Below are 57,671 nucleotides of genomic sequence, written 5' to 3' on the forward strand. Positions count from 1 at the left end.
AAAATCGCGGCTTCATGTTGGTGTTTATTATAATATTTCCACATACCCCTCTGTTCCATTCACGCGAATGCGCTGTCCATCCTTGATCCTTTTGGTCGCATTCTCGACGCCGACAACGGCAGGCAATCCATATTCACGCGCAATAACGGCTCCGTGGGTCATCAGTCCGCCCACTTCGGTGATCAATCCTTTAATGGATACAAACAATGGCGTCCAGCTAGGGTCCGTAAAGGCAGTGATTAAGATGTCTCCTTCCTCCAGGTCAGCGTCTTCCATGTTTAAGATGACACGTGCTCTTCCCTCAATAACGCCCGAAGAAACTGGCAGCCCTACAATGGCTTCAGCAGGAATATTTTCCCGTTTGTACTCACCAACAATGATCTCGCCATCCGATGTGATCACACGCGGAGGAGTCAGTTTTTCATATAATTTGTATTCGTCTTTTCGTTTGTTGATCATTCGGTAATCCAGTTTATTTGTGCGTACGACATCGTGAAGCTCTTCAAAAGAGAGATAATATATATCTTCTCTGTCATGAATAACGCCCGCTTCTACGAGTTGTTCTGCTTCTTTCAGTAAAGCCTGCTTATATACGAAGTAGCGATTAACCATGCCGTATTTCGGATACTCCCGATAACCAATGAAATTCCGGATAAGGTCGATCATTCGTTTGGTTTCTGCGGCTTTTTGTTCACCATCTGGTAATCGGCTTAATCGTTCCAGGAGTTCTTGTTCTTTGTTCAGCGCTTCCTGTCGCCCTTGCTCAAACTTTCGATGGCTGGCATTAGGCTCAAAGTTTTTGATGTTACCTATAATCAATGGGATGAGCGTAATGGGTTTCTCGCTCCAACGTGTTCTAGTGATATCGATTTCTCCGGCACATCGCATCCCGTATTTGTTGAGAAAATCACGGATCGCGTCTCGGGCTTCTCGCCCGCCATCAAACGTAACCAGCTCATCCAGAAAATCATCGTGTTTGACTTGCTGCAAATAATCAATGACTTCCGGATAAGGACGAATCGCATCTGCGACATCGAGCAGCGCCAGACCCATTTCCGAAGTAATATTATGGGGTACAGACTGAGAAAGCGTGTCTGCTGCGTTTTTTTCACCTAGCCATTCGTTCATTTTTTCATTGATCCATGATGAAGCATTCATGGCAGCCATAAAGACAGCCGAACTTTGCGGGTCGAACAGAATCTTCTTCAATTGCTGGATATCTTCCACAATGAAATCAAATAAATCCGTTCCAGATTTCGTCTCGATGTTATGTTTTAACTCTTCGATCGATGCTTGACTTCGTTGAATCAGATCATTAACGATTGTCGGCTCGTTTTCGAATTGTGGGGGAGCACCGGCAGGCGGCATAGCATTACTGCTTCTAACGGGACTCGCTTCTTTTTATCATCGGGTAACGATTTTATAAAATCTCCTCGATCAATGATGGTCATAAGTGCATCTTTCATGAGCGGATCGTGTTGTTCCATGCTATTTAATAAAAATTCTCTGCTGTTAGGCGATGCCAGATGATGTGTGACATCAACAAACAATCTTCCGCCAGCTTTGCGCATGGGTGCAGGAGTCGTTAGCAGGAAAAAAGACAATCCCAGCGGTTTCATGGGATCCGTCATCATTTGTTGATGACCAACAGAGATATAGACGCGATTTTCTTGATCACTCGCTTCAGGGATCGGGTATAACGTCGTGATCGGCCGGCTCTGAACGATATAAAACACGTCATCGGCCAGGCACCATTCGATATCTTGCGGCCGGCCGAAATAAGCTTCAATCTGTCTTCCGATGCGTTCCAGCCGTAAAATTTGTTGTTCGGTAAGGGTTTGGATCTTTTGCTGATCGGGGGCAATCGACCGGGTCTCCGTTCCGCCCTCCTGTCGTCCATAGATCGCCAATGTTTTGGCGGCTATCCTCTTATCGACGATGACCTCATCCTGTACTTTGTAACAATCGGCAGATACCAAACCGGAGACCAGCGCTTCTCCAAGTCCAAAGCTGGCATCGATGGAGAGCAGCTTTCGATTGGATGTCATCGGGTCTGCTGTGAATAGTATCCCTGAAGCCTGCGGGAAAACCATCCTTTGAACGATAACGGATAAATAAACTTGACTGTGGTCAAATCCATTTTGCATCCGGTAGATCACGGCGCGATCCGTGAATAGGGATGCCCAGCATTTACTGATATGCTGCAAGACGGCCTCTGTCCCGATGATATTTAAATAGGTGTCCTGTTGACCGGCAAAGGAGGCATGAGGTAAATCTTCAGCTGTCGCACTGGAACGAACGGCATAAGCATGTTCCTCGCCATACCGAGAGAGATAATGAGTTACGGCTTTCACGACGTCGGCAGGAATCTCTGCGTCCATAATGATTTGCCTGATCTTCCTGCTGACTTCACCAATTCGCTCCCGATCCTCTGCTTTTAGCATGGCTAGCTGTCCCAGCAAATCATGATAGGTTTCGTTTTGTTCGATGGCTTTTTGATATCCCGCGGTTGTAACGCAAAATCCTTCCGGTACGTGTATTCCTTCGATTTTTGCTAATTCTCCTAGATTCATTCCTTTTCCGCCAACGAGCAACAGCTGGTTTTGTTCCATGTCTTGAAAATCGAGAACCAAAGAACGCATTCAACATCTCTCCTAACCATTAAATTGAGAAAAAAAACATTTGACAAAGGTATTTTTAGCGTGGTACAATTAAATTGTAAGATGAGATATTTATACCCTTATACACGATTGTGTCGCATTCCGATTGTATCATCGTGTCTATGTAATTGCAATAATAAAGAACCTGAAATCAGAGGATTCAGGTTCTTTTTTGGGTTTTCGTTATTTATTTGACTGCTCACCGCTTAGTATTCCTTTTTAATTACAAAGAACGAGCCCCGAATGGTTCCGGCTAATTTGGACTTCTGCCTTGCAAACTTAAACTTCCCTTCCAACTCCTGCGGTACCTCCATCCCCTCCGAAAGCTTAAAACCGACAGCCCGCTTCTTAGGATCATCAACCGTATACATGACATTGACCGCGAGGCCATCCTCATAAAAGACGAAAGCCCATTGGATGTTTTCCACTTGAAAACGCGACGTCTCCAAAGGTTTGGCCGCAAACTCAAGATCTCGTTCTTCTTTCAATATCCGGTTCACATAATCCAGGGTCTCCTGGCTATCGCCGGCTGGTACAACCGTAAATTCATGCTTATATTTGTTCATGAAGTAACGCGCCTCATTCGCTCGTAAACCAGCAAGCGCTTCCGCTGCGGGCGAAGACTCCAAACCAACCGTAGATACATTTTTAAAATCAACGATATAAGCCATGCCGCTTCTCCTTTGATCTTATTTATTTCCTTACGACGGGAATCCACAATTCGCCACATACGAAGCCGTCCCGCTCTTCCATCTCCACCGTTGCATTCGGCCCGCCGACATAGGCAAAATCCTTGGCTGACGGCAATACTTGACCAAAGGCAATGCCGGTAAGTTTATGGCCCAGCTCATCCGCGGTTTTCCCTTCCCCTTTTACAACGAGGTATTCGCCTTTAGGAAATTGAATAACCCTAGTAGCTTCTGGTAACGACTCCTCCGTCATGACGCCGGCATAATACATCATCTTGTTATTGACTGCCTCGTTCACGGCAAAAATGTAATCATTTGCAGCTAAGGCCTTTAAGGTGTCCAGTCTTCCGTCTTGCTTCACCGACTCCCAAAATTCCGTTTTTTCCTTGTTGATGCCGGCATAATCCGTGTAATCGCTTTTAAGTTCCGTTCCAATACCTAATACGATAAAGCTGTCTTTTTCCTCAAGGGTATAATTCTCCATATTCAAAACCTTCCTTTTTTAAAATTTTTCAAATGATTTGTCTTTTCACTTGATAGGTTTATAATAACCTTAAATCATGTCAAAAAATGATACTGTTTAGGAGAGTCCGATGAAAAAAGTTGAGCGGATTAATACCATCATGCGGTATATCAACAACCGCGCCCACTTTACCATTTCTGAAATTATGCGCGAATTTAACATTTCTCGCTCGACGGCGATTCGAGATATTCGAGAAATCGAAGCCATGGGGATGCCGCTTGTCGCTGAAGTTGGCAGGGATGGGGGTTATTTTGTCATGAACAACTCCGTCCTGCCCACGGTCCGCTTTACCGACACTGAAATCAAAGCCTTGTTTATCGCCTTTATGGCCACTCGAAATCAACAGCTCCCTTATCTAAAGAGTCGCCATTCTTTGGCTGAAAAATTACTCGGCCTCATCTCGGAGAACCAGCAAGACGATCTTGTTCTACTAAATCAAATATTGCTGTTTGAAGGAACCAATCCTCATAATCCCGACTTGCTTGATCTGTCCGACCTGCCCCATCCGATGTTAGAAAAACTCATCCAACTCCTTCTGCTGGACAACTATTTATTGGTTTCCGTCCAGGAAGAGAAGGAAATAAAGTCTTATCCCATTTATCTCCTGCACCTTTATCGTGAAAAGAGCTTATGGTTAATTGAAGGCTTTGACTTAGCGGAAGAAAAGAGACGGATTATTCCTGTCGACAATCTTTCTGACATAGAACGATTCCATACGAAAAAAAGGGTTGGCAAGAAAAAGATCTTAGAGCAGCTGAGTAAGCAGGAAGAGTTCATCAACCTTGTCCTTGATCTTGGTCCAAAGGCGATAGCCCAGTTCAAAAAGTACCATCCTGTAAAGTTTTCCATTGCATATACGAATCCTTACCAAACCACAGCCGTTCTTAAGGCTTTTATCGATGTGAACAAGGTGGAAGAATTGACCGAAATCACAAATTGGCTGCTATTTCTTGGTGGGGATATCAAGGTTAGGGAGATACCTGAACAAGTCGTAGAAGGTTTGAAAGAAAGATTCAGCTTATACTGTCCATAAACAACTATTTTACGGGATCCGGTCCGAATACCGGCGCCAATTTTGATGCAGACAATTGCTCGCTCAGACCGAAATATTCGCAGAAATTCATAATCATCGGATTCCATTTCGCAGGATCGATATAATTGGGGTTACCAGTCACAAGAAGTTCTTCTTCGATATGGATTTTTTCAATTCGAACTTCTATGGCAACCAGCGAGCTTGGTTCTTCAAATGCATGGAGCTTCACAAGCTTGGCTTCCAGCTGCACAGGGCATTCTTTGACGCGCGGAGCCTGAACGATTAGGGATGGAAGTGGTGTTAAGCCAGCGACTCCGAATTTATCCGCCTCATGCCTGTAGCCCCTTTTTGCTTTAGAATCAGGGACTGGGTTGCTCCCCGTCAACAGCGTCAGCCGATCCACAGCAGGAATCAAGTCAACCGACGGAAGACTAAGTACACACTCCAGTTCACGGATCAAATTTTGAACCGTCTTCGATTTTTTGCTCATACCCAGCATACACGATTGGTTGAGCCACCAGGCTGACGACATCGGAGACAGGTTGGACGTACCGTCTTCGTTCATTGTGCTGATGAGCACAACCGAAGTCCCGAAGTAAAGGATTTTGGGTTCAATTACTTTATGCATAACAGATTCACTCTCCTCGATAATAAGCTTCTAGGGTAATGTATCACAAATTTCGGGATGTTCTGGGGAATATGGAATAAGAGCACAAGATACTGAAATTATGGACACACCGCAGCAGATACGACTGCAAAACTTCTGACTTAAAAACCGCTTTAACAACCATTTATAAGTTATAAGAAAGTGCAAACAGAACTTGCGCTCTTAATGCAATTACGATACTGGACTTTAGTCGAGGTCTGTTACCTTCCGCGGTCTGTTCCGAACCACGGAGATATTCGTTACAATATAGCGAAGACGTTTAGAGGAGCGATTGATCATGAATTACGAGCATAAAGTACGGAGGGAGATCGCCGACTGGGAACACCAGATGTTCAAACCGCCGGGCTGGCTGGAAAAAACATCGAAAACCATCGGCAGCCGGATTAATCATTGGATTCCCCCGAAAGTGCACACCATCATCACGACCACCATACGATCGATTGTGCGTACGGCACTGTTCGGAGCAGAATATACGCCTAGCCGGCCGGTCCAGCGTACTCTGGAACTGGAAGCTGCCGATCAAGAAGCGAAAGAGTTGTTTGCTCTGTACCAAAAAATCGCGGTTGCCGAAGGAGCGGGTACCGGAGCCGGCGGCATCATGTTCAGCATGGTAGACTTTCCGGCTTTAATCGCGATCAAAATGAAATTTTTGTTCGAGCTGGCGCATGTTTACGGTTATGACACCAAACACTTCTCCGAGCGGGTATTCATCCTCAAGGTATTTCAAATGACGTTTTCGGGGCCCGAAAACCGTGCCAGACTGCTCGATTCCGTCAAGCGTTGGCATATTGAAAAGGAACAATGGCGCTCCGATACCGAATATGCCAGGAATATGGACTGGGAAACCTTTCAGATCGAGTATCGAGATGCCATGGATTTCCGGAAAATGCTGCAGATGGTGCCCGGGATCGGCGCTTTCGCAGGCGCATGGGCGAATTACACCATACTTGAGGAGCTGCGCCAATTCGCCATGAACGCTTACCGCGTGCGCAGATTGCACGATTTCGAGGGATTGGGTTAACCCTATCCTATACATCTAAGAAACATGAACGAAGCATACCACAAAAGCAGCTCATCCATAGGATAAGCTGCTTTTTGGTGTGTTTCCATTGTCATTACCACGCGCATATTTCCATTTCCGAAATGGCGAACCCCATCCCGAAATTCCGCTACTACTAAATTTTGGAAAACGGAATTATAATCTTTTTGTCATCGCATGGATTGACACTTACAGTCAGCCAACTATCAGCCAAAATAAAGGAGGGATGCCGTTTCAGTCCCAATTGCGAAGTTGTTTTAATCCTAAGTTCAAAGGAGGAATTTTGATGATGCAGAAGGGAATGCGTTACCTGTTGGTTCTGTCGCTGCTGCTGACCAGTTGGTCCGTTTTCGGTACGAGAGCCGAAGCTGCGGACTATACACAGGGCGTTGAATTATCCGGCGGCGCAGCCACCGTATGGTTCAAATCCGCCGTCAACACTAGCTGGGTCGATGTCCATTATCGAGTGAACGGCGGCGAACAGCAAAATTTCAGAATGTCTTACCATGCCGGAAAATCCCGATATGAGCAGGCCATCACAGGCATTGCCGCCGGCCACGTGATTACGTATTCGTTTACTTACAATAACGGGATCCCTGCCTATGACACCGGTGTATTTTCTCACACTGCCGGTTCCACGCCGCCTCCCTCTTCTTCCGGCTCCATATATGACATTCTTCCATCCACTATCCCCATGCCGCCAAACGGTGCCGTCTCGGTCAAGATCTTGAACGGGACCCATGGCGCTTATACCGACCAGCAAATATACTGGGGCGTTCTCGGCATCAATCCCGTCAACAACCAGTGGAGCTATTTGGACCTTAACGGCAATCTGATCCCGATCTCCAGCGCCTTGAATGATGCGCCAGGACATTTAACCAAGAACGGCATCAACTACGCCAACATTTATCATAAGGTCAGCGATGCTTCTTGGGTCACATTGCCCCAGATCACATCGGGCCGAATGTTCCTTAGCGTCGGCACTCCTCTGTACTTGAAGACCTTTAACGATGGATTCGCCGGCCCCGATCTGAACAATCCGACCGACCCGAACCGCGATATTTATTTTGATTTCGTTGAATTCACGATTGACGCCGCCGGCTACCACGGCAATACGACACGCGTCGATGGATTCGGTTTCCCCCTTCAGCATCGTCTGGTCAATAAATCCGGCTCCTTCGACCAGACTGTAGGCGAGCTGGAATCCGAAACCCGAAACGGTATCTTCGCCAAATTCCAGGCGGAAGTTCCTGCCGCCTTCATATCGTTGGCCACGATTCAAGCACCGTATCGCATTGTCGCGCCGATTCACGGTTCTTTTGCCCAGGGTGGCGCGAATGGCAACTATTTCGGCGGGTACGCTCCATACAGCACGCAGGATATTTTCCGGTGCGACGGCGCTTTAACGGATGCGGCAACTTGTGCCGCCATTCAACGTCATGTATACACGGCCAACGACTGGAATGACGTTTCGAATTACTATCAAGCCGCCCCGGCCAATTATTACGCAAAATTCTGGCACGACCACAGCATTAACCGCTTGGCCTACGGTTTTCCGTATGACGATGTCAACGGCCAGGCCGCTTACCTTGAAGTTGGCGACCCGAAAGGCCTGATCATCCGTATCGGGTGGTAAATCTCCCATGATACCTGAGTGACTGATATTGCAAATTGTCTACTCGCTTTATTTATCATCTTTAGCCCAAAAAAGCCGCGATTTTGGCGGCTTTTCATGCGTTTTAGGGGGCCTCATAGTTTTTTAACGGCATACCTACATACTCGCGGAAGGAGGCGATCCGCTCTCCCTCGAACTCGAAGACGATGGCAAGCTCATTACTAAAAGACCGGCCATTCAACAAACCTTCTGAGCGAAATACCACCATCCCGTGATCCGCATTCTCAATCAAGACGAGCGGAATCAGCTGCATCTGAAATACGGAACGCTCGAACCTGACCAATTCCTCGAACCGCTCTTTGCCTTGCTGCTTGTGATCCCACCCATCTAGCGGGAGCGGAACAAAGAAATGAAAACCATCTGTAACCTTATCAAGAAAATCCGCTGTATGCCCTGTTTCTAATGCCTGCTTAAAAGCTTCAAAACTTTCAGTTGTTCGGGTTGATACGGATTCTACAGATTTTTTCATGTAGGCTTCCTCCTTATGGTTTAAATGACAGCTCCATTCATGGAGCTGTCGATCATTCGCCTTTGTTTACGCTTTCCAAGCTTTGATTAGCGCGTCTGAACCTTTAGCTGGCTTGATATCGTTCCGAGGTGAATGGCTTCGTGAAGCAGCGCGAAGTTGAACAGCTCCCCGGCCGTACTGAATTGGAACGGTCCCATGACGTACGGAGTTGAAAGCTTCTCGTCCAGCATATCCGAATTCAGCACAGATAGGCGTGAAAGCTGAGCTGTTAACATCTCGACCAGCTCTTTTTTCGATGGAGGAGCCACCTTCCATTCCGAGGGCTTGGTCCCGGAGTTAAACAGTAAAGCATACGAGTCCGGTATGGCTGATGGGGAACCAAAGCTCAGGGTAGTATACGTATCCATCCAATAAATGATATGGCCGACATTCCAACGGATGGTGTTGTTAAATCCTGAAGTTTGTATGTCGAACCGCTCCTCCGGTATAGCCTGCACCTGCTGCAGCACCACTTGACGTCCAATCTTCGCCGTATTGATTATCGCTTCGGACATGTTCATTTCCTCCTTTGTCATAAAAAACGTTTGTTATGCTCCCAAGTATAGGTCGCACGGAACGTTACATCAATGCAGTGGACATTACCGGAACGTTAAGTATAAGTTAACGATAATGAATTGACAGATCAGGAAGATAACGCCACAATATTCGTGAAACATCCATTCAAGGATGCAAGGGAAGGCAAGGTGTGCAGGATGGAGTTAAAACAACTGCAATATTTTATGGCTATATGCGAAGAGCTTCACTTCTCGAGAGCAGCAGAAAAAATGGGAGTCAGTGCTCCCAACGTAAGCCAACAGATCAGGAGATTGGAAGAGGAATTAGGGGTTCTGTTGTTTGATCGCGTGGGAAAAACCATTATTCTTACGGACGCTGGAGCGATTCTTCATGAACATGCTGCCGCCGTGTTCGGGCATCTGCAGCAAGCGGGCGATGCCATTGCCGATCTGAAGCAGATGCAAGGTGGATCGCTATCGATCGGGGTCTTGCCCGGTGACGCGGATCTCATGTTTAATGCCTTGCTGCTGGATTTCCATCAGACCTATCCCACCATCTCGCTGTCCCTTCTGGAAACCATGAAGGTAACGGAACAAGTTTTGGACCGAAGCATCGATATCGGCGTAACCATCGGACCCGTTATCGATGAACGTCTCACTTCAATTCCCCTGTTTCACGAGGAATTCTCATTGGCTGTGCATAGGGACGATCCTCTTGCCGGGGAGAACTTCATCCCCTTGAACAGGCTGCGCTCCATGAATATGGTCATGTTTCCACCCGATCATCAATGCCGCAAGCTGATCGACCGCTTCTGCATGGACAACGGCTTTGCAGTGCAGCCTCATATGTTGACAACAACATTATCCTCCCTCCTCCAGATGGTACAGAGCGGAGTTGGCGCGTGCGTTCTGCCGCGACTTTTACTGGATAATCTTCGGAATACAGAAATCAAAGTCGTGCATCTAAGGAATCCTACGCCTTCTCAGGACATTTGTCTGATCTACCGCAGCGACAGATTTATGGGATATGCCATGCGCACATTCATCAAAAATTTGAGGGCTTACATCGAGGCAGCCATCCGTCATTCGAAGTCTTCATAGATAGGGATCTTTCCGTTTTCAGTTGTTCATATGCTGGATAAGAAATCAAAAAGCCTGAGTTATCAGGCTTTTCTTAACGAATAAATACAGCATTTTTGTGTCAAATGCTGCCCCTAAAATTAAACTCACTAACTTTTTCAAATTATTTGCTGAGCAATCTCCCATACATGCCCTGCCGGATCTGTGAAGGCAGCGGTTCGGACACCCCATGGCCGATCCATTGGACCGTTAAGCAGGGTAACGCCGCGTGTTTTCAATTCGCTGCATACTGCATCTACATCATCCAACCGGATAGTAAACTGGAACCGAGATCCGGATTCTCGGCTCGCGACTGTTCCAGGATGGATCAGACCGTGGGCTTCGGAGATATTCAGGAGGTTAATGCTCATATTTCCGAAATTGAACACCGCAGAAACATCGTCCTCATAAACAGCGGAAAAACCAAAGACTTCTTGATAGAACACCTTCACATTGTGCAAATCCTCCACAAACAATGTAATTACATCAACATTCAACGACCCTAAAGACCTCATACATACACCCCTTCACACTCAAATCAACTCATATTCATCATAATAGAATTAAGGAATTGATATTTCTTTTTATTTGCTATGTCATTCCTATGAATATCTCATTGTTTCTTCATATCATATAAATTTCACTTGCGGCATTTTGTTAAGTTGCTCTTTTATAACGCGAGCTATGGTTTGGACTCCGATTACGATGTGCTCCTCCTCTACCTGCGAAACGCTTAAGCGAATCACCGAATCCTGGGCAAACTCGGGAAGATACATTTTTCGGGCATCGTCTACGTATACGTTTTCCTTCTTCAAATCCTCAATCAACATCCCGGCCTTAAGCAGACCAGGTAACCGGATCGTTGAATAGAATCCCGATTGAGAAACCGAATATGCGGCGCTTGACGGCAGCTTCTCTTGATAAGCCTTTTGCAATAAGGCCGCTTTCCTGCTGTAGATGGATCTCATGCGCTGGATATGAGCCTTGAACATGCCGCTCTTCAAGTAAATTTCCAAAGCCCCTTGCATAAGGACCGGGGTATGGAGATCGGTAGCGAATTTGGCGCTAAGGAATGATTCACGCAGGAAGTTCGGAATAACAGCAAGCCCCAATCTTAAGCCGGGCAGCATTACTTTGGAAAAGCTTTTGATATATATGACCCTTCCGGATGGATCGTAAGCAAACATCGGATCCTGGTTCTTGTCAGGATCGAGATCGCCTAGATAATCGTCCTCGATAATGTAAACGTCGTATTTTTGGGCCAGCTCCACGATTTTTCGTCGTTCCTTATTGGAATAGCTGCAGCCTGTCGGGTTATGAAACCTGGTCACGGTGTAGAAACATTTAATGTCGTTGCATTTGAACAGATGCTCCAGCCGTTCCATGTCGATTCCTCTCTCCTTTATTTCGATTCCGTAAGTCGTGGCCTGCTGAACCTTGATCGACTCGATCATACTGACATGAGTAGGCTGTTCTACGCAGATATTTTTTTTGCCATTAGGAAAGGGAAGCGAAATCAATAGATGAATCGCTTGCTGTGACCCGGATACCACGCAGATTCGGTCAGGAACCGTAAACACTTGCAGTTCTCGCAGATGCCGGGCCAGCTCCTCTCTTAACGAAGGCAGCCCTTGGATCTCCGAATAGGTAAACATCTCCTCTTTATAACCTTCGATAGCTTGATTGATGCAGTGCTGAAAGTCCCGGTAAGGCATGGCATTCTTGTCGGGGCCAGCTGACAGAAAATCTATGACTCCCGTGTTAGCTGAACCTGAATGTCCGGAAGGCACCCGCTCTACAACATAGTAACCGCTTTTCGAGACGGAATAGATTTTATGTTTTTTTTCCAATTCTGAATATGCTTTGATGATGGTATTCACACTGCAGTCGAACTGCTTGGCTAACGCCCGTATGGATGGCAGCCTCTTCCCGGGTTTCAACCCTCCATTATCGATTTGCTGCTCGATGCTCTTCATGACCTCGGCATAGATCATATGGCCTCCTCTTCCTCTCCTCAATCTGTATAGGTACAAACGTTAAATAATCAGATTTACTTGCGGCACCTGTAACCATAGACTAATAGTATCAAAATGCATTTGATATGGGGAATTTGTTCTGTTCGATGGCCATCGAGACCATTCCCGAAATAAGATGTTCTAGGAGTGATGCAGCCATGTTACAGATGAATAAGAAAAACCGCCTATCCGCTTTTATCTTTATATTTCTTGCAGTCGTTTGCTTGTTCGCATACTCGCCAAGTGCCGATGCAAAGCCAAGCTCCCATGGGCTTGTACTGGAACAAATCTTCCGGAAGTCCCACGCGACACTGGTCCTCAAGAATTTGAAGACCGATCAAGTATACACATTCAATTCTGAAAGAAGTAAACAGCGGTTTACTCCGGAATCCAGCTTTAAAGTGGCAAATGCCCTCATCGGTTTGGAAGTCAAGGCTGTTGCTGACGAATACGAAGTCAAAAGATGGGACGGTATCGTAAGAGAGTTTCCGGTTTGGAATCGGGATCACTCACTCGCTTCGGCTATGAGAGAATCAGCGATTTGGTATTACCAGGCGATGGCTCGCGATATCGGCCAAGAGCTGATGCAGAAATACGTGAATCGAATCCATTATGGTAATCGCGACATAACCGGAGGCATCGATACATTCTGGCTGAACAGCAGTTTGAAGATCTCTGCCGTAGAACAAGCGGAATTTATCGAAAAGCTCGTTGAAGAGAATTTGCCCTTTCAGAAGAAAACGATGAAAACGGTCAAGCGGATGATGATCGACGATGAACAGGATGAATATACAATTCATGGAAAAACCGGTTCGAGGCTGTCCGATATGGGGCTTGGCTGGTATGTCGGATATGTCGAAACGGAGAAAGAGACCTGGGTGTTCGCAACGAATGCAGCCGGCAGCGGTACATTCGCGAAGCAATTAACGCTGACAACATTGGAGAAGATGAAGATCTTGAATAATTAATAAAGAATTTGCGTCCCATCTGATTGATTACCTTACAACTTTAGAGATACAGAATAAAGATTGGAGATTCATGCTACCGGACATAATATAGTAATAGGGTCCTGACGAATAGATCGTCAGGACCCTGTATTTGTTTTAAGATTTCGAGCAGTATGACAAGATCATTGCTCAGCCTTCTATGGCTGAGCAATGAATGCTTGGACGGCAGCGGCCAATCCATGTAAATCATCGATTAGCGGGGAGTGCCCTGCATCCAAGGATACATACTGAACTGGCTTTCCATGACTTGCAAAGTCTTCTTTGATTTCTTCCGTCATCTGCTGCGTGGTAATCAAATCCTTAACGCCCCAAATGACGAGGACCGGACATTGAATACGCTCCAACTCTCCTGTTCCATCCGCGAGTCCGTTGGATACGGAACTGATATTGAATCGGTTTGCGGCATCGGCAGCATCCACCATGTTACGCTGCTTCATGCAGGCATCGATGTACTTCACACGGGTGGCAGCATCAGACTCACGTTCATGAAACAAAAGGTAGTCCATCGCCTGAGCAAAGTAAGCCCGGTCCTGCCTCTGATTTGCTTGAAACGTCATGGCAAGTCCTGGGTCCTTGACTATTTCCTCTTTAGTCTTCAGACGATCTCCATCGGAATTCACGGCTGCATAACCTCTAGTCGAGATAGAGGCAAGCAGAATCAACTTTCGTACGCGATCTGGATAATCTGCCGCAAACTGCATGGCGATGCCTCCACCATTCGACCAGCCCATAATCATAACATGGCGCAGACCAAGCTGTTCTACGAATTGATGCAGATCCGAGGAAAAGTCTTTCATGTCACCGATGGGATTCTGATAGCTGGACTCGCCGTAACCACGCAAGTCTACAGCGATGAAGCGTTGGGTCATATCGGCATGCGTCAACAAGGGTTCCCACAGCTCCGAAGAAGCCATATTCCCGTGAATCAACAGCATGCAGGGTTCCGTACCTGTTCTTTCTCTATAACTCAGCGTTTCTCCATTAGGTAACAAAGCAGTTTTCACTTCAAGTGTCATGATGCCATCCCCTCCTTACAAATCCCCTAGTTTATTCACGAATTTAACCGATAAAATGACGCTTGCCACACCCAATACGCTGAAAATGGCATATAAAAAGTCAGGATGCAGCGTAATCGGCAGCAATCCGAGAAAATTAGGGAACTGCATCAGGAAGACGGCGCAAATGACCGTAGGGATGACAGCTCTTTTCCATATCCCGAACCAAAATAGCGGAATCAATGAGGCAAGCGCGACAACGATGGAGTGTAAGGTCATTCGGATCGCATAATTCGCCAGGTCAGCTGCCGTCGGCGTTCCCGGGATGACATCCATCACTTGGTTGAGCGCATAAGTCGTAACACCGCCAAGTACGAAGGACACCAGCGTACCGAAGAAAACCGCCAACACAATGAACAGCACCTTGGCCATCACGAGCCTTTTTCGGCTGAGCGGATATCCGTATGAAAGAGCCATCGTCTTATTCTTATATTCTTCAATGAATACATGATTGATCAGGGACGCTCCGAACAATATAAACCCCATCTGAATGGGTATCATCAGTTCCAGAGCGGCAGCATAACTTTCTCCAAAACGAATCATCGGCATATCGGCAAAAACGACCTTGAGAAAAAATACCGGCAAGAACATAAGAATGATCCAATACGTAATCGCTTCACCGATCACTTTCTTACGATCCAGCTTCTTCCATTCCAGCTCGATTAATTTCAACATATCGGATTCATTCCTTTCCCTGAATTTGATGATAGAAATAGTCTTCCAATGTACTGTTATATTTTTGGATCTCCTCGATTTCAATTTCATGCGCAATCAGCAGTTTGGTAATTTGACTGGTCGATACGTCCTTATCATAGACTCGGATTCGCTGATCTTGTACGATTTTGATATTGGATATACGAAGCTCATGCTCAAGTAAAAAGGCGGCTTTCTGCACATTCGAGGTCATAAGTTCAATATAATCGGTACGCTGCTTTCGAATATCGGACAACGTGACTTCGTCGACCAATTGACCGCGTTGAATGACGCCGATCCTATCGGCAACCTGCTCAATTTCCCCTAAGATATGGCTGGACAGGACAAATGTAATCCCATATTCCTGGTTCAGTGTTCGGATCAAATCCCTCATGTTTTTAATGCCGATCGGATCCAGTCCGTTCGTGGGTTCATCCAGCACGATCAATTCCGGCTTGGTGATGGCGGCCCTGGCGATGCCAAGACGCTGCTTCATGCCGAGCGAGAAATCCTTCACTTTTTTATCTTCGATTCCTTCCAATTGGACCAGGTCCAGGGCTTGATGTATGGCTCTCTTATCATAATAGCCCAAGTATTCGCAATGAATTTGGAGATTCTCCATGGCCGTCATGTGCTCGAAGAATATCGGGTATTCAATAATGCTCCCGACCCGCTTGAGGCCTTCTTTGGAGGTTTCTGAAAAATTCTTGCCAAACAGCATGATCGCGCCGGAGGTCGGAAGAATGAGTCCCGTCAGCATTTTCATGATGGTTGTTTTACCCGCGCCGTTTGGACCCAGCAAGCCATAAATCTCACCCTTTCTCACATTGAGATTGACACGCGATACAATGGACATCCCTTTTATGGTTTTGCTCAGATCCGAAGTTTGAATGACGTAATTCACGAAGACCACCACCGTGTTCACAATTTGATTTCCTTTGTTATCTTTATCATAGACCTGAAAATGGACTTATTCCTTTCCCGTTCCTTACATGTTTCTTAAGAATGAATCGAAACGTGCGGCTGAAATAAAAAAGAGACGTTGAACAAGAGGACAACATCTCATGGATTAAGATTAGTAGGTTAATTGCTTAAATTTGCATGTGAAAATGGTCTTTTTGTCAGCCTTCGAGCTGCTTAGACTGATCCGTCCGTTCATTTCTTCCGTTAGGCGTTTGGAGATACTGAGTCCCAGCCCGCTTCCTTGAAATTGCGGATTCCGGGCATCGTCCAGAGTATAGAGCCTTTCGAATATGCGTTCCTGATGAACCTCAGCGATCCCTTTGCCCCGGTCCCACACGTCTACGGCCACGTATTCTCCTTCTTCCCGAACCGTCACCCCGAACACGCCTCCGTCGCTTCCATAGCGGATGGAATTCGATATGAGGTTGCTCAATATTCGATGCAGCGCATCCTTGTTGCCAAGGAAATAAAAGGGCAGCTCCGGAATGTCGATCTCAACTCGAAGATTTCTCGAAACCAGCAGGTCGTAAAACTCAAGAACACTGTTCCGGCAAACCTCGCTCAATGATATTTTGCTAAGCGGAATATCATAATCCTCCGACTCGATTTTGACAAGGTCGAAGAATTGATTAAGCAAGGCGATCAGACTGTTTACTTTTTCATTCAAACGTTGAATGACTTGCTCCTCGTCTTGCGCGGTCAACGTATTCTTCTGATTCAGTTTTTCCGTGTAGCCGAGAATGACCGTCAGCGGCGTCTTCAAATCATGGGACATGTTTGAGATCATTTTCTTTTGGCTGTCCTTCGTTCTGGCATAATCCGCAAATACCTTCTGTTTGTTATCCAGCAGACGGTTAATCTGTGTGAGCAGCTGCCTGACGGCATCGTCGCCCGTGGGCACCAACACTTTCTCGGCTGTGTCCTGGTCCAGAATATCGGAGATTTTATTCGCTATCTCGAGGATGCTTTGATTTTGTTTCTTCTTTGAAACAAATAGCCATGCGATGATTGCAACCAATAGCGCAATGATGACGGATAAAAGAAGGACCATGTGCTAATCCCCCATTTTATATCCGATTCCCCAAATCGTCCGAATGTATTGCGGACCTGACGGATCCTCTTCGATTTTTTCCCGGAGTCTCCGAATATGTACATTAATCACGTTCTCATTCCCATAATAATCTTCTTCCCAGATGAGCTGATAGATTTGCTCCTTGGTGAATACCCTGCTGTGATTGGTTAGGAGCAGCTTCAAAATATGGAATTCCTTCGCGGTGAGCGGCACGCTTTTCCCTTTGACTTTTACGGAGAACGAATGCAAGTCCAGGACGAGATCCTTAAATGCAATGACGGGGGGTTCGGCAGGTTTGCTTTCCGTTTCCGCGTATAACGTTGCCCTCCGAATGGCAGCTTGAACCCTGGCTGTTAATTCGATCATGGAGAAAGGCTTGCTTATATAATCATCCGCGCCAAACCCAAGGCCCATGGCCTTGTCGAGGTCGCTGCCTTTCGCAGAAATAATCAAAACAGGAACTTTGCTGGTCTCTCGGATATGTTTGAGCAGCTCCATGCCGTTTACCTTAGGGAGCATCAAATCGAGCAAGATCAGATCGAACTTCTCTTTTTGAAAAAGCGCGAGTGCTTCCTCGCCGTCGCGTGCAGATGCAACGCTGTAATGATCCTGTTTCAGCTGGCTTTCAATCAACTGATTGATGTCGTTGTCGTCTTCAACGAGCAGAATGCGTTTTTGCATATCCTATGTCCTCCTGAGCATGCTCTGATCCATTCCACGGTTCCGATCCGGAACAGTAGTTTTTTCGATTTTAACACAAATTGGCATAATCTAGGGATCAATATGGATGAGGCAATTACAGAAAAATCTTTCGCAGCAATCGGGTGCGGCTTCATCGGTGAAACAAAAAAATCCGCGGATTCCGCGGATTTATAATGCATGTATGTCATGTATGTTGATAAATCGCCGCTGTTTTTGTTATCTCCACCAAACGACAGCATGATCAGGCCCCGTTGAATATTCCGATGGAGCTATTACTAACGACTCCCCAATTAGAGGAGTAAGTATGTGCACGTGCTTTTGTTTAGCAGCCGTAGTCACGCGTTCGATTGGTTCATTCCAGTCATGCAAGGCCAACGTGAACCCTGCCCAATGGATCGGAATCAACAATTGCCCTTTCACGTCCAGATGAGCCTGCACCGTCTCTTCAGGCATCATATGAATGTTCGCCCAACGCTTGTCATATTGACCGCATTCCATGAGCGTCACATCAAATGGTCCGTATTTTTCACCGATCTCTTGAAAATGAGGACCATACCCGCTATCCCCGCTGAAATACACTCGGCTCTTGTTGCTGATAATGACCCAAGACGACCACAAGGTCGAATCGCGGTCAAACAGGCTTCGCCCTGAAAAGTGTCTCGCTGGCGTGCAGATGAGTTGTAGACCGTCCAACCCGGATGCATCCCACCAATTATGTTCGGTAATACTCGATTTTGGGATCCCCCAGCGCTCCAAGTGACCACCAAGGCCAAGCGGCACATAAAAATGCTTAACCTTCTTCTTTAGCTTCTGGATGGAACTGAAATCCAGATGATCATAATGATCATGAGACAAAACGACGGCGTCAATGGGAGGAAGCTTGTCCAGATCAATAGGAATATCCCTGCTATAACGTTGATTCCCAAAAACAGGGATTGGGGATGGCGACGTTCCTAACATAGGGTCGAACAGCAGCGTTTTCCCCTCGATTTCCAGCATGAATGCCGAATGTCCAAACCACGTCACACGTGTTAGGGCTTGTTGTTGTATACTTGCGGGATCTACTCGCTTAATCGGTAATGGAGAAGTCGGCTTCCGATTGGGATTACGTTTCATGTAATCGCGTAATAGTGACTTGAAGTCCGCTGCTCCCATCCTCATGGAGGTATGGATTGGATTCACAAAACGTTTGCGGTCAAAATTCGGGAGATTGCGAAATTCGTTTCGTTTCTCCCTAGATACTCTTTGGCCGAATGGCGGATAATATCTCAGAAACAATGCAATGGATAAAATTAAAGCTGCGCATATCAGGAAAATGGTCATAAGGTTCTACCTCGATTTGTCCAATCCGGTGTAAGAAAAGAATCGGATTACATTAATTTTAATGCTACTTCTTACGTTTAAGCTTTCACTGCATCCCAGCTCATAACTATAGCTGCTTCCAATTCCCGATTACCCAATCGGGCTCCGTTCTTCAGATGTGATTTCGCCAATTCGGCTACGGGTAAGATCGAATATACGATCAACATATCCACATCTTCCGCTTTCAATATGTTCTGCTTCTTTCCCGTTTCAAACATCTCGAAAATAGGCTGGAATAGGCTTGCGGTATCGTCCAAACACCATTTCTGGGGTAATGGAGAATCCTTGATTTGCTCTAAAAATAAAAAATAGTCTTTGTGCGTATGTATAAACTCAACATACTTGCGGATGATCGATTCAAAGCGTTCTTTAACGGATCGCGTATCAACGAATCCCTGTAACATGCTCTTACTCATTTTGCCCTTCACTTTTAAGTAAGTTTTAAGCAGCAGATCCTCCTTATTCTCATGATAAATATAGATCGTTGCAGCCGATACATTAGCTTTTTTAGCTATTTTGGAAATCGACGTTTCCGCAAAACCAATCTCATTCACTAATTGAATTGTTGCATCAAAAATGGCTTCCACTTTGTTATCATCTCTATGTCTCATGAAACTATAATAAACGATCATTTATTTATAATCAAGAAACCAGGTCAACAGTATTCTAAACGCTAAGAAAACCGGGTCGGGAACCCTCCCGAAACCCGGTTTTGTATAAGTTAGTCTGCCTGCTTCCTGAGCGCATTTTCTTTTGTCATGATGGTCTGTTCATATCTTGCGATTTTATCGTTCAGACGCGTCAGTGTGTTTGTCATTTCTTCGATCTTCTCCCCAAGTCGATTACGCTGTTCCATCAACAATCCCTTTCGCGTTTCGAGTGTGTCGTCCCCTTGTTGAAAAAGCGAAACATACTCGATCAGCACCTCGACCGGAAGCCCCGCGCTTTGACGCATGCATTTAACAAAATCGACCCACTTGATGTCTTCCACCGTGTAATCCCTGATACCGTTTTTGTTCCGGTTTACAGGAGGAATCAACCCAATGCGCTCATAATAGCGCAGGGTATCCTGGGAAAGCCCGAACCTTTCGCTGATTTCTTTAATCGTCACCGCCATGTCTTGATTCACCTACTTTTAGTTCAATACCTTTTCCTGAATTAGTCAGTTGTTAAAGCTATAAGGCACCCACAACCCGGTGAGGTATGTACGGCTCTTCCAGGGAAGCCATCTCCTCCGGCGTGAGTTTGACCGTAAGCGCGGCTGCGGCATCCTCCAGGTGAGATATTTTGGTCGCGCCGACAATGGGAGCCGTGATCGGTTCTTTCTGCAGCAGCCAGGCGAGCGCAACTTGAACACGGGGAATGCCACGCTCTTCCGCAATGCCTGCAAGCCGTTCCACAATGGCCCGATCGGCATCCGCCGTGGCATCATACTTGGCTTTCTGAGTCATGTCGGTTTCGGAGCGATGCGTCGTCTCTGACCAATCGCGCGTCAATCGTCCCGATGCGAGAGGGCTGTACGGGATCACGCCGATTTTTTCGGATTTGCACAGCGGCAGCATTTCGCGCTCTTCTTCGCGGTAAATGAGGTTGTAATGGTTCTGCATCGAAACGAACCGGGTCCAGCCATTCTTTTCAGCGGTATGCTGGGCTTTGAGAAACTGCCAAGCATACATGGCTGAAGCTCCGATGTAGCGAACCTTTCCGGCTTTCACCACATCATGAAGGGCCTCCATCGTTTCTTCGATAGGCGTATCATAATCCCATCGATGAATCTGGTACAGATCAACATAATCGGTACCCAGCCGCTTGAGGCTCTTGTCGATTTCGCTCATGATTGCCTTCCGGGACAGTCCCATCCCATTGGGGCCCTCGTGCATACGGAAATGAACCTTTGTCGCCAGGACGATTTCGTCGCGATTCGCATATTCTTTCAAGGCGCGGCCGACAATTTCCTCGCTTGTACCGTCCGAGTAGACATTCGCCGTATCAAAGAAATTGATGCCAAGCTCCAATGCCTTTTTAATAATAGGACGGCTGCTCTCTTCATTCAACACCCATTGATGCATCCAGCGCTCGGCTACGCCAAATCCCATGCATCCAAGACAGATCCGGGATACGTCGAGACCGGTGCTCCCTAGTTTCACATACTCCATAATTATCCCTCCTCTGACTTAAGTCTATCACTTGGAGTTAACTCTAAGTCAATACGCAATAAACGCTCATGATGCTCCCCTTGACTCTAAACCACATAAACAAAAGAAACACCGTATTAATCACGGAGTTTCCTTTGCATGATTGTGTATTGCTAGCTTACGAATCGCTTTGAACCGTAGATAACGAAACGAGGACAGGACTGGCAAAATCCGAAGCCTCCTCGCCTTTTGGATTGTGAAGACGGCCCCCTACGTCAGAAACATGCGGACATTTAAAAGGTGAAGAATCAACGAAAAGAAGCTCCGCCTTTTTCACAAGGGGAGCTTCTTACGGGTTAGTCTGCAACGTCGGGTTCGCGTTAGAAAGAGATGGATTTTTCGTTTTTATCCTGACCTTGCCATAGCATAACCGGGATCAGAAGCAGGGCGAGTATGCTCCCGGCAAATGAAAGTGTGGCATAACTGGAATGAGCAACCACCATACCTGAAAGGGCACCACCTGATGCCCCCGCAAGGGCAATCAATACGTCAACAGACCCTTGCACTTTCGCACGGTTTGTTGAGGTTGTTGCATCTACGATCAATGCCGTTCCGCTGATCAAGCCAAAATTCCATCCCAACCCTAGAAGAGATAGGGCGACAATCAATACGGTCATGGAATCAGCCGGTGCTATGGCGGCAATGACCCCTGCAAGCAGAAGCGTAACTCCAGAAGCCATAGCCATTGCCTTACGTCCGACTTTATCGACCAGGATACCGGTAATGAGGGATGGAAGATACATCGATCCGATATGAAAACCAATGACAAGACCCACTTCGCTTAGTCCATGACCATGATGTCTCATATGTACGGGCGTCATAGTCATAATTGCTACCATGATAATTTGCGTTAAGATCATAACCACAGCGCCGATTGCGATTCCACGCTTTCCTGATCCTGCAGTACCCATTTCTTTTGCCGAAGAGGCATGCTTATCCGATTTTCCCTGCACTGCTATAGCATTTGCTACCAACAAAGGATCGGGACGTAGAAAAATAAGCAAAACGATGCCCGCAAGGATATATGCCGCAGCTGCCAATAAAAAGGGCCCGGCCAAACTCGGTATCCCCACCGACAGGGCGAAATCGCCAGTGACATTCACTAGATTCGGGCCTGCTACTGCACCAAAGGTAGTGAATACCATGGCCGTACTAGCTGCGGTTGCTCGTTGCTTAGAATTAGCCAGGTCCGTCCCGGCATAACGTGCCTGCAAATTCGTTGCGGTGCCTGCGCCATATATCAATAATGAGATTAAGAGCAGAGTCAGGCTATTCAACATGGCTGCTAATACGACTCCAATCGCTCCTATGCCTCCCGTCAGAAAACCGAGTCCCAATCCCAAACTGCGTCCATATCGTTGGGAAAGACGGCCAACCAGCAAGGCCGCACCAGCTGAGCCTAACGTAAACAGTGCCGTTGGTATACCCGTAAAGTTGTCGGTTCCCAGCATATCCTGAGCCAAAAGCGCCCCTACGGTAATGCCTGCCGCAAGACCAGCGCCCCCGAAAATTTGTGAAACAACAACGATGTTTAGTGTCCGCCGGTACAATTTACGTTGTTTTTCGGGTGAATCCACATAGCCTTGCAGCGAAGCCGGCAGCTTCGTCATATCTTTTTTCGAATACATTCAAATGACATCCTTCCGTAGAAATGCGATATGAAGTTGCCCCTCTGATTACCTTGAATCGAGGCCGGTTCCACAGACCTTAAGCTTTCCAATTCGTCGTCGTATACCTTCATGATTGAGTGAATTGATAAATTAAAGGAAGCTTGTTTCACGAAATGGCCTGCTCTTCGCTGTTTCGCTTATTCGTAAATTCTTCCCAGTCCTGAACCCTCTTGCTTAAGCGAGCCGCATCGATTCCTTTGGACTTTAGTATCTCGATGGCTTTGACAGACATTAAACAGTGAGGACCTCGGCAATAGGCTACGACTTTGGCCTTCTCAGGCAATACATGCAGCTGTTCGGCCAGCTCTTCTATAGGTATCGAGATAGCGCCAGGAATATGAGCAGCTTCATATTCGTCCTGTGGACGAACATCGATCAGCGTCACTTCCCCTGCTTCCATGCGGCTCATGAGTTCTTCAAACGATACTTCTTCTATTTCCGATAGCTGACCCAGGAATTCGTTTTTAATATGCTGGACTTCAATTAGTTGTTTTTCAGATAAACCATACAGAGAGTCTAAAAAGTGCAAGACTGCAGGATCAGCGATTTCATAAATAACGAAATTCCCTCGTTTCTTATAATCGACTAGTTTGGCATGATGGAGGGTCTGCAAGTGTTGAGAGACATTCGCTATAGACATGGATGTAATTTTCGATATAGCTTCTACGGATTTTGGTCCTTGTGTCAAAACATCCAGAATTTCTAAACGTTTTGGACTGGAAAGGCATTTTCCAATTCGTGTAAATTCCCTGTATAATTCGTCTTTAAGCTCTCTTTCGTTCATGGATTCAACACTCCTGCAATAAACTATTCAATTGATATATTGAATAGTTTAAGTGGCATTCTGGTTTGCGTCAATATTCTAATAATAAAAAAACAGGCTGCCGGTTGGATGAACCAGCAGCCTGTTACCTCGGCTTGTATTCTTGTTTGGAAGAACTCTGCGCTTAGCGCAGTGTTTAATCCCCAATATGTAAAAATAACTAATCGTTTAATCCCTTACCATTCAGGATATGCGGGATATATTTTTCAACCCTTGACTCTCGTGTTTTGGCTTGCTTGGGTGCAGAGAAATGCAGAATGTACGCTCTCTGCCGACCTGGCGTCAATGCTTCAAAAGCCGCTTTTAGGTTAGTCATTTCCTCGAACTTATTCTCCAGCTCTACAGGTATGGTGTAATCCGTATTCTTTTTAAAATTTACTTGCAGACCGGCTTTCTCCACTTCAATGGCTTCCGTAATATAGGCTCTCACGATCAGTTGCATTTCATCTATATCTTGAGCATTGGTAAACCGAATCTGGCGCGCGGCCTGAACGTTCTCCGTTTGCTGGATCAGGATCCCATGGGGATCTTTTAACAATGCGCCTTTGTGAAACAGAAGCGCACAATAATCCTTAAAACCGTGGATCAACACGATATTTTTATCGTCGAACGTGTAACAAGGATGCATCCACTTAAAATCCTCGGTCAGCCCGCAGTCCAGCGCAATTTCTCTCAATAGCCCGAACTCTTCTTTCCACTTTTTTAGCTTATTAAAATACGGATCAATCTTTGTATTCCTTTCACCTTTTGTCATCAAGGTGCCTCCTCTGCGTTTGGTGGTTCTGGCTTGCTCGTTTGCGGTTCGATATATCTGATCAGTACAATACGGATTCTAATATACTGGCACAAGCCCCTTTGATCTAAGTAACTCTAATTTCACTAGAGGTATACTTTTTTCATGTTCGCCATTTGTAACTTCCAAGCCCTCACGATCGACAAACACAATAAAGTCTTCAGTAAGGACGGAGTTGTCGGACCAGTTCGTTTCATTTACCGAATAGGCCACCTCCTGCCACAACTTCATACCTTCCTCCCACCAATCATCTGTATTATGCCAAAACATAATAAGATTTCTAAGTTTCTGAATTAGTTCTTGATCTGTAAGTTCTTTTTGGTACTTCACAGGATGCTCTCCCGAATTCCAGATGGTCTCATAGTCCTTTTTGTTATCCACTTGCTCATCTCGTATAATTTGCAAGCCAGGTTGGAAAATCGGTGAGTATACCGTATGAGCTTCATCATGTAGAAAGATGGCAAGAAAACAACAGCTTCTATCTTTTAATACTCGGGACACATTACCAATTATCTCTTTTAAAGCTGCTATTAGTCCTTTTTTAACTTCCTCTCGGAGAAGCGTCACCTCTTCAGCCAACATCTTCACATAAATTACACCTTTTGTGCCATCTAATACTCGACTGAGAATGCCTTTCTCATCATACTCAAAATAGGTTCGCACTAAGTGATCAAAATAACCTGAGTTATTTTCGTATTGAGGCTGATATACTTGAATCAACCGTTCACCCTCATATATGTAGTCTTCGTACTGTAATTTATCATTCCGAGCAGAGTATTCTATGTACCGCTTGATGAAACCATCGTATATCAAATATTCCTTTATAGAGTCCAATACTCCACGGACATATAATCTAGTGATGATTCGGTTGTCTTCGTAGACGGTATAAGCGTATCCATCAATTAATTCATCACAAGCTGAAATGCGAAGTCTATCTTGATTATCAAATTCATAATAAGTGTACGTCTCCTCTTCAGTAATTCCCCCTGGAACCGTACTTTGTCGCCCATACCAATATGGAGAAATATCATAACGTTTGCTTATGGTATATTCTCTCCTACAAATTGAAGACTCAGCCTCTTCTTTATAAAATTTATAATTATCTTGCGCTTCCTTACATAATTTCAAATAATATTCTTTATCAACCATTTTGGGCTCCTTTTTTACAATATGATTGACAAGCAATTCGACACAAAGCCAAATTTCACCTTTTTTGTCCTCTTGCCCTACAGTGATTATTTACAATCTTTTTTTGCTTGATTGTCATAAACAAAAAATAATCTTGGCCGACTTAAAGGCCAAGATTATTGACATACGAGCAATTCGGAAACGATTCACGATGAGCCGAGGCTGCATCGTCCCTTCGGCTCCGATCGGTTTTGTTTGCGTAAAGGGCAGGGTAGCTCCCTTACCTACTTCTACTGCTCTCATCGTGTTCTATATGGACAAATAGCCTGGTTAGAGAACAAATTATGTTGTTTTCTCATACAAACGCTCAGGCACTGCCTGCACGAACGGAGACCACTCGCCCGTCGCGTAAAGATGCAGGCGGTGCATGGCCCGCGTACAGGCCGTATAAAGAAGCTTGCGTTCATTTTCCCTGCCGTAGGCTTCGGACGAAGCATCATAGACTAAGACCGCATCGAACTCGATGCCCTTTGCCAGATATACGGGGATAACCATCACCCCGTTTTGATAGGTGACGGTCTCCTTCGTAATGAGCTGCAAGGCTTCGCATCCCTGCAACTGTAATGATTCCAATGCTTGCCGGCTTTCGGCCGCAGTCTTCGTAATGATGGCAATAGAGTCGATGCCTTCGGCTTTAAGTGCCGCGATGTCTTTCAGCAACTGCGCATCACGTCTCTCTCTGCCTTCAAACCTAGCAAGAACAGGCTTCGGTCCGCTCCTCTCAAAGGGTACGATGTCCGACTCATCGATAAGCAGTTCTTTCGTGAATTCCACGATCTCCCGTGTAGAACGATAACTGCGCACTAGACGAATCAAGCTTGTATCGGCTTCACCATAAAGCCGAAGCAGAGGCGAATCGTCCCCTTGCAGCTTTGTGGACTGCATGAAAATCGCCTGCCCGAAATCGCCGAGTACCGTCATGCGGGCACGAGGGAATAGTTTTTTGAGATACTCGTATTGAAACGGCGAGTAATCCTGTCCCTCATCGACGAAGATATGCCGAATCTCGGTGTTCGTCCGAACGCCTTCGATCAATTCTTTTAAATACAAATAAGGAGTCGCATCCTCATAGAATAATTCGAGCCGATCCAGCTTTTCTTTGGTTTGCCTGCAGATTTCAGGCCACATTGCAGGGACATCGGATTCCTTCGTTTTTTCCCGATATGCAGCTACATCGCCGAACAATTGGACGTATAAGCCATGGGCATCGATAAACGATAATTTCCTTACGGTTTGCCTCAGCGGTTTGAAGCTCTTCTTCACGATCCGCTGGCTGAGCAATTCCTCTTCCCTTCCGGCGAAGTCAAAGTCGCCTTCATCTCCCCGGCGTTTTTTGCTTTTTATCTCGTTCACTACGGCGTAGTGCTCGGCAATGTCAAAGACTTCCCGATCCTTGTGCAGCTCGCCGAACACTTCGGCATAGAGCTCCGTATCGAGGTAACTCAACTCCTCGACTACCCAGGACGCTTTAAGCTCCTTGCGTTCCAGTAGTGATAACTCCTTCATCAGCCATTTCTGTAGCTGCTCGACCCGATTGGCCAAGCTCAAGGAAGGGTCGTAGCTGTAAAATTGGGTCCTCATTTGCTCCGCCGTAATCAGATCACGCTCCCGGAATCGAATGCCTTTGAATAGCATCCCTTCCCGGCCCAGCCACTGCGCATAATTCTGCAAGGCTTTCATGAAAGACTCCGATGCCTTGTATTGAATTCCCTGAAGATGTGTCTCGTAATTCGGGGTTGATTGTGCGGTCAGCACATATTCGATCTGATCAAAGGGATCCTCCAGTCGCAAGGATGGACCCAGCCAGTATTCGAGATATTCCTGCAGCGTCGTCTGCTGCATGTTCTCCTCGCCGAGCTCGGGAAGAACAGAGGATACATAGCTATTAAAAATCGGATTCGGCGAGAAAAGAACGATCTGGTCAGCCTTCAGCGAATCGCGGTTTTTATACAGCAAGTACGCCACGCGCTGCAAGGCCGCAGAGGTCTTCCCGCTGCCGGCCGCGCCCTGTACGATCAGAAGCCGGCTGCGATCGTTTCGGATGATGGCGTTTTGCTCCCGCTGAATGGTGGATACGATGCTTTTCATCTGTGAATCTGCGCCTTTGGCAAGCATTTGCTGGAGCAGCTCGTCGCCGATCGTCAGGTTCGCATCAAACATATTTCGAATTTCACCATTGTGAATCTGATACTGCCGTTTCAGCTCCATCCTACCCGAAATCTGCCCCATCGGCGTGATGTATGAGGCCGCGCCTGGGGAGTGGTCGTAGTAAAGACTTGCGATGGGAGTACGCCAATCATACACCAGAAAGTTCATTCCATCTTCATCGATGAAGGATGATACGCCGATATAAATCTGCTCGCTCAGGTTCATGCCGTCTTCCAGAAAATCGACGCGCCCGAAATAGGGAGAAGGCAACAACTGATTGAAGTTCTTCCATTGCTGGGTCAGAAGCCGCTGCCGGCGTTCCCGTTCGGATAATATCGCGGCCTGTTGTTTGATCGTATAGAATGTTTCTTCGAATTCTTCATCCGTGCTTGTGTTCACCGTTACTTCTTCCCAGAATCGTCTGCGTATCTCAGCGGCCTGGTCGCTTAGCCCGGTAACCACAGGTTCCAACTCGCCAATCCTTGCTTTCAGCTTTTCCCTGACCTGTTCCAGCCGTTCTTGTTCTGTCTGCCATTCTTTTGCTTCCATGATGTTCTGACACACTCCCTTTACCATTTTATGGGGATAAAAAAGAGCATTGACAAATCAGAGGTCACTGGTGTACAATCAAATTAGGAATAGTAATGATAATGCCAGTTAACTTGATTTTTTTCAATTGCGCTATTGATTATAACATAGCGTCTTTTTCATGTTCAATTATTTTTTTATTGTCGCTTGGCTTATGGCCAAGCTTTTTTTATTTCTGCATATGATGAACTTCTCCGCTCTCCCTCATAAATCCTTGTCCCTTCGCGTATCCACTTCTCACCATCGGTCCATCCGTCCGTTTCATGGAGGGAATTTATTAGTACTTAACAAAAAAAGCAGCCGATTACGTGTCGGCTGCCTACTCAATATGGATCTATCGGATTTCTTGCAGTTCATTCACTTGCCTGTCACTAAGTTATTATCACTCCCGGTATACATTCGAACAATGCGATTAACCGGTTACGCGATTCACGATTTTCAGTACGGCATCCCTCGTTAATTTGCTTCCGCCAGCAGATATAAGATTTACTGTGGCATGAGCTAAAGATAATGGAATTTTGCAAAATTTCAATGCTGGACCATCCTTCAAATCGGCAATATAAGAATCGGCAATTTGTAAATTGCGGCGTGTGTATTGCTGCATCTCCTTAAATCCCCAACCATCCGGATAGAAGTCGACGCCACGATGAAGATCCTCTTCTCTATTGCGAAGGATATTTACCGCTTGTAGTCCTCTTCCGAAGGCAATTGCTTTGGTTGAATCAGACTGCGTCCCGTCATGCCAGAGCCAAAGCTCGGATAACAATTCTCCAACCATCCCAGCCACGCTATAGGTATATCTGTCCAAATCCTCTTCCGTATGGATATTCCACCCGCTTTGAACCCACTGCGCCATATGCAACGACATCTTGGCGATGTAGCGATATACGATTGGGGCACATGACGACGGACAAAGAAGCGCCCAGTCATCGATCTGCATCGTAACGGCCGGTAGTATTTCTTGGTAAGGTGAAAGCAAATGTTGTGTTCGGGTTACCATCGTATCCTCGGATTTGAATATATCATGAATGCCCAGCAGCAGTTTCACTTTCACTTCGTCCGTGAGTTCTTTATGGTCCTCGATTTCGTCAATTGCCCTCATGCATAGATAGGCAGATGTAACAGCCTCCTTTAATCCCAACTCCAAATAACTTATGGGAATATAAAAAGTCCGGCTCGTCTTCTTTAACATGATCATCGCTTCATTCAGGGTAACGTTACTAATGAGTATTCCCTCCAAGTATCAGACTCAGCTTTATATTAATTATTACTATGATAACATACATAGATATGGTTAAAGCAAATTTGCTAACGTCCATCGTTAAAACAAAAAAGCCGCGGTTTCCACGGCTTTTTATGCATGTTTAATCTTATCCTATCAAACAGGGCGACCATAGTAGGTTATCGGATTCCGTTCTTCTTGTCTTGTTATGCAAATAGCTCCAGGCCAAGAAAGAGCAGTAAACCGCTAACACTTGCATAAGCACTGAGGAAATGTTGTTTGGTATCCTTCATATAGCGTCTTTCTACAAGGGAACGGAACGCATGCAGAATTGCAACAACAAGAATAACATCCTGATGAGCCCACACTCTCCATTCCAATACATATCTCATAACGAAGATAGCAATGAGGGAAGCGACTACTAGGATGATCTCTCCAATCAAATGAAATCGATTGATATGCTTATATAGCAGTCCGTCTGACGTGGAGGAGACCTTCAGCTTTTTTTTGATCCAAACGTAGCCGCAAATGAAGATGATCGCATACAACATGAGTGTCATGAGGAACATTCATGAGGTCCCCCTTTCAAAAAGTAGCAGTCATTATCAGCTTAACATCTTCATGATAGGTTTTCCACAATTACATGATTATGGAATAAGCTTGATTTGTATTTTCTGAACATCAGATGTCGAAAAAAAACCGGCCATAATCCTGGCCGGTTCTTCCGCATGAAACTGTTAAGGCTTAGGTTTGATGTGCAAGATGTCCGTGATCCGGCGCTTTTTGATTCATGATCGGCACCATGACCAGTGAGCCAAGAAGGAATAATAGTCCTGCCCCGCTATAGATCGTGCTCAGTGTGAAGGCATCCTTTAACGCGCCGGCGAAAGACATCGAAATGACCATCATGCCAACGAACATCGGATTCAAAACCCCGTTCACCCGTCCGACGATGGAAGCATTGGACCATTTCAGAATCATCGTGCTGATCCCGATATGAATGCAAGGGAACACAAGCCCATTTAGAAATTGAACGGTCAGTGTCAACGGAATGCTCGTCGAATACCCGACAATTATCGTGCAGACGGCGCCAGACAGCATGCCTATGGCAAGAAGTAATTGCGGCGGTACCCGCTTCGCAAAGACGGCTACGATCCCGCCGCCGATCAGCATGGCTGCACCATTCACCATCAGCAGGTATTGCAGGAACTCCTCGCTCCTGCCCAGCCGCTCGGTTACGATAAACAGGTTGAGGGCTTGAGCAACGCCGACCGCAAGTCCTGCGAGAACAAACGCGAGTCCAAGCATTCGCAGCACCTGGCTTTGCCAAACATAGCGGAAGCCCTCAACGAAATCTTTACGGAACTGGCCTTTGGCGGCGATGGTCTGCGGCTTCATATTATCCTCGGGCAGACGAACAAGGACGAGTGCGGACAGCAGAAAAACCGCGCCCATGATCGCAATCGATGTTTCAAGGCCGAACGTGCTGTAAACGAAGGTACCAAGCATAGGGCCGAGCACCATGAAGATGGCCATCAGCGATTGGAATAACGCCATCCCTTGCTGCAGTTGTTCTTCAGCCACATGATACTTAAATAAACGCATGCTTGACGGCTGCGAGAATTGTGAAAGGATAGCCGAGATAAACGCAACGAGGTAGACGGAATGCCAAGAACCGTAATGTATGGTCAGAAGGACAACGAATACCGATACCGCGGATAACAAGTCGCACCAGATCATTGTTCGCTTAGGCCGCCAGCGGTCGGCAAATGTACCCCCGATGAACGAAAAAACAAAAATAGGAGCGAATTCTGCTACGCTGATTAACGAGATCGCATATGGATCATTATTCGTTCGATCCGCAACGTACAGGAGAATAGCAAAATTACGTACCCAGATCCCGATCTGCAGGAGCACGCTGGATAATAAAATCGTCTGCAGGAACCGATTGCGAAGCAGGCTTGGTGCTTGGGTGCTTTTATCGTGCCTAGTCAATCTTTTCTACCTCCAATTTGTCAATGAAAATGCATTTCTTGTGTAATGGAATGACTCTCCTTTCATGATCTAATTATACGGACCGCATCATCGTTCACCTCCTACTTAAGACTGAATTTTCACTTATGTAGCTCCGCTAAATTCCGTTCAATTACAGTTTCTTTTATATCCATTCTCTCCCTTGTATCTGTTCGGAATCGGGAATTATAATGATGGTACCACGCCAGTTCGTTGAATAAACTCCGTAAGCTTGCTTGCATCAACCGGCAGCTTCGGTGAATGGATGCCAACGGAATCCAGAAACTGAAACGGTGTGTATTGAATAAACCAACTGCAGCTTTTATTAAAAATTCACCCCAGGAGGCGTTGAACGTATGATTGAAATTACCACTGAACTTGTACGCCGGTTAATCCATAGTCAATTCCCCCAATGGAAGGATTTAACCATCAAACCAGTGGAAAAAAGCGGACACGATAATCGCACCTATCGGCTGGGTAACGATATGACCGTTCGTCTGCCAAGTCACGAACGCTACGCTTCAGCTGTCGAGAAAGAGCTGACATGGCTCCCGGTCTTCAAACCACAATTGTCCTTGCCCATTCCGGCTCCGGTTGCAAAAGGAGAGCCTACGGAAGAGTATCCTCTTCCATGGTCGATCAATCGATGGATTGAAGGCGAAACCGTAACGCATGCCAACATTCGGGATGTTAACGAATTTGCCGAAGACCTCGCTACATTTTTGAAGGAGTTGGAGGCGATCGACGCAAGCGGCGGCGTGCCGGCAGGCACCCAAAATTTTCATCGCGGAGGAAACCTTGCCGTCTATGACAATGAGACCAGATCCATAATCGAAACTCTATCCGACGAATACGATCAAGCGCTTATAACGGAAATTTGGGAACTCTCCCTTACGACAAAATATCAATCCGCACCGATGTGGCTGCACGGCGATGTTGCTGTAGGCAATCTGCTCGTAAAGGATGGACGGCTGTGCGGCGTTATCGACTTCGGGACTATGGGTGTCGGCGATCCTTCAAGCGACCTCGTGATGGCATGGAACTTTTTTGACGACGACAGTCGCCGGATTTTCCTAAACCGCATGAATTTTGATGATAACACCGTTCATCGCGCACGAGGATGGGCCTTGTGGAAAGCACTCATCACCTTCGATTGGAATGAGCGTGGCTCGGAAGCCTCGAATTGGGGGAAGCACGTGATGGATGTCATTATCCGAGATTATAAAAAGCATGGCGCGTGATATCGAATGCCCTTCATTCGGTAACTGTTCAGCAATCGTCGCTTCGAGACAGACATATTAAGACGTTTTCAACGTATACAGCTGCGAAACCGTCCTGTCGAGCTGATCTTTAATGAGGATCGCTTCCGCATATCGGGCTGGTATGCCTTCATACCCGTAGTAAATACCTGCCAGCCCGCCGGCGATGGCGCCGATCGTATCGGAATCATTCCCTAGATTGGCCGCCTTCTGTACGACTCCTGCCAAATCGGATGTGTTGAGCAAAATATGCAGTACCCAGCGGAAGGTATGCACCACAAAACCGCTCGCCGGACAATCGGGCTCGGCTTCAATCATGTGTTCGTATTCGCCTCCCGCCACCTCGCCCATGACGGCAGCCCTTAAGTTTTCACCCTGTAAAAGGCGCCACGCGATTCGGTTGTACATGAGGCAGGCATCGGTGCACCTTGGATCGTAATGCGTCATCCTCGACTGCAGAATCGTCACTCGTTCCATATCCGCCAGATCATTATAGGCCAGTGCCGCCGGCAGGCAGCGCATGAGGGATCCATTCCCGCCGCTTTGCCCCATATCCATATGCGCAACAAAAGCCGCTTCGAGCCAATCCCCGTCGTAGGTTTGAAAAACATGCCGGATGATATTCCCGATATCTTTGGGCCGCGATTGATACCATTCCATAAAGAAACGCCCGATCGCTTCCATCGGCTCTGCAGGATTCTCGATAATGCCTGCCGCGACGCAAAGCGTCATCATCGTATCGTCGGTCACTTCTCCCGGTTCCAGATTCCAGACCCCGCCGCCGATGATTTCCGTCAAATAACCATACTTTGCTTCGATCTCCCGCGTACTCATAAACTCCGTCGTCCCGCCCAAAGCGTCGCCCACGGCCACCCCGTATAGTCCACCCTTGATGCGGTCGAAATATGTGTTGTCCATGCAATCACCTCACATTCTGTCCATGTAAAACCCCTCGCAGCATTATATCAAATTTATCGCCGAGGAATGTCTTCCCCACTCAAGCGATACTCTGTAAAAAGCAGTAAACCCAGCCTTGGTAACGGATTAGGTTTAATACTTAAAGTCAGTTTCGCCGTTCATGAAAAGACATTAAACCTCAGTATAAATCTGAAAGGTCACGCCGAATTTATCGGTTACATCGCCAAAGCCTGGGCTAAAAGGGGCTTCCTCAAACGGCATATTCACTTGACCCTCTTGCTCCAAGGCTTCAAAAAATCGTTTGGATGTCTCCACGCTGTTCGTTGAAATGCAGATGGTGACCTGTTTGCCTTTCGGAATCGAGGTGCCGATCGGTGCATCCGAGAACATGAGTTCAGCTTCGCCAATCCGCAGCTTCGCATGTGCGACTAGCTGATTTAATGCATCCGTGTATGTGTTCGGCATTTCCGGCATGTCTCCGTATGTAATGATGGAAAGGACTTCGGCATCTAATGCTTGTTCATAGAAGCGGATAGCTTCCCTTGCATTCCCTTCCATATTTAAATAAGGGGTAAGTTTGACTGTCATCCTCATTCAACTCCTTTTTTTCAATCATAGCAAAACAACCAAGAACGGATTTCTTATGGATTGCTATCTTGAAAATCAGGTTAACTATCCCCTTTATAAAAGCAACCCAAGCGAATGGGCTTGGGTTGCTTCGTTTATTTCAACATGGGTTTTAAGCCGTGCACCTTATGAAACCGAAATTTCCTTTTCCATAATGTAATCGTCCATTACAAATCCATTCCCGATATCCGCGATTTGTTCCCGCACGGTTCGATAGCCTTTTTTCTCATATACGGCGATACTGGATTCATTATGTCGATTAACCGTCAGCCAAATATGGCTTAAGCTTCGGTCTTTACACAGCTTTTCCAGGAATGTCATCGCTTGACTGGCATAGCCGCGTCCACGGTGCTCCTTGCTAATGTAAAACTTGCTCAGGAAGAGCTTGTCCTCTTCTTGTCTGACCGACATATAACCGACGGTGAAGGAGTCAGTCGAATGGATCAAGTAATATTCGTAGTCCTGATGCCGGATCTGATCCGTAATCGCCGGGACTGCTTGATATTTGCCGATCATGTATTCGATCTGCTCCATTGAAATGATGGATACGTAATATTCGCGCCAAATTTTTGCCGCCAGTCGGGCAACCTCAGCGATTTCTTCCACCGTTTTTACGTGCGTAAATTTCAGTTTCATACATCTTCCCGCCTCTCCCGGATCGTTGGTTCACGCTCTACTACCATATCATCCGATCCCCGGCAGGTTCAAGAATGGTTGGTTGAGCCGGGAAAGATTGTTATTGGAATACTTATCAGGATAATGCTTAAGTCCGTTCTCCCGAGTACATGCTTTCATCCTGCAATCGAACCAGTACCTTGCCGTAACGCCCACTCTGCCGGATGGTGACTTTGCCGGACGGATACGCTTGCTCCAAATAATCAGTGATCAATTTCCGCTTCTGATCATCTAGGGCTTCACCATGACCGCGAAGCCAGTTCATGATTTCCTGCAGCGCAGTTTCGCTTGAGACTTCCGTCGTTTTCGTTTCCCGCGTTACAAGGGACTCGTAGGAATACCCTTTGAGATACAGCAGGTGAAGCAAATACCCGAATTCCATATGTTTCGATCGGTAAGGCTGATCGGTGATGAGCGGCCAGATTTCATTCATCAGGCTGATCTCGGTGGAACCTGCGGGCATACTGATATAACAAAACTCCCGGGCGCATGACAGTACCTTCTCCACGCTCTGCCAATCCACGATGACCGGGCACATCGAGAGAAAAACGAGATCGAACGCTTGGCTCCAGCCTTTGTCCTGTATATCAATATCTTCAAAACGTTCTGGAACGATCTTCACCTGATCCTGTGGAAAATTTGTTATATTCTCTTTCAGCAGATCGATCAATGGCAGCGAAGACTCCACGGCCGTTACATCCGCCCCGCGCTCTGCAAACGGAACCGAAAACACGCCCGAAGCGGCCCCGATATCCAGAACGGAGGCATTATCGAATCGGATGCCTTGCCCTTCAAGCCAGTTCATGATGCGCGAAGTCCTTTTTCTCCCTTCTTCATTAAATGATTGCTCATTGAAGATCCGGGCCTTATGATCAAACGCTCGGGCCGGTTCAATTCCGGCTTTTTTCATTTTGTTGATGACACTGTCGCCATGTTCCTTCCAAGCTTGTTCCCATAGGGCTTCATTAAAAAAATCGTTCAAGACATCCCTCTCGCTTTCCGTTATGGTTTATGGTGCATAGCATGACAATTGTGGATAATTGACATCCATAATTGTGGCGCATGAGAAGTATATTACTTCCCGTTTCAGCATACTGACAAAAATTTAATCACGGATCTACGTTATCCATAATATATGATTCATTCCCCATATGCAATGCCCTTTTTTTGATCTATCTGCGGTTGGCACACTGCCGCTGGCAAAAATTGAGCATAGCCCACATATAAAAAAACGGTCGCCTATTCCTCCAATCGTCTGAAATCAATATCTCCGTTAAGGTTATACAGCCGATCTTCCTCCGGAGGAAAATCGGCTGTGCTTCTGATATTTACTAGGGATCTTGCGTTGTTCTACTTTGCTAGCCTTACATGTCGGTGACGCGAAGAGATTCCCCCGACACTTCAATGGCAAGATCAGGCTTCGCCTATCATTTGCCGCTCAATTTGCTTCATTTCATAGAAGTAGCCCTTTTGCTCCATCAGCTCCGAATACGAGCCTGCTTCCATGATTCTGCCTTGATCCATGACCACGATCCGGTCCATTTCTTCCAAGCCGGTCAGCCGATGGCATATGAGAATAAGCGTATCATCCTGCGCTTGCGCCAGCAATTGTCTGAAAACACGCTGCTCGGTGATGTAATCCAGTGAAGACGTCGGTTCGTCCAAAAGCCACAAACGCCCTTTCCGGAGCATGGCCCGCGCCAAGGCCAGCCGTTGCTTTTCTCCGTCGGACAAGTTCTCGCCCTTCTCATATACCGCAGCGTCCAGAGATTGATTCGGCAGTTGGACTTTATCCAGTATAGCGGACAACTCATGGTCGTCGTGATGTTCGGCATCTTGCAGCAGGTTGTCTCGAATGGTTCCCCGGAAGAAATGACTGTGCTGCAGCACTACATTCGACGCTTGCCAAATGCTCGCTTCATCCAATTCCTGAATCGAAACATCATGCAAACGAATCTCGCCTTCTGTAGGGGTACGCAGCTTGAGCAGCAATTCGACGATCGTTGTTTTCCCTGACCCGCTCGGTCCGACAATGGCCGTTTTGGAACCAGCGGGAAAATGGAGGGACACGTTTTGGAGTGCAGGACGCCATTCATCTTCATATTGGAACGAAACCCTGCGCAGCTCCACCGAAACGGCTTCGTTGCCGGATAGAAAGCCGCTCGGCTGCGGCGACATCACATCGGCAGCATGAACGATTTCCGCCAGCCGCTTGGCCGCGTGCTCGCTGTCCTGCTTATAAGCCGGCAGCGTGGCCATTGGCGCCGCCTCTTCGAACACCGTAAGCGAAGCCATGACCAGCATGGCGAGAAACACGCCGGCAAGGGAGCCGTCCATAATCAGATAAGCACCGAGAATCAGCACGCCCCAAGAAATGAGATACGTCACAAAAGTATGCAGCGATTGCCCTCGCAGCAGGTGCACGGCAGATGCCTGCTGCTCCGCTGATAAAACTGCCGAGGCATGCTGCAGCAGCTTCTCTCGCTGCTTCAGCTGCCCATATACTTTTAAATCACGGAACCCGTAGAGCAGTTCGGTCACTTCCGTGGAAAATGCCGCCCGCTGCCGGCGAACGCGACCATGAATTCTTCTCTGTCCAAGCAATACCAGCGCTGGAACCACAAAAGCCGTTGCCAGCATCCCCGCCACAAACAAACAGGCAATCCAGATCGAGAAAGCGGAAGTAAACAACACCGTCGCTAAAAACACCATAACAACGATGATAGGCGGATAAGCAACGCGCAAAAAATAATGCTGCAGGCTTTCCACATCCCCTACGATCCGCGCGAGCAGCTCACCGCTCCGCTTCTTGCCCAGTATCCCTGGCGTTAACGGAACAAGCTTGGCAAAAAAAGATGTGCGCAAACGGCTGAGCAGAGAAAACGTCGCCCGATGGGAATACAAGCGTTCTGCATAGCGGCTGCCCGCCCGCAGCAGACCCAGGATTTTCACCAGAGACGTCAGCACAATCAAGGTATAGAGCGGCGGGGCAAAAACCGCCTGCGAAATGAGGTATCCGCTAAGTGAAAAGAGACATACTCCTGCGATGCCGGCTATGAATCCGCCGATGATGGCCATGGCAATATCCTTTCGTTCCTCAATCATCGCTTTTGTTAGAATTGTCAGCTCATTCATGCGAACCTCCCTTTCCGATGGGCATCCACCATTTCGGCATATTGCGGCAGCCGAACAAGAAGCTCTTCATGGCGCCCGCAGCCAAGCAGGGCTCCGTTGTCCATAAACAGGATCTTGTCGGCATCTTTTATCGTATACAAGCGGTGCGCCACGGTAATCATGGTCGCTTTGCTTGCAAGCTCGGCAATGGACAGCTGCAGCACGCGTTCGGTGTGGAGATCCAATCCCACCGTAGGCTCATCAAACAGAATTACGGCTGGCCGCTTCAAAAAAGCGCGCGCCAGCGCAAGCCGCTGCTTCTCGCCGCCTGACAACCCCCTGCCCCCTTCGCCAACGAAGGTGTCATAGCCCTGCTCGAGCTCGGCTGCAACCGCAGCAAGTCCGGCAGCTTCAGCCGCCTGCTCGACGTCATTTCTAGAGACATCCCTGCCCGCGCCAATCGCAATATTCTCGGCAAACGTGCCGGCAAAGATATATGGATGCTGGGTAATGTAGCTGACATGATCAAACCATGAAGCCTCATCGTCTGAATTAAGCGCCCTTCCGTTCACCAGCACTTCACCTGATACCGGCTTCAGCAGCCCGGCCACGAGATGCAGCAAGGTTGTTTTGCCGGATCCGCTTTTACCGACAATCGCAATATGCTCCCCTGGTCCAAACGATGCGGAACCCACCGCAAGCTCGAAGGAATCCGGCGCATACTGAAACCGGATGTCCCTCAGCTCGATGGTCGGGGGCATTTGAATGAACCCCCCACCGGCTGTCCCTGGCTTGTCCACTGCAGTCGTCCAATCTAACTCGCCTGTTCCCTCCCTATGATCAGTACCCTCACGTCGAGAGGTTGCCGCTTCTTCATCCTGAGTTTCCTCAAGCATCTCTTCCACCTTACGGATTGCCCCCATACTGGTGCGGCCCCCGTGAAAGGCGGTTCCCGTGTTTTTTAACAAACTGTAAAACTCGGGCACCAGCAGCAGGATCAAAAAGGCGGTGTGGAAGGAAAGCGATTTGAAGACCAGGAGCTGAAGCGCCAGCTCAAGCGCAACGATGCCAATGCCGAGCATGACGATGGATTCCAGCATGAAGGTGTTGGTGAACGCAATTCGCAAAATGTCCATCGTCGCATCCCGGTACCCCAGGCTGCTGCGTTCGATGTCCTGCTGATGATGGCGAGCACGGCCGAAGAGCTTCAGCGAAACGAGTCCTTGCAGAGAGTCGAGAAACGTGCCGGAAAATTCGGCCAACTGCGCGAATTTCTCCTCCGATTTGTTCTTCGTTTTGAGCCCCACCAATACCATGAATATCGGGATAAAGGGAGCGGTAACCAGCATAATGAACCCGGAATTCATATGCTGCGTAAATACAACGGCTAAGATTAAAATAGGAATGATGGCAGCTTCCATCATTCGCGGCACATACTGGCTGAAATAACTGTCCGCCTCATCCACGGCATCCAGCGCCACGCTCACCTTTCCGCCTGTTTGCCCGCGAAGCGCCGTCGGCATGGAAGCCTTGGTCAGCTTTCGCAGCACGGCCGCTCGCATATCCGTTTTGGCCCGGGCAGCCATCTGCATACCGATTCGTCCATTGCCATACGACAGCAGCGTACGCGCAGCCATGACGCCCAGCAGAATAACAAGAATGACGGCAACCGACGACAACGAAGCACGCTGCACAAATATCTTCTCCACCGATTCCGCGAGCAGCACGGCCTGGCCCACGATGGCGGCACCGAGCGCAAGCGACACGCCCCCCAGGAGAACAAGGGGTTTTCTTTGCGCGGACATTTGCTGGGAGATCAGTCCCGTTTTTTTCTTCATGATGACGCCCCTCCTTCATGCCGACCTCTGTATATAGTTTCACAACGCTTCGATTTATTTTTTGCCTTTTACATAATCCGCATCAAACAGGAATAGCCTGAAGACCAGTATAAGGGACGGAATCAGCAGACACAGTCCGCCGATAAAGGCGATCACCAGCGCAACGCCCATCGACTCATGCGTGGCACCGCTTTGAATGGTAATATACGGATCCAGAATATACGGATATTGTCCGATGCCATAAGCAAAAAAGGCACAGAAAAACTGAAGCATCACGCAAATAAAGGCCAGTCCGTAGCGCCGCCCGCTGTATAGAAGCCATACGGATATCATGAAAAAACCAACGGAAAGCGCCAGCAGCCACCATAAGTCCATCATGTTTTGAAAATGCCGCTCATTATGTTGAGAGAGATAAATGAATGCCGTTAGCGCGGCAATGATGGTTGGCATGCTCCAGAACAGGGCATAGGTCCGCATCAGCTTGAGCGCAGGCTGGTCGTCCGCCCGGGAAGCGTAATAAGACAAGAACGAACCACTGATAAACAGAACCGACACAATGGCCAATGCGACGATGCTCCACGACAACGGGCTTGTCATCAGCGACAAGTACTCTAAAGAAACGGCCCCGCCTTCCTCCACGATAAAGCCGCCCTCGGAAAGGGTCAGTGCCACCGACAACGATGCCGGGATCAGCAATCCCGTGGCCCCGTATAAAAACAGATACACGATGTTTTCTTTGGAGCCGTAGTTCTCAAACGCGTAGAAGGACCCGCGGATGGCCAGCAGAATGACGGCGATGCTTCCCGGCACAAGCAGCGCGGAACCATAATAATAGGCCGTATCTGGAAAAAAACCGACGATGCCAACGAAGAAAAAGACAAAGAACACATTCGTGATCTCCCAAACCGGGGACAAATAACGAGAGATCAAACGATTGAGCAGATGGTCCTGCTTCGTCAAGCGGGCATAGAAGGCAAAAAATCCGGCGCCGTAATCGATGGAGGCCACAATCAAATAGCCGTACAAAAACAGCCAAAGCACGGAAATGCCTATCAACTCGTAACTGATCATAACGGCTCACCCTTTTTCCATGGAATGAATTTGCTTCTCTTTGGACAGTTCTTCAAGCTCGGCTTCTGCCGGCTTGTTACGGAATAAGCGCCGCAGTACAAAAATACACATGACGCCCAGCACGATATACAGAAGGAGGAAAAGGAAAAAGAGAATCCTCACATTCGGCGAGGAGGTGGCAGCTTCCTCAACCCGCATGTATCCGCGGATAATCCACGGCTGTCTACCGACTTCGGCATAGAACCAGCCCAGCTCTACCCCTAAGAACGCCAGCGGCGCGCTAAGAACAATGGCCCGAAGCAGCCACTTGTTGAGCTCGTTTCGTTTCTTCCACATCACGAACAAGAAATACAAGAACGCAACGCCGAGCATCACAAAGCCGATGCCGGCCATCAAATCAAACAAATAGTGCACGAGCAGCGGAGGGCGCTCATCGAGGGGAAACTCCTCCAGCCCCTTCACCTCGGCATTAAAGTCGCCAAAGGCCAGGAAGCTGAGCGCCTTCGGAATGTGAAGAGCCCCCATGACCTTCTGCTCGGCGTTCAGCCAGCCCAACAGGATCAGATCCGCGCCGCGTTCCGTTTCAAAATGCCACTCTGCGGCCGCCAGCTTCTCCGGTTGATGCTCCGCCAAAAACTTTGCGGACATATCGCCGGCAATAGTGGTCAGCAAACTGAAGACCAGCACCACGCCCATCATCAGCTTCAACGCTTTTTTGTAATACGCCGACGCGCCTTTTCTGAGGATAATATAAGCCGCAATGCCCGCCAGCAGGGCTGCCCCCGTCAGGTAGGCCGAGGATAATACATGGAACACCTTGGAGGGCGTTGCCGCATTAAACATCGCCTGCAGCGGATCAACCGCCGTAAAGTGACCGGCTTCCATAACGAAGCCGTCAGGCTGATTCATAAAACCGTTCACCGACGTGATAAAAAAAGCGGACATGCTTGCGCCTGCCACAATGGGTAACGTTAGCAGCCAGTGAATATACGGATTGCGGAAGCGGTCCCACGTGTATAAATAAATGCCGAGGAAAATAGCTTCAAAAAAGAACGCAAAAACCTCCATGAATAACGGAAGAGCGATCACGTTTCCTGCCAACTGCATAAAGTTCGGCCATACCAATGCCAGCTGCAGGGCAATCGCCGTTCCGGTTACGACGCCGACGGCCACGGAAATGACAAATCCTCTCGTCCATCTCTTGGCCATAAGAATGTAGTGTGAATCCTTCTTTCGTATGCCGACGAATTCGGCAATTGCAATCATTAATGGAACACCGACGCCGACCGTGGCGAATATGACATGAAATGCCAAGGTCAACCCTGTTAACCATCTGCTCCACAGCACCGTATCTACGACCATGCCAGAATGTCTCCTTTCAAACGCAATTCATTCGAATCGGGTCAGACCCTAACCTATACTTACCCGATATTCAAAGGCTATTATAACGAAGCATGATCACAAATGAATCACGACTGCGCTCCGTTCATGAAAGGATCGAATCTTTCTGACATCTCGGTGAAAAACAAGAAAACCACTCGTTCGAGCCATTGCATTGTCAGACGATACATGGTATTCGCGGCAGTGGTATACAACCGAAAAAGAACCCAATTTCTAGCCCACATGAGCGGGTCAAGAAACCGGGTTCTTACAGGTGCAATTTTATTCGAGATGACGGATAACCATCCATCTGTTGGTATTGCAAATTCATCCTTGAGCGGCTTCTTGTTTCTGTGAGCGCTTAGCCTGTAACAATGCAAAGGTTATGAGTATAAATGCTGCGAGTGCCAGCATCGGTATGGTCAACCAACCGAACCAATTCAAGTAGTCGTCCATACAGGACACCGGCCCGCATGCTGCCGCGCTCAGATCGTGCGGAAGTTTTTGGATGACGATATGGTATGTCGATATCCCTCCCCCAATGAGAATCAGTGGCAGGACGTACGGCACGATATCTGTTTTTTGCCGGTAAGCTGCGATTCCCAGCACAATGACTAATGGATACATGAAAATTCTTTGGTACCAGCATAAGACGCAAGGCGTAAAATGCCAAACTTCACTTAGAAACAAACTTCCGGTAGTGGCCACTGTGGCGACCGTCCATGCAAAAAACAACCAAACTCCGGTTTTGTTCATGGTTTCAAACTTCGTCCCTTCTATTGGTGTTTCGACATCATATCGAAATGAACGTGATGACATTTCTCATTTTCGCTTAATTATAAATATAATAAAATGGCTCCTTTGGGCTATTAGCTGCTCTGGCCAGCTTGTTCTGTGAATGGACACATCATGATAACGTATCAAGTAAACCAGCGAATAAAAAAAAGATTTTGCCGCTAATTGGGACAAAATCTTTTTTAGTTTGTACACTCCATTGATGAATACCCACTTTGCATGTTCTATGCTTTTGTTACATACCTATGAGGGAAACTTATGCTTTCAGGTGAAGGAAGGGATAGAATGAAGACCAGATGGGGGATTGCTCTGCTGCTGATCTGCACGATCGCGGCCATCCTAATGTTTCGACAGGTTCAGGATCGTACTCCAACGGAGGATCTTTATGCCGATGGACAGCTGCGTATGGAAATACAAACCGTTTCGTCTGCTGCTGAACCCATGCAGGAAACCGTTTTTGAGCTCTTCGTGACCGAGCTTCCCGAGAAGCCGATTACCGATGCTGACATTGAACTCCACATCGCGATGCCGGATATGTTTTGCGGGGTGTTCCCCGCAGAGATCGTCGAATCCAAGCCAGGCGTTTACAGCGCGACGGCAATCCCTGTGATGCAAGGCCTCTGGGAGGCCGAAGCCGTTCTGCGTTGGGAAGATCGCCATGTCAAAGTAAGGACGCTGTTCAAAGTTCGCTAAGCTCCTCTTACCATAGCCACGGGTGAATGCCCGGTATCCAGCCATTGGCGCTTAGTCCTTTTAAAATAGACAGGATTCCCATCAGGAAAGCTAAAAATCCGCCGAATTTGCGCATGCCCCTGCGCCATTTTTTCGTCAGGCTGCCGGCAGACATCGCCACCACGAACAGGATCGGAAATGTCGCAAGTCCAAACACCAGCATAATCATAATACCTTCCAGGCCGGATCCGGATGCCGCTGCATTCATCTGCATCGCATAGGTTAAGCCGCATGGAAGAAAGCCAAGCAGAATGCCGGTTAAAAAAGTCGCAAGCATCTCATAACGCTGACCAAGCCGTGCCAATTTATTCTGAAAAAATGGATGTCTCGGCAGATGAGCGTTATATATGGGCAATGTGTAGCGGCGAAAGGTCCACAGCAGAATGAGCATTCCTCCAATGATGCTGGCTGCTCCTTGGAAGCCGACAAAGCTGCCGGCCACATCCAGGAAGGAGCCCACCACTCCCATAAAACCGCCAATGGCCATGTAGGTGATAACTCTGCCCGCATTGTAAGCCAACACGGATTTCAGCGGAGAGCTTTGGTTTCCAAGTGCCAGAGAAGAAACGATTCCCCCGCACATGACCAGACAATGCGGCGCCCCCATTAATCCTGCCAATGCCACTAACGGTAATCCGCTTCCGGTCAAGGCCATGCTCTCGCCCCCCGTTTTCCCCACAGCTGGAGCCGCAGCGAGTTACCGACAACCAGCAGCGAGCTTGCCGCCATTCCAATGCATGCGATGCGCGGGTCCAAATAACCGAATGCAGCCAAGGGTACGGTCAGGACGTTATACAATAGTGCAAAGAGCAAATTCTGATGAACATTCTGCATCGTATAACGACTCCAGGTGTAGGCTTCCGGAATTAGGGACAGCCTGCTTCCGATCAGGACGACGTCTCCTGCCTGTTTGGCTGCATCCGTTCCGCCGCCCATGGCGATGCCGACATCGGCCGCGGCCAGCGCAGCCGCATCATTGATGCCGTCGCCGACCATGGCCACGGAACGACCTTGCTGCTGGAGCTCGCGTATGAACGCAAGCTTCTGTTCAGGAAGCATGCCGGCGCGTACCAGCTCAATGCCTGTCGCGGCAGCCACGGTCAGCGCCGTTCGCTCCTCATCGCCAGTTACCATCCACACTTCGGCTTTTTGCTTCAGCTCTTGCACGACGCCTCGCGCATCCCGTCTGAGTTTGTCAGCCATATCAAACGTACCGATACATGTCCCGTTCATGGCTATATAAAGTCTTATATGACCGGAGGCCGCTTCCTGATGTAATCCAAACCTTTTATCCTCCGAAAAGCGAATGCCCATTTCCTCCAGCCATTTCCGGTTCCCCACGCATACGTTGTTTCCTTCCACATCGCCTTCCATTCCCTTTCCCGGCCGTTCGTGGAACGATGCTGCTTCCGGAATGTGGACCTGTTGGTCTTTCGCCGCTTTCACAATGGCTTGCGCCAGTGGATGCATGGACAGAGAAGCTAGAGCCGAGGTCAAGCGAAGTACATCGGCGTCACGTTGTCCGGCCGCTTGGATGGCAACAAGCTGCGGCAAGCCTTCGGTCAGCGTTCCCGTCTTATCCAGCAATACGACATCGATTTGCCGCAACCTTTCCAGGGAGCGCGCCTCTTTGAACAGAATGCCCTTTTGGGCAGATGATCCGGTTGCAATCAGGATGGAAATCGGGGTTGCCAGTCCAAGCGCACAGGGGCAAGCGACCAGTAAAACAGATAACGCGTGACGCATTGCGGTTTCAGAGAGATCAGGGCCATGGGAAAACAATAGCCATCCTGCAAATGTTACCGCCGCACAGCCCAGCATAACCGGTACAAAAACCGCCGCAATGCGGTCAACCGTTCTTTGAATGGCCGGTTTGCTCTGCTGCGCGGCTTCGATCAGTGCAATCATCTGGGAAAGTCGGGTTTCCTTATGCTTCTTATCGACCATGATATGCAGACTCCCGACCAAACAACGGGTTCCGGCATATACGCGGTTTCCGCTGCATTTGGTCACCGCCGTGCTTTCGCCTGTCATCATCGATTCATCCGCATCCGCCGTTCCCGAATGAACCACACCGTCAACGGATATCCATTCTCCGCTCTTCACCACAATGCAGTCCCCTGTTTGTACCTGATCTGCCGTAATCCATTCTTCGCCATGCTGTCGCAACACCCGAACCAGCTTCACCTGAAGCGAATACAAGGCACTCAGTTGTTTCAGCGCTTTTCCCTTGGCCATGGTCTCCAGCCACTTGCCTAACAAAACCACGGTCATAATCATGGCAATCGTATCGAAATACAGGGTGGGGTGAGAGGAATCGTGCGCGGCATGAAACATCGCGTAGTGGCTGTAGAAGTAAGCAACGGACGTGCTGATGGCAACCAAGGTATCCATGTTAGCGCTGCGATGGATGAAGGCTTGATAAGCGCCGTAATAAAACGGATAGCCCACGCCAAACTGAAGTAACGTCGCAATCAGGAATTGAAACATGGGCTCCATGAATAAATTCGGCGTCCATGGTTGAAACCACATGAAAATATGGGCCAGCATCGCCCACAAAAGCGGAATGGACAAACACGCAGCGATCGCGAACCGGGTGCGATAGGCGCGAGTTTCGGCTTCTATTCCTGCTTGGGGATGCGAGAGCTTGCCCGTTGCTTTATAGCCGAGCTTTGCAATTTTGGCGGTGATCGCCTGCATTCCAATTTCCCTCGGTTCGTAGTGAACGGTAGCCCGAGACAAAGCCAAACTGACATGAACAGCTTGAACCCCCTTCTCCTTGCGAAGCGCTTTTTCGATTCGGGTTGCGCAAGCCGCGCATGTCATACCACTTACTTGTAATTGCTCCAGTTTCATATTCGCTCACCTCCGGCGCTCGTTCATGGGATCGCTCGTCCATAAATTGTATGAAGGTGTTCGAATATTAAGAATAGCTATAAAGAGCCATCCAATTTACACCTGCCCTATCGCATGGCAAAGGCGGTCGATCACAAAGACCGGCCGCCATGAAATGATAGCATCCATTATTTCCTTAATGACAGCTTAGAAATTAAATTTAAGCTATCTTCCTTACAGCGAACCATAGTTCAACGTAATTAAGACCGTCTCTACCGCCGTAGATTTCAAATTCCATTCCATCGACTTGTTCATATCCCGCCGTAGGAAGCCACTCTGAGAAGAATCGTCGATATAACGTCTCGATGATCTCATCAAAGCTGTCCCACGTGAATGGATCCGATGAAAAAACAGCCCAAGTATGCGCGGGTATCGTTATGTTCGTGTATCCGTTTGTATCACTGGAGTCACTTTTAAATGCGCACAACATGTACGGATAAGAGTCATTTTCCGTTTTTCTGTAACTGCAAACCGCATGTACTTTATATAAATCCTTGCTTAAAAAAGAAGGCAAGTCGCCTGCATGGACAGCAAGTCTTTCAACCTCGCCATTAGCATGGCTTTCCTTCCAGAATTCTGCGGGCGAAGCCACCGCTTCGCCATCTCCGTTTATTGGAAACACTCTTTCGATTCCAAAGATCTGTAAGGCTTCCTTCGTTTCAATACGATAATTCATAGCCTCTGCCCCTTTGATTGAAATGAGGAAGGAAATCCGAGGATACGCCTTTAGAGCGGTCCCTTCTTGACGAGCTATTGCTGGATTGACACCATGCAGCATTTGAAAAGCCCGCGCAAAAGAAACCGGTGATTCATACCCGTATTTCAGGGCAATATCAATGACTTTGGCGTCGCTATTCTGCAATTCAAAAGCCGCAAGGGTGAGACTTCTTCGCCGTATATATTCCGCGAGTGTCACATTCGTTATGAACGAGAACATTCTCTGAAACTGATGTGACGAACAGCAAGCTTTACGAGCCACTTCACCCAATTCAATTTCTTCGGATAAATTCATCTCGATGTAATCCAATGCCCGATTCATCCTCATAAGCCAATCCATCTGGTTCCCTCCTTTCAACCAAAGTATAGTTTTGCTATGGCATCGCAGCGCAACTATTTGTGCTCAGTAAAGTTTCGTCTACCCGTTTCTACGGGCAGACGCTTTTTTCTCAGCGCCAAAACGTCGTACAGTTTGCCTTATCCAGCATATTAAACTCGATCATTCTCTCAAGCAATGAGTAATCAACCGGACGATCCCACCGAATGCGGACAAGCTCCTTGGTGTGATCATAGCCGGCCTGGACGATTTCATCCGAAAATTGATGTATCCCTGCCTTTTCAGGGGCAACCGCCAAGTGAGGTTTGGCTACGCTAAAGCCAATGATAAATGTGTCGTGGTCAGTGAACATTGGCTGATTCCACGCAATTTTCGGCATCAGATTCGGAAATTTCTCAGCGACCCACCCCAAAACTTCTTCGGTTCTCGCCCGATGCTGCGGGTTATCGATTTTCGCTAAAAAATCTGCAAAAACCTCCATGTTGTATCCTCCTTCTATAAATGACGCCAGCTTATGTGGCGATCATGCTCAAGCTATTCACTATCCACGATTTCTCTGTTATTCATGGATTCCGCTCTCTACGATCAGTACATTCCATTGCTAATATCCAAAAAAAGCATCCTTTTTGATATTCCGCTTGGACACATTCTTACTTTGCAAGTACGCAGTAACCGACTCTACCATGGACTTCGGTCCCGCAACCAAATACTTGCCATGTGCCTTATGCCGGGCGATGAACTTGTCGATTTCCTGATCTAAATCATTTCTTGAATCAAGATAAGATACCTGGATCGAAGGATGATTGGCGATTGCATCAAGTTCATCTTTATACAGATAGGACTTCTTGCTATCTAAATAGAGAAGGTGTATGGGTTTCAACTCACCATTCCCGGCTGCCGCCTGCTTTAAGATGGACCGAAAAGGCGTTATTCCGATTCCGGCCGCGATCAGGAGCGAGGGGCTCTCAGGATCCAAATGAAAGGAACCTACAGGACCGCCCATTTTCAAATGCATGCCTGGTTTTAATTCCAGCAGCGCCCTTTTGAAATCGCTTGGGTTGTCCCCGATGCGCGTTGTTATGTTAACAACGTTCTCTGTGGGAACAGAACTGATGCTGAATGGCTTTGTAGCATTCTTCATGGTTTTATGCGTAATGCTGAATAAACCGTATTGCCCTGCTTTCCATGTTAAATCGTGTCCTTTTTCGAATGAAAAAGTGTACACATCTTCCGATTCTTTGCTGCTCTCTATAAATATCAATTCCCGCTTTTGGAATATGGATAGAAAATCTTTAATAAAACCCATGATCTCACCCCTCGTTACATCAAGTATCTTCCCGTAATCGACTGCTCCGCTTGAGCAATCTGCGCCGGCGTGCCCTCGAACACCACTTGCCCGCCCTTGCTGCCTCCGTCCGGTCCCATGTCGATGATCCAGTCCGCTTGGCTGATCACCTCGAGGTTATGCTCGATGACAATCACCGTATTGCCGGCATCCACAAGGCGGTTCATGATCTCCAGCAGGTGGCCGATATCCGACATATGCAGACCGGTGGTCGGCTCGTCCATCACGTAAATGCTGCCTTTCTTATGCAGCTCGCTTGCCAGCTTGATGCGCTGGCACTCCCCGCCCGAGAGCGTGCTGAGCGGCTGGCCGAGCGTAATATAGTTCAATCCTACATCGCTCATGGCCTGAAGCTTGCGAACAACCTCTTTGAGTTCAAAAAAGTCCAGAGCCTGCTCGACCGTCATCTCCAGCACTTCGGCAATCGATTTGCCGTTCAGTTTGTACTCAAGCACCTCATCCTTAAAGCGTCTTCCTCCGCATACATCGCATGGCAGCTTTACGCTGTCGAGGAAAGAAAGGTCCGTATACAATACGCCAAGCCCTTGGCAGTTCTCGCATGCTCCCTTCGAGTTGAAGCTGAACAAACCCTGGTTCACCTTGTTTGCCGAAGCAAATGCTTTACGAACATCATCCATTATGCCCGTATACGTGGCTGGATTCGAGCGCGTGGATACGCCTACCGCCGATTGATCGATGACGATTGCATCCGGATGCTGGCTGAGAAATACTTGGTTGATCAGGGTGCTTTTACCCGAGCCGGCGACACCCGTAACAACGGTCAGCACTCCGGTCGGGATATCAACGCTCACGTTCATTAGATTGTGCAGCGTAGCATCCTTGATGGGCAGCTTGCCGGATGGCTGCCTGCAGTCGTGCTTCAGCTGGAGCGGCCGCTTCATATGGGTCCCTGTTAAAGTAGCAGACTCCAGAAGTCCGGAGTAGCTTCCCTCATATACGATGGTACCGCCGCGGCTGCCGGCGTAGGGCCCAACGTCGACGATATGGTCCGCCACCTTGATCACATCGGGATCATGCTCAACGACAATCACGGTGTTGCCCTTGTCGCGCAGCTTCTGAAGCAGTTCATTTAACCTGTGCACATCGCGGGGATGCAAGCCAACGCTGGGCTCATCGAAGATGTAAGTGACATCCACGAGGCTGCCGCTCAGATGCTTGACCATTTTGACGCGCTGCGACTCGCCGCCCGATAAGGTATCCGTCTCGCGGTCCAGCGTCAAGTAATCCAAGCCGATATCCACCAGATGCTGCAGACGTTCCGTTAACGATTTGATGATCGGTGCCGCGATCGGATCATCGATCTCGCGTATAACGCGAATCAGCTGGCCCACTTCCATGGCGGACATCTCCGCAATGTGGAGTCCATTGATTTTGCAGCTCAGCGTCGCTTGGCTGAGTCTTGCGCCGCGGCAGCTGGGGCACGGACCCTCCGTGATAAATGGCATCACCGCTTTCTGCGTGCGTTCGGACTTCGTTTTTACATCCTGCTTGATGTATTTGTTGGTGAACTTCTCCATGACGCCTTCCACCGTAATGTTCGTTGCCTTACCGGCGAAATCCATCTTTACTTTTCTTGCCTTGGCATACAGGAGATGCTCCAATTCCTCATCGGAATAATCGCTCAACTTTTTGTCCGGATCAAAATCGCCCGATTGCAGTATCATGTTCCACTCCCAGCCGTTTACCGAATAGTCCGGCAGCATCAGAGCGCCTTCATTTAGCGACTTGGTCATGTCCACCGCCTTGCTCATGTCGACGCCAAGCTTGCGACCGATTCCGTTGCACTCCGGGCACATGCCTTGCGGATCGTTGAAGGAGAATAGATGCGCGGGTCCGATATGGGGCTGACCCACTCGGGAGAATAAAAGACGGAGAATGGGAGAAATATCGGTAATGGTGCCCATCGTGGAATGGGAACCGCCGCCAAGCCGCTTCTGATCCACGATAACGGCCATGCTCAGATTCTCGATTGCGTCCGTATCCGGCTGGGGAACGCGGGGCAGGAACGTACGAACGAACATGCTGAAGTTCTCATTCAGCAGTCGCGTGGATTCTGCGGCGATCGTATCGAAGACAATCGACGATTTGCCGGATCCGGATACACCGGTGAAAATCGTGATCTTCCGCTTGGGAATGCGCAGGGATACGTTCTTAAGATTGTTTTCCCTCGCACCCGAGAGCACGATATACTCCTGATTTGTTTCGCTCATGCATAACATCCTTCCGAAATGGGTAATTTAAGCATTTTTTCGAATGAATCGTCCATGACTTAAACCGGCTGCAAGCAGCATGCAGCCGGTGATATCGACGCGGCCGGCAGGTTCAATCAACGTCCTCTATTCATTTAGCGCTTGGGTGCGGAACGTTAATATGGATGTGGTTAATCTGCCAATGCCTTTTCAAGCTTGACGACCCATGCACTCCATCCATGCTTAGCCCCCTCAAGCCCGTGAACGTTGGAAAATCCGATTTGTTCGAGATGAAGGTTAACCTTTCCGCTTCCTAAATCCTGCAGCGTCAAGGTTACCGTATGTCTTTCCTCACCGGTGGCCCAGGTATAGGATAGAAGATTCGGCTCATCCACGATAAGCACTTCGCCCTCAACAATCCCATCCCACCATTCGGACGGCTCATGGCGAAACTGAAATCGGTGCCCTACGACGGGTTTAAAATCATTTTCCGTGATCCACTTGGCAAGCTGGTTTGAATCAGTGATGGCTAACCACAGCTTCTCGATCGATGTCTTGAACGGAAAATCCATAGACAATGTTAAGCTCATTCATCTTCCTCCTCTAATAGCTGGCTTAAACGCAGCATGTTGGCATTCCAGTACTTGTTGTAAAAAGCCACCCAATCTTGAACCTCTCGGAGCGGCGAGGCGTTAAGCCTGAAACGCGTTTCTCTGCCGACTTTTCGGTCATGTACCAGATCGGCTTCCTTAAGTATGGTTAAATGTTTGGACACCGCAGTACGGCCCATTGGAAACTGTGCCGTTAACTCATGCAGCGGCAGCTCATCGGCTTCCGCCAACAGATGGATCAGTTGGCGCCTGGTCGGGTCTGCAATGGCGTTAAACACATCGCGAGACTGGTAGTTCTCGTTCACAACACCCTCTCCTCCATATTACTGCCGAGGGACAGCCGTTCATTTTCCATCCCTATAGAGTGCGGCCCTTCGGACGAGCGTTCGCGGGGCGATTCCTTGCGAATTGAAGCAGCAAATAAACGGCAAACCTAAAGCCCCGTATCCTGACACGCGTCCATGAAATGGAGCTGTGTCCGTCTGGTCAAAGTGTAACCCTATCATTGATAAGCTGGTCCTCGGTGTTGAATTTCTACTCTTTCGATATTTTCAATAATCGGACACCATTTAGTGACATTTTGATTATAGGTCACCATTTGGTGTCATGTCAATCCATCGCGCTCGGGATTTTTATGATCGGAAAAGTATAAAACGAGGCAGTGGAATTCGATTCCACTGCCTCGTCTACTTAGGTCAACCTAAAGCGGATCAGGTTGAGTGTGCCTTTTATTCGAGGGGGCAAACCAACCGAGAAGGGCTATCGCGACCAAGACCCCGTAGAAAACGACGGTCCAGCCTGTGCTGTGCGGGAAATGATGAGCCAACACGCCAATATCTTCATGGGCCAGGGTGATCACAGCGAGCTTGACGCCGACCCATGCCACGATGGCATATGCCGTGGTCTCCAGTGCCGGCCGTTGAGCAAGCAGCTTCACAAACCATGTGGCCGCGAATTTGATCAGGACAAGCCCTGCGATCCCGCCAAGCACGACAACCAGGAATTGTCCTCCGTCCATCCCGCCGAAATCCGGTAGCGGCGAATCCGGGAGGCCCAGTGCCAGAGCCACAGCAGCAAGAATGGAATCAATCGCAAAAGCGAGATCCGCAACCGCAATCTTTCCAACGGTCGGCCAGAAGCCTTTTCCCGCGGCATCTTTCTTTATGTCCTCGCGAATATTTTTGTTTTCCTTGCCAAAACGGGCTTTGATGATGTGCTTTAATCCGAGGTATAGGAGATAAGCCGCTCCAATCGCCTGTATTTGCCAGACGTTCGCGATAAACGATATCGCAAACAGGGCGGCGAAGCGAAATACAAAGGCCATGATGATTCCGTAATTGATGGCTTTCTTCTTTTGTTCCTCCGGTAAGTGCTTCGCGATAACCGCCAGCACAAGGGCATTATCCGCCGATAACAAACCTTCCAAACCGATAAGAATCAGTAATGCCCAGGCATACTCCAACCAAAGTGATTCCAACGGTACTTCCCCTCTCTTATTTTAGAATGTTCAGGACCCATTTGTTGCTTCAAGCTCCACGTTTCAGCTAATGAATTTTGATTGCACCGCTGCTCCCTGTCGTTATTACGTTGTCAAGTAATGTCTCGTTTCATTCATTAGGCATCATAATGAAAAAAATTTTATAGATTATGCTATTTTGAAACAAAACGCTTCGCATTATTCGGCGGTCCTAAAACACCAAACCACATTTTGGGGGCTGAAGGTAACATCTCTTGATCGAACATAGATCGATATGCTCGGGGCCAAATCAGGGCCGGGATCGCTTACTTGTCATTAGCGTTGAATCCTTGAGCCCTTTTGGTTTCATTCTAATGCCCAATAGGATGAAGATGACATAAATTACGATGGCAACCGAATCGACTACCGTGTCCGTTAATGCCGAAACATCTTGAACTGCCGTTATGCCTAAAATGACCATCAGTCGTACGATCAACAGAGATACGATCATCCATGCAACGGCCCGGATTTTCGATCGTTCGCCTTGGAATGCCATGCAAATGAACGCGATACCGAAGACCAGATTCTCCGCTGTGATGATATGCCAGACATACGTGAATATGATCTCGGAATCCAAGGGGATCTCGCTCGCGTGAAGGATCGGCAGTACAGCGGATTGCCCGTTCCAAGCATGCGTAATGGCAAAAAGTACGGCAAGAATACCGGCAATTAAATAATATAGATTCTTAATCTTCATGTCCAAGACATCCCTCCTCGGATATTCCATTCTCCTTCCTGCGAATCGTTTGGTAAATCTCCCGAACGAACGATGCCAGCCGCCGGTCGCTTTCATGATTAAGGTCCCTTAGCGTTTCGGCTGCTAACTCAAGCAATTGACTGACCTTTTCCAGATGAGCAATCTTCTCGCGCGTTTCCGCATTCTTGGCATCAAGGAACGAAGCTACCTTCAGGCATTCTGCTGGGTCAACATCCTCCATTCTGTGGAATCCAAACTTCCCCTTGATTTCGTTAAGCGACAAGTCAGCAAACTGCAGGATTTGAATATTCATTAAATCCATGAGGTCACTCCTCGAATACCTGCGGTACCGATTGTCTTCCCGGGCCGGCGATACGATTCCAATTCGGTCATAGTAGCGAAGTGTATCCTTGGGAATTCCAAGGATCTGCGAAACTTCTTGTATTGAGTATAATTGTTTCATGCATTCAAAATAACATTGGAGTAAACTCCAGTGTCAAGTCACTTTTTTACGAGATCACCATTACCTTATGTCATATCTCATTCAGACCTACTAGTGCCACCATGATTAGAAGAACAAACAAACGTCGCGAATAGGATTGTTGAGGATAAAAAAAGACTGCCGGTACCTTTCACCGGGCAGTCTTTTGATTTCCAAGTAGTATGCTCTCCAACCTATTCGCTGGACAGTTCCTTGAGCGATTTGATTTTACCATGGGGATGCTGTTCTTGCTTACGCGACTTCCAGGCAGCTTCTTTCCTTCTCTTCTGGTGAGCCATGACAGATATCCTCCTTTGGAAACAGAGATGTATACTACCATCTTATATTGTCATTCCCCGGCTTGGTTCATTCATGAAAATAGGATGCACAACACCACGCGTTCTACTCGCGTGAAACCCAGGACCTTCAAGGCAATAAGAAGCTCATTGGATCGCTCATCTCTCGCTCATTTCCTGCTTGGTCCTTTAAGCGCATGTCCTACGCTGCTTGATCCGTTTATAATGTAATAATGACAACCCGCCGTTATCGGAAAAGCGGATGCAACCACGTCGAATGAAAGGAGCAATCATGGACAACAAACAAATGCGCATGTTGAAAAAGCTGTATCACCATACCAATTACAACTATGACCGGGAGCGTGAGGTAAGCGTATATAATACAGAAACACTTACTGCGGCAGAGCAGGAGCTGCTGCAAGCCAGCGGATGGGTCGTAAACGATCTGCAGTATATTCGGCATGACGAAATCATAGGCCGACTGGTCGAGCTGCGTTCGAACGTTCGCTTGACCTGGTCCAGCATTGGCAATGCCTTTGTTGCAGGGGTGGGTGGAAGCTGGCCCCGAGGCATATCCACGCTGGCCAGTTATCACGCCATGATTCATGCACGCCCCCACGCTTACGAGGAACCCGAATGGCTTCGGGCTTGCAAGGTCTGTGGCTTCAGCCACAGCCATGAAGGCTGGGACAATCTGTCTTACATACGTTACGCGATGCATTTAGGCAACAATTACAGCGGATCAAGCTTCGGCGCATACGTGGATATGGCCGAAATGGTCGAACTGCTGGAGCAAGAGCCCGTTGAGGCAACGGACAATGACAAGCACGCCTTCAGACAGCTGCTGCAGAGCTTGGACCGGGCCGAGGCTGGCGAAACGCCAGGGCAGTATGAGAAGCGGTTAACCGGCGAAAAAATCTTGAAGGGTCACGCCGGCATTCGCCGTGGCATGCTCCAGGCGCTAGCCAGGGTCGGCGTGCTCCCCAACCGCATCCTGGAGCTCTCTCCGGACCGCTGGACGGACACGGCAACAATCATCCATGCCGAGTTTGAACTGGACAACACCAAGGGCCGTTCCGACATGGAGATGCCTTGGGCTGGCTGGGAAGGCAGCCTGGGCGTCGATTGGAACAAGGCCCGCGCGATTTTCGGCGATTGGGTTTGAATGTCGATACAGGAGGTTTCCTAATAAGCGCTGCAGGAAACCTCTTTTTTGATCAGTGCGACTTCCGTCCCGTATGATTCATCTATGATAAAACGGTTTGTGGCTTTTAGTTATTTAAAATAGGCATTTCAGCCAGTAGTTTCTTCAAATAGATAGAATCCCATGGCAGATGCTCCGTGATCCCTAAACCCACGACATCGGTCTCTTCAGACAGTTCCTTCAGCAGATGAAGCAGCTGCGGCAATTGCATGGTTCCCTGAGGAGATAAATTGAAGGGTTCTTCAGGGTTCGCGAACAGCAAAGACCGGAATGCCTTGGGATCAAGCACGTCCAGATCGAGGTGAATCGCCAGGTGCTTAATGCCGCGTTCTTTGATCCACGCTTTAATAGGCGCAGTACTGTTCTTCAACTCCTCGGTGCCAGCAGTTCGAATGCCCAGCCTTTGGATCATGTCTGTGTCCTGCTCCGCAAAACCGATGCCTAGCTTTTGGAATCCTTCCGAGATCACCTTGGCTTCTTGTTCGGTAGGCGCTGCTAATCCTGCAATAAAGACGTTCTCGGGTTTTAGAGGGATGTTCACATGTTTGGCAAACTCCTCATCCCCTTCTCCCAACAGATTCCCCAGGGGTACCGTATGCCCGTTATCATAGCCTACATATCTCACCAAATCACTGTGAGCATCGATCCAGATTAAACCTAACTCCCCGTCGTATCGTTCGTTCAAATAGGCAAAAGGAGCTTGTTCGACCAAGCAGTCGCCGCCAAACATGACAATGCGATCCGGTTTATGGGCATGGATCAGATGATGAGCCGCCTTTAACTGTTCGAGCAGCTGTGTTCTGCCATTCATACCGTTCTCGTTTTCAAGAGGCGTTCCATCATAGGCTTGGACGGGAACATGGATAAGGGGTTGATCATTATCCGGAGCCAGCCAAGCAAGCAGTTCGGCTCCAAAAGAGTAGTTGGGGTTGTTCCCCCCTTGCCATTGCGGCATTAACAGGCGTATCGTTTTCGTTTTTTTAGTCATGCTGTTGTCTCCTTTACTTCAAAGTAAG

At 48.0% G+C, this 57,671-nt stretch carries 54 protein-coding genes and 1 pseudogene; 8 read left to right on the top strand and 47 right to left on the bottom strand.

Annotation, left to right across the window (positions count from 1 at the left end):
* Window positions 1-27: 27 nt before the first annotated feature.
* The 3 genes and pseudogenes from ppsA to HMPREF9412_RS14940 form a co-directional block, all read right to left on the bottom strand.
* Window positions 28-2,642, bottom strand: a pseudogene (gene ppsA / locus HMPREF9412_RS14930) (phosphoenolpyruvate synthase).
* A 224-nt stretch (window positions 2,643-2,866) separates the two neighbouring features.
* Window positions 2,867-3,331, bottom strand: a complete 465-nt coding sequence (locus HMPREF9412_RS14935) for a hypothetical protein (protein WP_009592531.1) — start codon at window positions 3,329-3,331, stop codon at window positions 2,867-2,869.
* 22 nt (window positions 3,332-3,353) lie between these two features.
* Complete coding sequence (locus HMPREF9412_RS14940) at window positions 3,354-3,833, bottom strand: GyrI-like domain-containing protein (protein WP_009592552.1); 480 nt, start codon at window positions 3,831-3,833, stop codon at window positions 3,354-3,356.
* Between the two features lie 109 nt (window positions 3,834-3,942).
* Between HMPREF9412_RS14940 and HMPREF9412_RS14945 the strand changes: the two genes are divergently transcribed.
* Window positions 3,943-4,905, top strand: coding sequence for a helix-turn-helix transcriptional regulator (locus HMPREF9412_RS14945; RefSeq protein ID WP_009592522.1), 963 nt, complete (start codon window positions 3,943-3,945; stop codon window positions 4,903-4,905).
* A gap of 4 nt (window positions 4,906-4,909) precedes the next feature.
* Here HMPREF9412_RS14945 and HMPREF9412_RS14950 read toward each other — a convergent pair whose 3' ends face one another.
* A complete protein-coding gene (locus HMPREF9412_RS14950; RefSeq protein WP_009592477.1) occupies window positions 4,910-5,533 on the bottom strand; it encodes a flavin reductase family protein in 624 nt (207 codons plus the stop codon).
* A 316-nt stretch (window positions 5,534-5,849) separates the two neighbouring features.
* Here HMPREF9412_RS14950 and HMPREF9412_RS14955 point away from each other — a divergent pair, with 316 nt between their 5' ends.
* Both HMPREF9412_RS14955 and HMPREF9412_RS14960 read left to right on the top strand, forming a co-directional pair.
* A complete protein-coding gene (locus tag HMPREF9412_RS14955) occupies window positions 5,850-6,593 on the top strand; it encodes an EcsC family protein (protein WP_009592468.1) in 744 nt (247 codons plus the stop codon).
* A gap of 304 nt (window positions 6,594-6,897) precedes the next feature.
* On the top strand, window positions 6,898-8,247 hold the full coding sequence (locus tag HMPREF9412_RS14960; protein ID WP_009592481.1) for a glycoside hydrolase family 64 protein: 1,350 nt from the start codon (window positions 6,898-6,900) through the stop codon (window positions 8,245-8,247).
* Between the two features lie 103 nt (window positions 8,248-8,350).
* On the opposite strand, the gene HMPREF9412_RS14965 is transcribed toward HMPREF9412_RS14960, so the two are convergent.
* Together HMPREF9412_RS14965 and HMPREF9412_RS14970 are read right to left on the bottom strand one after the other, a co-directional pair.
* Entirely contained in the window at window positions 8,351-8,755 is a 405-nt protein-coding gene (locus HMPREF9412_RS14965) for a nuclear transport factor 2 family protein (RefSeq protein ID WP_009592550.1), read from the bottom strand.
* A gap of 86 nt (window positions 8,756-8,841) precedes the next feature.
* On the bottom strand, window positions 8,842-9,309 hold the full coding sequence (locus HMPREF9412_RS14970) for a DinB family protein (protein WP_009592499.1): 468 nt from the start codon (window positions 9,307-9,309) through the stop codon (window positions 8,842-8,844).
* Between the two features lie 198 nt (window positions 9,310-9,507).
* On the opposite strand from HMPREF9412_RS14970, the gene HMPREF9412_RS14975 reads away from it, so the two are divergent.
* Window positions 9,508-10,410 (top strand): LysR family transcriptional regulator, encoded by a 903-nt coding sequence (locus HMPREF9412_RS14975; protein WP_036672375.1) that lies wholly within the window; start codon window positions 9,508-9,510, stop codon window positions 10,408-10,410.
* A gap of 137 nt (window positions 10,411-10,547) precedes the next feature.
* On the opposite strand, the gene HMPREF9412_RS14980 is transcribed toward HMPREF9412_RS14975, so the two are convergent.
* Both HMPREF9412_RS14980 and HMPREF9412_RS14985 read right to left on the bottom strand, forming a co-directional pair.
* Entirely contained in the window at window positions 10,548-10,943 is a 396-nt protein-coding gene (locus HMPREF9412_RS14980; RefSeq protein WP_036672347.1) for a VOC family protein, read from the bottom strand.
* Window positions 10,944-11,057: 114 nt separating this feature from the next.
* Complete coding sequence (locus HMPREF9412_RS14985) at window positions 11,058-12,422, bottom strand: aminotransferase-like domain-containing protein (protein WP_009592520.1); 1,365 nt, start codon at window positions 12,420-12,422, stop codon at window positions 11,058-11,060.
* Window positions 12,423-12,601: 179 nt separating this feature from the next.
* Between HMPREF9412_RS14985 and blaOXA the strand changes: the two genes are divergently transcribed.
* Window positions 12,602-13,411, top strand: a complete 810-nt coding sequence (gene blaOXA, locus HMPREF9412_RS14990) for a class D beta-lactamase (RefSeq protein ID WP_009592461.1) — start codon at window positions 12,602-12,604, stop codon at window positions 13,409-13,411.
* Window positions 13,412-13,587: 176 nt separating this feature from the next.
* Here the strand turns inward: blaOXA and phaZ are convergent, their stop codons facing one another.
* The 17 genes from phaZ to HMPREF9412_RS15075 form a co-directional block, all read right to left on the bottom strand.
* Window positions 13,588-14,466: an intracellular short-chain-length polyhydroxyalkanoate depolymerase gene (gene phaZ, locus HMPREF9412_RS14995; protein ID WP_009592446.1), complete on the bottom strand. Its 879-nt coding sequence runs from the start codon at window positions 14,464-14,466 to the stop codon at window positions 13,588-13,590.
* A 15-nt stretch (window positions 14,467-14,481) separates the two neighbouring features.
* A complete protein-coding gene (locus HMPREF9412_RS15000) occupies window positions 14,482-15,180 on the bottom strand; it encodes an ABC transporter permease (protein WP_009592511.1) in 699 nt (232 codons plus the stop codon).
* A 7-nt stretch (window positions 15,181-15,187) separates the two neighbouring features.
* Window positions 15,188-16,102 carry an ABC transporter ATP-binding protein gene (locus tag HMPREF9412_RS15005; protein ID WP_036672377.1) on the bottom strand — a complete coding sequence of 305 codons (915 nt, stop codon included), beginning with the start codon at window positions 16,100-16,102 and terminating at the stop codon, window positions 15,188-15,190.
* A gap of 171 nt (window positions 16,103-16,273) precedes the next feature.
* Window positions 16,274-17,212, bottom strand: a complete 939-nt coding sequence (locus HMPREF9412_RS15010) for a sensor histidine kinase (protein ID WP_009592532.1) — start codon at window positions 17,210-17,212, stop codon at window positions 16,274-16,276.
* A 3-nt stretch (window positions 17,213-17,215) separates the two neighbouring features.
* A complete protein-coding gene (locus tag HMPREF9412_RS15015) occupies window positions 17,216-17,914 on the bottom strand; it encodes a response regulator transcription factor (protein WP_009592452.1) in 699 nt (232 codons plus the stop codon).
* A gap of 237 nt (window positions 17,915-18,151) precedes the next feature.
* A complete protein-coding gene (locus tag HMPREF9412_RS15020) occupies window positions 18,152-19,258 on the bottom strand; it encodes an MBL fold metallo-hydrolase (RefSeq protein WP_009592501.1) in 1,107 nt (368 codons plus the stop codon).
* Between the two features lie 77 nt (window positions 19,259-19,335).
* Entirely contained in the window at window positions 19,336-19,884 is a 549-nt protein-coding gene (locus HMPREF9412_RS15025; protein WP_254664053.1) for a TetR/AcrR family transcriptional regulator, read from the bottom strand.
* Window positions 19,885-20,018: 134 nt separating this feature from the next.
* A complete protein-coding gene (locus HMPREF9412_RS15030; RefSeq protein ID WP_009592451.1) occupies window positions 20,019-20,414 on the bottom strand; it encodes a MerR family transcriptional regulator in 396 nt (131 codons plus the stop codon).
* A 58-nt stretch (window positions 20,415-20,472) separates the two neighbouring features.
* Window positions 20,473-21,453, bottom strand: a complete 981-nt coding sequence (locus HMPREF9412_RS15035; protein WP_009592487.1) for an aldo/keto reductase — start codon at window positions 21,451-21,453, stop codon at window positions 20,473-20,475.
* A 359-nt stretch (window positions 21,454-21,812) separates the two neighbouring features.
* The gene (locus HMPREF9412_RS15040; RefSeq protein ID WP_009592518.1) at window positions 21,813-23,120 is read right to left on the bottom strand and encodes an MFS transporter; all 1,308 of its coding nucleotides are present in this window, start codon (window positions 23,118-23,120) and stop codon (window positions 21,813-21,815) included.
* A 148-nt stretch (window positions 23,121-23,268) separates the two neighbouring features.
* Entirely contained in the window at window positions 23,269-23,946 is a 678-nt protein-coding gene (locus HMPREF9412_RS15045; RefSeq protein ID WP_009592543.1) for an ArsR/SmtB family transcription factor, read from the bottom strand.
* Window positions 23,947-24,145: 199 nt separating this feature from the next.
* Window positions 24,146-24,739: a YdeI/OmpD-associated family protein gene (locus HMPREF9412_RS15050; RefSeq protein WP_009592459.1), complete on the bottom strand. Its 594-nt coding sequence runs from the start codon at window positions 24,737-24,739 to the stop codon at window positions 24,146-24,148.
* Window positions 24,740-24,817: 78 nt separating this feature from the next.
* Entirely contained in the window at window positions 24,818-25,927 is a 1,110-nt protein-coding gene (locus HMPREF9412_RS15055; RefSeq protein ID WP_009592458.1) for a hypothetical protein, read from the bottom strand.
* Between the two features lie 321 nt (window positions 25,928-26,248).
* A complete protein-coding gene (helD, locus tag HMPREF9412_RS15060) occupies window positions 26,249-28,663 on the bottom strand; it encodes an RNA polymerase recycling motor HelD (protein WP_009592529.1) in 2,415 nt (804 codons plus the stop codon).
* Window positions 28,664-29,114: 451 nt separating this feature from the next.
* The gene (locus HMPREF9412_RS15065) at window positions 29,115-29,900 is read right to left on the bottom strand and encodes a squalene/phytoene synthase family protein (protein ID WP_036672349.1); all 786 of its coding nucleotides are present in this window, start codon (window positions 29,898-29,900) and stop codon (window positions 29,115-29,117) included.
* A gap of 230 nt (window positions 29,901-30,130) precedes the next feature.
* A complete protein-coding gene (locus tag HMPREF9412_RS15070; protein ID WP_009592547.1) occupies window positions 30,131-30,493 on the bottom strand; it encodes a DUF4181 domain-containing protein in 363 nt (120 codons plus the stop codon).
* 175 nt (window positions 30,494-30,668) lie between these two features.
* Window positions 30,669-31,919, bottom strand: coding sequence for an MFS transporter (locus HMPREF9412_RS15075; protein ID WP_009592450.1), 1,251 nt, complete (start codon window positions 31,917-31,919; stop codon window positions 30,669-30,671).
* 374 nt (window positions 31,920-32,293) lie between these two features.
* Between HMPREF9412_RS15075 and HMPREF9412_RS15080 the strand changes: the two genes are divergently transcribed.
* A complete protein-coding gene (locus HMPREF9412_RS15080) occupies window positions 32,294-33,178 on the top strand; it encodes an aminoglycoside phosphotransferase family protein (RefSeq protein ID WP_009592485.1) in 885 nt (294 codons plus the stop codon).
* Between the two features lie 57 nt (window positions 33,179-33,235).
* Here HMPREF9412_RS15080 and HMPREF9412_RS15085 read toward each other — a convergent pair whose 3' ends face one another.
* The 9 genes from HMPREF9412_RS15085 to HMPREF9412_RS15125 form a co-directional block, all read right to left on the bottom strand.
* Entirely contained in the window at window positions 33,236-34,114 is an 879-nt protein-coding gene (locus HMPREF9412_RS15085) for an ADP-ribosylglycohydrolase family protein (RefSeq protein WP_009592541.1), read from the bottom strand.
* A gap of 171 nt (window positions 34,115-34,285) precedes the next feature.
* Entirely contained in the window at window positions 34,286-34,702 is a 417-nt protein-coding gene (locus HMPREF9412_RS15090) for a VOC family protein (RefSeq protein WP_009592512.1), read from the bottom strand.
* A gap of 165 nt (window positions 34,703-34,867) precedes the next feature.
* Window positions 34,868-35,377, bottom strand: coding sequence for a GNAT family N-acetyltransferase (locus tag HMPREF9412_RS15095; RefSeq protein ID WP_009592497.1), 510 nt, complete (start codon window positions 35,375-35,377; stop codon window positions 34,868-34,870).
* Between the two features lie 127 nt (window positions 35,378-35,504).
* Window positions 35,505-36,398, bottom strand: coding sequence for a class I SAM-dependent methyltransferase (locus tag HMPREF9412_RS15100; RefSeq protein ID WP_009592473.1), 894 nt, complete (start codon window positions 36,396-36,398; stop codon window positions 35,505-35,507).
* A 431-nt stretch (window positions 36,399-36,829) separates the two neighbouring features.
* Window positions 36,830-38,551, bottom strand: a complete 1,722-nt coding sequence (gene cydC / locus HMPREF9412_RS15105) for a thiol reductant ABC exporter subunit CydC (protein WP_009592533.1) — start codon at window positions 38,549-38,551, stop codon at window positions 36,830-36,832.
* Window positions 38,548-40,368 (bottom strand): thiol reductant ABC exporter subunit CydD, encoded by a 1,821-nt coding sequence (gene cydD, locus HMPREF9412_RS15110; protein WP_009592525.1) that lies wholly within the window; start codon window positions 40,366-40,368, stop codon window positions 38,548-38,550. Before cydD ends, cydC begins: the two co-directional genes overlap by 4 nt.
* A gap of 54 nt (window positions 40,369-40,422) precedes the next feature.
* Entirely contained in the window at window positions 40,423-41,439 is a 1,017-nt protein-coding gene (locus HMPREF9412_RS15115) for a cytochrome d ubiquinol oxidase subunit II (RefSeq protein WP_009592515.1), read from the bottom strand.
* Between the two features lie 6 nt (window positions 41,440-41,445).
* Entirely contained in the window at window positions 41,446-42,801 is a 1,356-nt protein-coding gene (locus HMPREF9412_RS15120) for a cytochrome ubiquinol oxidase subunit I (protein WP_009592508.1), read from the bottom strand.
* Window positions 42,802-43,146: 345 nt separating this feature from the next.
* Window positions 43,147-43,575, bottom strand: a complete 429-nt coding sequence (locus tag HMPREF9412_RS15125; protein WP_036672352.1) for a disulfide oxidoreductase — start codon at window positions 43,573-43,575, stop codon at window positions 43,147-43,149.
* A gap of 324 nt (window positions 43,576-43,899) precedes the next feature.
* Here HMPREF9412_RS15125 and HMPREF9412_RS15130 point away from each other — a divergent pair, with 324 nt between their 5' ends.
* Window positions 43,900-44,307, top strand: coding sequence for a FixH family protein (locus HMPREF9412_RS15130; RefSeq protein WP_009592503.1), 408 nt, complete (start codon window positions 43,900-43,902; stop codon window positions 44,305-44,307).
* A gap of 7 nt (window positions 44,308-44,314) precedes the next feature.
* Here HMPREF9412_RS15130 and HMPREF9412_RS15135 read toward each other — a convergent pair whose 3' ends face one another.
* The 12 genes from HMPREF9412_RS15135 to HMPREF9412_RS33320 form a co-directional block, all read right to left on the bottom strand.
* A complete protein-coding gene (locus tag HMPREF9412_RS15135) occupies window positions 44,315-45,001 on the bottom strand; it encodes a sulfite exporter TauE/SafE family protein (protein WP_009592514.1) in 687 nt (228 codons plus the stop codon).
* Window positions 44,992-47,202, bottom strand: a complete 2,211-nt coding sequence (locus HMPREF9412_RS15140) for a heavy metal translocating P-type ATPase (protein ID WP_009592470.1) — start codon at window positions 47,200-47,202, stop codon at window positions 44,992-44,994. Before HMPREF9412_RS15140 ends, HMPREF9412_RS15135 begins: the two co-directional genes overlap by 10 nt.
* Window positions 47,203-47,401: 199 nt before the next feature.
* Window positions 47,402-48,298: an AraC family transcriptional regulator gene (locus HMPREF9412_RS15145; RefSeq protein WP_009592489.1), complete on the bottom strand. Its 897-nt coding sequence runs from the start codon at window positions 48,296-48,298 to the stop codon at window positions 47,402-47,404.
* A gap of 109 nt (window positions 48,299-48,407) precedes the next feature.
* Window positions 48,408-48,776 carry an iron chaperone gene (locus tag HMPREF9412_RS15150; RefSeq protein WP_009592517.1) on the bottom strand — a complete coding sequence of 123 codons (369 nt, stop codon included), beginning with the start codon at window positions 48,774-48,776 and terminating at the stop codon, window positions 48,408-48,410.
* Window positions 48,777-48,896: 120 nt separating this feature from the next.
* The gene (locus tag HMPREF9412_RS15155) at window positions 48,897-49,601 is read right to left on the bottom strand and encodes an FAD-dependent oxidoreductase (protein WP_009592483.1); all 705 of its coding nucleotides are present in this window, start codon (window positions 49,599-49,601) and stop codon (window positions 48,897-48,899) included.
* Window positions 49,602-49,615: 14 nt separating this feature from the next.
* Complete coding sequence (locus HMPREF9412_RS15160) at window positions 49,616-51,871, bottom strand: ATP-binding cassette domain-containing protein (RefSeq protein WP_009592445.1); 2,256 nt, start codon at window positions 51,869-51,871, stop codon at window positions 49,616-49,618.
* Window positions 51,872-52,041: 170 nt separating this feature from the next.
* A complete protein-coding gene (locus HMPREF9412_RS15165) occupies window positions 52,042-52,440 on the bottom strand; it encodes an SRPBCC family protein (RefSeq protein ID WP_009592535.1) in 399 nt (132 codons plus the stop codon).
* Window positions 52,437-52,766: an ArsR/SmtB family transcription factor gene (locus tag HMPREF9412_RS15170; protein WP_009592507.1), complete on the bottom strand. Its 330-nt coding sequence runs from the start codon at window positions 52,764-52,766 to the stop codon at window positions 52,437-52,439. The genes HMPREF9412_RS15165 and HMPREF9412_RS15170 overlap by 4 nt, the downstream gene beginning before the upstream one ends.
* 395 nt (window positions 52,767-53,161) lie before the next feature.
* A complete protein-coding gene (locus HMPREF9412_RS15175) occupies window positions 53,162-53,938 on the bottom strand; it encodes a TerC family protein (RefSeq protein ID WP_009592465.1) in 777 nt (258 codons plus the stop codon).
* A gap of 289 nt (window positions 53,939-54,227) precedes the next feature.
* Entirely contained in the window at window positions 54,228-54,674 is a 447-nt protein-coding gene (locus HMPREF9412_RS15180) for a hypothetical protein (protein ID WP_009592474.1), read from the bottom strand.
* On the bottom strand, window positions 54,664-55,137 hold the full coding sequence (locus tag HMPREF9412_RS15185) for a MerR family transcriptional regulator (RefSeq protein WP_036672355.1): 474 nt from the start codon (window positions 55,135-55,137) through the stop codon (window positions 54,664-54,666). Before HMPREF9412_RS15185 ends, HMPREF9412_RS15180 begins: the two co-directional genes overlap by 11 nt.
* 212 nt (window positions 55,138-55,349) lie before the next feature.
* A complete protein-coding gene (locus HMPREF9412_RS33320) occupies window positions 55,350-55,454 on the bottom strand; it encodes a DUF6254 family protein (protein ID WP_015735743.1) in 105 nt (34 codons plus the stop codon).
* A gap of 289 nt (window positions 55,455-55,743) precedes the next feature.
* On the opposite strand from HMPREF9412_RS33320, the gene HMPREF9412_RS15190 reads away from it, so the two are divergent.
* Window positions 55,744-56,616, top strand: a complete 873-nt coding sequence (locus HMPREF9412_RS15190; RefSeq protein ID WP_009592479.1) for a hypothetical protein — start codon at window positions 55,744-55,746, stop codon at window positions 56,614-56,616.
* A 106-nt stretch (window positions 56,617-56,722) separates the two neighbouring features.
* Here HMPREF9412_RS15190 and HMPREF9412_RS15195 read toward each other — a convergent pair whose 3' ends face one another.
* Complete coding sequence (locus tag HMPREF9412_RS15195) at window positions 56,723-57,643, bottom strand: arginase family protein (protein ID WP_009592540.1); 921 nt, start codon at window positions 57,641-57,643, stop codon at window positions 56,723-56,725.
* Window positions 57,644-57,671: the final 28 nt, after the last annotated feature.

This window comes from Paenibacillus sp. HGF5, assembly GCF_000204455.1.
Taxonomy (GTDB): domain Bacteria; phylum Bacillota; class Bacilli; order Paenibacillales; family Paenibacillaceae; genus Paenibacillus_AQ; species Paenibacillus_AQ lautus_A.

What these genes read in the sequence shown, in the direction of transcription:
- HMPREF9412_RS14935 (WP_009592531.1), bottom strand. Translation starts at nt 3,331, where the DNA reads ATGGCTTATATCGTTGATTTTAAAAATGTATCTACGGTTGGTTTGGAG.
- HMPREF9412_RS14940 (WP_009592552.1), bottom strand. Translation starts at nt 3,833, where the DNA reads ATGGAGAATTATACCCTTGAGGAAAAAGACAGCTTTATCGTATTAGGT.
- HMPREF9412_RS14945 (WP_009592522.1), top strand. Translation starts at nt 3,943, where the DNA reads ATGAAAAAAGTTGAGCGGATTAATACCATCATGCGGTATATCAACAAC.
- HMPREF9412_RS14950 (WP_009592477.1), bottom strand. Translation starts at nt 5,533, where the DNA reads ATGCATAAAGTAATTGAACCCAAAATCCTTTACTTCGGGACTTCGGTT.
- HMPREF9412_RS14955 (WP_009592468.1), top strand. Translation starts at nt 5,850, where the DNA reads ATGAATTACGAGCATAAAGTACGGAGGGAGATCGCCGACTGGGAACAC.
- HMPREF9412_RS14960 (WP_009592481.1), top strand. Translation starts at nt 6,898, where the DNA reads ATGATGCAGAAGGGAATGCGTTACCTGTTGGTTCTGTCGCTGCTGCTG.
- HMPREF9412_RS14965 (WP_009592550.1), bottom strand. Translation starts at nt 8,755, where the DNA reads ATGAAAAAATCTGTAGAATCCGTATCAACCCGAACAACTGAAAGTTTT.
- HMPREF9412_RS14970 (WP_009592499.1), bottom strand. Translation starts at nt 9,309, where the DNA reads ATGTCCGAAGCGATAATCAATACGGCGAAGATTGGACGTCAAGTGGTG.
- HMPREF9412_RS14975 (WP_036672375.1), top strand. Translation starts at nt 9,508, where the DNA reads ATGGAGTTAAAACAACTGCAATATTTTATGGCTATATGCGAAGAGCTT.
- HMPREF9412_RS14980 (WP_036672347.1), bottom strand. Translation starts at nt 10,943, where the DNA reads ATGAGGTCTTTAGGGTCGTTGAATGTTGATGTAATTACATTGTTTGTG.
- HMPREF9412_RS14985 (WP_009592520.1), bottom strand. Translation starts at nt 12,422, where the DNA reads ATGATCTATGCCGAGGTCATGAAGAGCATCGAGCAGCAAATCGATAAT.
- blaOXA (WP_009592461.1), top strand. Translation starts at nt 12,602, where the DNA reads ATGTTACAGATGAATAAGAAAAACCGCCTATCCGCTTTTATCTTTATA.
- phaZ (WP_009592446.1), bottom strand. Translation starts at nt 14,466, where the DNA reads ATGACACTTGAAGTGAAAACTGCTTTGTTACCTAATGGAGAAACGCTG.
- HMPREF9412_RS15000 (WP_009592511.1), bottom strand. Translation starts at nt 15,180, where the DNA reads ATGTTGAAATTAATCGAGCTGGAATGGAAGAAGCTGGATCGTAAGAAA.
- HMPREF9412_RS15010 (WP_009592532.1), bottom strand. Translation starts at nt 17,212, where the DNA reads ATGGTCCTTCTTTTATCCGTCATCATTGCGCTATTGGTTGCAATCATC.
- HMPREF9412_RS15015 (WP_009592452.1), bottom strand. Translation starts at nt 17,914, where the DNA reads ATGCAAAAACGCATTCTGCTCGTTGAAGACGACAACGACATCAATCAG.
- HMPREF9412_RS15020 (WP_009592501.1), bottom strand. Translation starts at nt 19,258, where the DNA reads ATGACCATTTTCCTGATATGCGCAGCTTTAATTTTATCCATTGCATTG.
- HMPREF9412_RS15030 (WP_009592451.1), bottom strand. Translation starts at nt 20,414, where the DNA reads ATGGCGGTGACGATTAAAGAAATCAGCGAAAGGTTCGGGCTTTCCCAG.
- HMPREF9412_RS15035 (WP_009592487.1), bottom strand. Translation starts at nt 21,453, where the DNA reads ATGGAGTATGTGAAACTAGGGAGCACCGGTCTCGACGTATCCCGGATC.
- HMPREF9412_RS15040 (WP_009592518.1), bottom strand. Translation starts at nt 23,120, where the DNA reads ATGTATTCGAAAAAAGATATGACGAAGCTGCCGGCTTCGCTGCAAGGC.
- HMPREF9412_RS15045 (WP_009592543.1), bottom strand. Translation starts at nt 23,946, where the DNA reads ATGAACGAAAGAGAGCTTAAAGACGAATTATACAGGGAATTTACACGA.
- HMPREF9412_RS15050 (WP_009592459.1), bottom strand. Translation starts at nt 24,739, where the DNA reads ATGACAAAAGGTGAAAGGAATACAAAGATTGATCCGTATTTTAATAAG.
- HMPREF9412_RS15055 (WP_009592458.1), bottom strand. Translation starts at nt 25,927, where the DNA reads ATGGTTGATAAAGAATATTATTTGAAATTATGTAAGGAAGCGCAAGAT.
- helD (WP_009592529.1), bottom strand. Translation starts at nt 28,663, where the DNA reads ATGGAAGCAAAAGAATGGCAGACAGAACAAGAACGGCTGGAACAGGTC.
- HMPREF9412_RS15065 (WP_036672349.1), bottom strand. Translation starts at nt 29,900, where the DNA reads ATGATCATGTTAAAGAAGACGAGCCGGACTTTTTATATTCCCATAAGT.
- HMPREF9412_RS15070 (WP_009592547.1), bottom strand. Translation starts at nt 30,493, where the DNA reads ATGTTCCTCATGACACTCATGTTGTATGCGATCATCTTCATTTGCGGC.
- HMPREF9412_RS15080 (WP_009592485.1), top strand. Translation starts at nt 32,294, where the DNA reads ATGATTGAAATTACCACTGAACTTGTACGCCGGTTAATCCATAGTCAA.
- HMPREF9412_RS15085 (WP_009592541.1), bottom strand. Translation starts at nt 34,114, where the DNA reads ATGGACAACACATATTTCGACCGCATCAAGGGTGGACTATACGGGGTG.
- HMPREF9412_RS15090 (WP_009592512.1), bottom strand. Translation starts at nt 34,702, where the DNA reads ATGACAGTCAAACTTACCCCTTATTTAAATATGGAAGGGAATGCAAGG.
- HMPREF9412_RS15095 (WP_009592497.1), bottom strand. Translation starts at nt 35,377, where the DNA reads ATGAAACTGAAATTTACGCACGTAAAAACGGTGGAAGAAATCGCTGAG.
- cydC (WP_009592533.1), bottom strand. Translation starts at nt 38,551, where the DNA reads ATGAATGAGCTGACAATTCTAACAAAAGCGATGATTGAGGAACGAAAG.
- cydD (WP_009592525.1), bottom strand. Translation starts at nt 40,368, where the DNA reads ATGAAGAAAAAAACGGGACTGATCTCCCAGCAAATGTCCGCGCAAAGA.
- HMPREF9412_RS15115 (WP_009592515.1), bottom strand. Translation starts at nt 41,439, where the DNA reads ATGATCAGTTACGAGTTGATAGGCATTTCCGTGCTTTGGCTGTTTTTG.
- HMPREF9412_RS15120 (WP_009592508.1), bottom strand. Translation starts at nt 42,801, where the DNA reads ATGGTCGTAGATACGGTGCTGTGGAGCAGATGGTTAACAGGGTTGACC.
- HMPREF9412_RS15125 (WP_036672352.1), bottom strand. Translation starts at nt 43,575, where the DNA reads ATGAACAAAACCGGAGTTTGGTTGTTTTTTGCATGGACGGTCGCCACA.
- HMPREF9412_RS15130 (WP_009592503.1), top strand. Translation starts at nt 43,900, where the DNA reads ATGAAGACCAGATGGGGGATTGCTCTGCTGCTGATCTGCACGATCGCG.
- HMPREF9412_RS15135 (WP_009592514.1), bottom strand. Translation starts at nt 45,001, where the DNA reads ATGGCCTTGACCGGAAGCGGATTACCGTTAGTGGCATTGGCAGGATTA.
- HMPREF9412_RS15140 (WP_009592470.1), bottom strand. Translation starts at nt 47,202, where the DNA reads ATGAAACTGGAGCAATTACAAGTAAGTGGTATGACATGCGCGGCTTGC.
- HMPREF9412_RS15145 (WP_009592489.1), bottom strand. Translation starts at nt 48,298, where the DNA reads ATGGATTGGCTTATGAGGATGAATCGGGCATTGGATTACATCGAGATG.
- HMPREF9412_RS15150 (WP_009592517.1), bottom strand. Translation starts at nt 48,776, where the DNA reads ATGGAGGTTTTTGCAGATTTTTTAGCGAAAATCGATAACCCGCAGCAT.
- HMPREF9412_RS15155 (WP_009592483.1), bottom strand. Translation starts at nt 49,601, where the DNA reads ATGGGTTTTATTAAAGATTTTCTATCCATATTCCAAAAGCGGGAATTG.
- HMPREF9412_RS15160 (WP_009592445.1), bottom strand. Translation starts at nt 51,871, where the DNA reads ATGAGCGAAACAAATCAGGAGTATATCGTGCTCTCGGGTGCGAGGGAA.
- HMPREF9412_RS15165 (WP_009592535.1), bottom strand. Translation starts at nt 52,440, where the DNA reads ATGAGCTTAACATTGTCTATGGATTTTCCGTTCAAGACATCGATCGAG.
- HMPREF9412_RS15180 (WP_009592474.1), bottom strand. Translation starts at nt 54,674, where the DNA reads ATGAAGATTAAGAATCTATATTATTTAATTGCCGGTATTCTTGCCGTA.
- HMPREF9412_RS15185 (WP_036672355.1), bottom strand. Translation starts at nt 55,137, where the DNA reads ATGAAACAATTATACTCAATACAAGAAGTTTCGCAGATCCTTGGAATT.
- HMPREF9412_RS33320 (WP_015735743.1), bottom strand. Translation starts at nt 55,454, where the DNA reads ATGGCTCACCAGAAGAGAAGGAAAGAAGCTGCCTGGAAGTCGCGTAAG.
- HMPREF9412_RS15190 (WP_009592479.1), top strand. Translation starts at nt 55,744, where the DNA reads ATGGACAACAAACAAATGCGCATGTTGAAAAAGCTGTATCACCATACC.
- HMPREF9412_RS15195 (WP_009592540.1), bottom strand. Translation starts at nt 57,643, where the DNA reads ATGACTAAAAAAACGAAAACGATACGCCTGTTAATGCCGCAATGGCAA.